The 57,127-nt window shown below is 55.4% G+C and carries 53 protein-coding genes and 1 tRNA gene (2 of these 54 only partly in view); 29 read left to right on the top strand and 25 right to left on the bottom strand.

Features of this window, described 5'->3' with window-relative positions; translation table 11 throughout:
- Positions 1 to 207, top strand: partial view of a hypothetical protein gene (locus AC3DKS_RS11580; protein ID WP_041327076.1) — the end only. Its footprint begins 501 nt before the window's first position; only the last 207 of its 708 coding nucleotides appear in the window; its start codon lies beyond the left edge, outside the window; its stop codon occupies positions 205 to 207.
- Positions 208 to 224: 17 nt separating this feature from the next.
- On the opposite strand, the gene AC3DKS_RS11575 is transcribed toward AC3DKS_RS11580, so the two are convergent.
- From AC3DKS_RS11575 to AC3DKS_RS11535, 9 genes are all read right to left on the bottom strand, one after another.
- Positions 225 to 1,388, bottom strand: a complete 1,164-nt coding sequence (locus tag AC3DKS_RS11575; protein ID WP_474731775.1) for a sigma-54-dependent transcriptional regulator — start codon at positions 1,386 to 1,388, stop codon at positions 225 to 227.
- Between the two features lie 148 nt (positions 1,389 to 1,536).
- Positions 1,537 to 2,493 (bottom strand): mechanosensitive ion channel family protein, encoded by a 957-nt coding sequence (locus AC3DKS_RS11570; protein WP_015754211.1) that lies wholly within the window; start codon positions 2,491 to 2,493, stop codon positions 1,537 to 1,539.
- A gap of 1 nt (position 2,494) precedes the next feature.
- Positions 2,495 to 3,835 carry an ABC transporter permease gene (locus AC3DKS_RS11565; protein ID WP_015754210.1) on the bottom strand — a complete coding sequence of 447 codons (1,341 nt, stop codon included), beginning with the start codon at positions 3,833 to 3,835 and terminating at the stop codon, positions 2,495 to 2,497.
- Entirely contained in the window at positions 3,828 to 4,763 is a 936-nt protein-coding gene (locus tag AC3DKS_RS11560) for an ABC transporter ATP-binding protein (RefSeq protein ID WP_272607954.1), read from the bottom strand. The genes AC3DKS_RS11565 and AC3DKS_RS11560 overlap by 8 nt, the downstream gene beginning before the upstream one ends.
- A gap of 276 nt (positions 4,764 to 5,039) precedes the next feature.
- Positions 5,040 to 6,155 (bottom strand): molecular chaperone DnaJ, encoded by a 1,116-nt coding sequence (gene dnaJ, locus AC3DKS_RS11555; RefSeq protein ID WP_015754208.1) that lies wholly within the window; start codon positions 6,153 to 6,155, stop codon positions 5,040 to 5,042.
- A 4-nt stretch (positions 6,156 to 6,159) separates the two neighbouring features.
- Positions 6,160 to 6,750, bottom strand: a complete 591-nt coding sequence (locus AC3DKS_RS11550) for a nucleotide exchange factor GrpE (RefSeq protein WP_015754207.1) — start codon at positions 6,748 to 6,750, stop codon at positions 6,160 to 6,162.
- 87 nt (positions 6,751 to 6,837) lie between these two features.
- Positions 6,838 to 7,743, bottom strand: a complete 906-nt coding sequence (locus AC3DKS_RS11545) for a TIGR01777 family oxidoreductase (RefSeq protein WP_272607953.1) — start codon at positions 7,741 to 7,743, stop codon at positions 6,838 to 6,840.
- Between the two features lie 101 nt (positions 7,744 to 7,844).
- Positions 7,845 to 8,507 (bottom strand): tRNA (5-methylaminomethyl-2-thiouridine)(34)-methyltransferase MnmC2, encoded by a 663-nt coding sequence (gene mnmC2 / locus AC3DKS_RS11540; RefSeq protein WP_015754205.1) that lies wholly within the window; start codon positions 8,505 to 8,507, stop codon positions 7,845 to 7,847.
- 1 nt (position 8,508) lies between these two features.
- The gene (locus AC3DKS_RS11535) at positions 8,509 to 8,997 is read right to left on the bottom strand and encodes a DUF4920 domain-containing protein (RefSeq protein ID WP_148214317.1); all 489 of its coding nucleotides are present in this window, start codon (positions 8,995 to 8,997) and stop codon (positions 8,509 to 8,511) included.
- A 105-nt stretch (positions 8,998 to 9,102) separates the two neighbouring features.
- Between AC3DKS_RS11535 and AC3DKS_RS11530 the strand changes: the two genes are divergently transcribed.
- A complete protein-coding gene (locus AC3DKS_RS11530) occupies positions 9,103 to 10,170 on the top strand; it encodes a branched-chain amino acid aminotransferase (RefSeq protein WP_015754203.1) in 1,068 nt (355 codons plus the stop codon).
- Between the two features lie 4 nt (positions 10,171 to 10,174).
- Here the strand turns inward: AC3DKS_RS11530 and AC3DKS_RS11525 are convergent, their stop codons facing one another.
- Complete coding sequence (locus AC3DKS_RS11525) at positions 10,175 to 10,570, bottom strand: pyrophosphohydrolase domain-containing protein (RefSeq protein ID WP_015754202.1); 396 nt, start codon at positions 10,568 to 10,570, stop codon at positions 10,175 to 10,177.
- Positions 10,571 to 10,942: 372 nt separating this feature from the next.
- Between AC3DKS_RS11525 and AC3DKS_RS11520 the strand changes: the two genes are divergently transcribed.
- From AC3DKS_RS11520 to AC3DKS_RS11500, 5 genes are all read left to right on the top strand, one after another.
- Complete coding sequence (locus AC3DKS_RS11520) at positions 10,943 to 11,122, top strand: hypothetical protein (RefSeq protein WP_272607952.1); 180 nt, start codon at positions 10,943 to 10,945, stop codon at positions 11,120 to 11,122.
- Between the two features lie 73 nt (positions 11,123 to 11,195).
- Positions 11,196 to 11,567, top strand: a complete 372-nt coding sequence (crcB, locus tag AC3DKS_RS11515) for a fluoride efflux transporter CrcB (protein ID WP_015754199.1) — start codon at positions 11,196 to 11,198, stop codon at positions 11,565 to 11,567.
- 290 nt (positions 11,568 to 11,857) lie between these two features.
- On the top strand, positions 11,858 to 12,196 hold the full coding sequence (locus AC3DKS_RS11510; RefSeq protein WP_015754197.1) for a P-II family nitrogen regulator: 339 nt from the start codon (positions 11,858 to 11,860) through the stop codon (positions 12,194 to 12,196).
- Positions 12,197 to 12,221: 25 nt separating this feature from the next.
- Complete coding sequence (locus tag AC3DKS_RS11505) at positions 12,222 to 13,466, top strand: ammonium transporter (protein WP_272607951.1); 1,245 nt, start codon at positions 12,222 to 12,224, stop codon at positions 13,464 to 13,466.
- Between the two features lie 115 nt (positions 13,467 to 13,581).
- On the top strand, positions 13,582 to 14,721 hold the full coding sequence (locus tag AC3DKS_RS11500) for a porin (protein ID WP_015754195.1): 1,140 nt from the start codon (positions 13,582 to 13,584) through the stop codon (positions 14,719 to 14,721).
- A gap of 183 nt (positions 14,722 to 14,904) precedes the next feature.
- Here AC3DKS_RS11500 and AC3DKS_RS11495 read toward each other — a convergent pair whose 3' ends face one another.
- From AC3DKS_RS11495 to AC3DKS_RS11485, 3 genes are all read right to left on the bottom strand, one after another.
- Positions 14,905 to 15,570, bottom strand: a complete 666-nt coding sequence (locus AC3DKS_RS11495) for a DUF1684 domain-containing protein (protein ID WP_238528116.1) — start codon at positions 15,568 to 15,570, stop codon at positions 14,905 to 14,907.
- Between the two features lie 343 nt (positions 15,571 to 15,913).
- Positions 15,914 to 17,329, bottom strand: coding sequence for a hypothetical protein (locus AC3DKS_RS11490; RefSeq protein WP_015754193.1), 1,416 nt, complete (start codon positions 17,327 to 17,329; stop codon positions 15,914 to 15,916).
- Positions 17,330 to 17,411: 82 nt separating this feature from the next.
- Positions 17,412 to 17,897, bottom strand: a complete 486-nt coding sequence (locus AC3DKS_RS11485; RefSeq protein WP_015754192.1) for an Lrp/AsnC family transcriptional regulator — start codon at positions 17,895 to 17,897, stop codon at positions 17,412 to 17,414.
- Positions 17,898 to 18,010: 113 nt separating this feature from the next.
- Between AC3DKS_RS11485 and AC3DKS_RS11480 the strand changes: the two genes are divergently transcribed.
- Positions 18,011 to 18,400 (top strand): hypothetical protein, encoded by a 390-nt coding sequence (locus tag AC3DKS_RS11480; RefSeq protein ID WP_272607950.1) that lies wholly within the window; start codon positions 18,011 to 18,013, stop codon positions 18,398 to 18,400.
- Positions 18,401 to 18,402: 2 nt separating this feature from the next.
- Here the strand turns inward: AC3DKS_RS11480 and AC3DKS_RS11475 are convergent, their stop codons facing one another.
- Positions 18,403 to 21,873: a methylmalonyl-CoA mutase family protein gene (locus tag AC3DKS_RS11475; RefSeq protein WP_272607949.1), complete on the bottom strand. Its 3,471-nt coding sequence runs from the start codon at positions 21,871 to 21,873 to the stop codon at positions 18,403 to 18,405.
- 137 nt (positions 21,874 to 22,010) lie between these two features.
- Here AC3DKS_RS11475 and purU point away from each other — a divergent pair, with 137 nt between their 5' ends.
- From purU to AC3DKS_RS11450, 5 genes are all read left to right on the top strand, one after another.
- On the top strand, positions 22,011 to 22,859 hold the full coding sequence (gene purU, locus AC3DKS_RS11470) for a formyltetrahydrofolate deformylase (protein WP_272607948.1): 849 nt from the start codon (positions 22,011 to 22,013) through the stop codon (positions 22,857 to 22,859).
- A gap of 99 nt (positions 22,860 to 22,958) precedes the next feature.
- Positions 22,959 to 23,681 (top strand): DUF4197 domain-containing protein, encoded by a 723-nt coding sequence (locus AC3DKS_RS11465; protein ID WP_272607947.1) that lies wholly within the window; start codon positions 22,959 to 22,961, stop codon positions 23,679 to 23,681.
- A 477-nt stretch (positions 23,682 to 24,158) separates the two neighbouring features.
- Positions 24,159 to 25,676, top strand: a complete 1,518-nt coding sequence (locus AC3DKS_RS11460) for a helix-turn-helix domain-containing protein (RefSeq protein ID WP_272607946.1) — start codon at positions 24,159 to 24,161, stop codon at positions 25,674 to 25,676.
- Positions 25,677 to 25,883: 207 nt separating this feature from the next.
- Positions 25,884 to 28,904 (top strand): SusC/RagA family TonB-linked outer membrane protein, encoded by a 3,021-nt coding sequence (locus tag AC3DKS_RS11455; RefSeq protein ID WP_272607945.1) that lies wholly within the window; start codon positions 25,884 to 25,886, stop codon positions 28,902 to 28,904.
- Positions 28,905 to 28,915: 11 nt separating this feature from the next.
- A complete protein-coding gene (locus AC3DKS_RS11450) occupies positions 28,916 to 30,325 on the top strand; it encodes a RagB/SusD family nutrient uptake outer membrane protein (RefSeq protein ID WP_272607944.1) in 1,410 nt (469 codons plus the stop codon).
- A 353-nt stretch (positions 30,326 to 30,678) separates the two neighbouring features.
- Here the strand turns inward: AC3DKS_RS11450 and AC3DKS_RS11445 are convergent, their stop codons facing one another.
- Positions 30,679 to 31,209, bottom strand: coding sequence for a hypothetical protein (locus AC3DKS_RS11445; protein WP_041327071.1), 531 nt, complete (start codon positions 31,207 to 31,209; stop codon positions 30,679 to 30,681).
- Between the two features lie 237 nt (positions 31,210 to 31,446).
- Here AC3DKS_RS11445 and AC3DKS_RS11440 point away from each other — a divergent pair, with 237 nt between their 5' ends.
- Positions 31,447 to 31,641, top strand: a complete 195-nt coding sequence (locus AC3DKS_RS11440) for a hypothetical protein (protein ID WP_015754183.1) — start codon at positions 31,447 to 31,449, stop codon at positions 31,639 to 31,641.
- 34 nt (positions 31,642 to 31,675) lie between these two features.
- On the opposite strand, the gene pyrF is transcribed toward AC3DKS_RS11440, so the two are convergent.
- From pyrF to AC3DKS_RS11410, 6 genes are all read right to left on the bottom strand, one after another.
- Positions 31,676 to 32,494, bottom strand: coding sequence for an orotidine-5'-phosphate decarboxylase (gene pyrF, locus AC3DKS_RS11435; protein ID WP_015754182.1), 819 nt, complete (start codon positions 32,492 to 32,494; stop codon positions 31,676 to 31,678).
- Between the two features lie 71 nt (positions 32,495 to 32,565).
- Positions 32,566 to 33,642 (bottom strand): peptide chain release factor 1, encoded by a 1,077-nt coding sequence (prfA, locus tag AC3DKS_RS11430; RefSeq protein ID WP_015754181.1) that lies wholly within the window; start codon positions 33,640 to 33,642, stop codon positions 32,566 to 32,568.
- Between the two features lie 84 nt (positions 33,643 to 33,726).
- Positions 33,727 to 34,719: an FAD:protein FMN transferase gene (locus AC3DKS_RS11425; protein ID WP_272607943.1), complete on the bottom strand. Its 993-nt coding sequence runs from the start codon at positions 34,717 to 34,719 to the stop codon at positions 33,727 to 33,729.
- Positions 34,720 to 34,850: 131 nt separating this feature from the next.
- A complete protein-coding gene (locus AC3DKS_RS11420) occupies positions 34,851 to 35,279 on the bottom strand; it encodes a QcrA and Rieske domain-containing protein (protein ID WP_272607942.1) in 429 nt (142 codons plus the stop codon).
- 60 nt (positions 35,280 to 35,339) lie between these two features.
- Positions 35,340 to 36,518 carry an AIR synthase related protein gene (locus AC3DKS_RS11415; protein ID WP_015754178.1) on the bottom strand — a complete coding sequence of 393 codons (1,179 nt, stop codon included), beginning with the start codon at positions 36,516 to 36,518 and terminating at the stop codon, positions 35,340 to 35,342.
- A 92-nt stretch (positions 36,519 to 36,610) separates the two neighbouring features.
- Positions 36,611 to 38,785, bottom strand: coding sequence for a glutamine synthetase III family protein (locus tag AC3DKS_RS11410; protein ID WP_272607941.1), 2,175 nt, complete (start codon positions 38,783 to 38,785; stop codon positions 36,611 to 36,613).
- Positions 38,786 to 38,996: 211 nt separating this feature from the next.
- Here AC3DKS_RS11410 and AC3DKS_RS11405 point away from each other — a divergent pair, with 211 nt between their 5' ends.
- A complete protein-coding gene (locus AC3DKS_RS11405) occupies positions 38,997 to 40,010 on the top strand; it encodes a glutamine synthetase beta-grasp domain-containing protein (RefSeq protein WP_015754176.1) in 1,014 nt (337 codons plus the stop codon).
- A 154-nt stretch (positions 40,011 to 40,164) separates the two neighbouring features.
- On the opposite strand, the gene AC3DKS_RS11400 is transcribed toward AC3DKS_RS11405, so the two are convergent.
- Positions 40,165 to 41,112 (bottom strand): calcium/sodium antiporter, encoded by a 948-nt coding sequence (locus tag AC3DKS_RS11400; protein WP_272607940.1) that lies wholly within the window; start codon positions 41,110 to 41,112, stop codon positions 40,165 to 40,167.
- Between the two features lie 138 nt (positions 41,113 to 41,250).
- Between AC3DKS_RS11400 and AC3DKS_RS11395 the strand changes: the two genes are divergently transcribed.
- The 4 genes from AC3DKS_RS11395 (at position 41,251) to AC3DKS_RS11380 (ending at position 45,595) form a co-directional block, all read left to right on the top strand.
- A complete protein-coding gene (locus tag AC3DKS_RS11395) occupies positions 41,251 to 42,732 on the top strand; it encodes a serine hydrolase domain-containing protein (RefSeq protein ID WP_272607939.1) in 1,482 nt (493 codons plus the stop codon).
- A 2-nt stretch (positions 42,733 to 42,734) separates the two neighbouring features.
- Positions 42,735 to 43,100, top strand: a complete 366-nt coding sequence (locus AC3DKS_RS11390; protein WP_015754173.1) for a BlaI/MecI/CopY family transcriptional regulator — start codon at positions 42,735 to 42,737, stop codon at positions 43,098 to 43,100.
- Between the two features lies 1 nt (position 43,101).
- Positions 43,102 to 44,907, top strand: a complete 1,806-nt coding sequence (locus AC3DKS_RS11385) for a M56 family metallopeptidase (protein WP_272607938.1) — start codon at positions 43,102 to 43,104, stop codon at positions 44,905 to 44,907.
- A gap of 535 nt (positions 44,908 to 45,442) precedes the next feature.
- On the top strand, positions 45,443 to 45,595 hold the full coding sequence (locus AC3DKS_RS11380) for a hypothetical protein (RefSeq protein ID WP_015754169.1): 153 nt from the start codon (positions 45,443 to 45,445) through the stop codon (positions 45,593 to 45,595).
- A gap of 73 nt (positions 45,596 to 45,668) precedes the next feature.
- Here the strand turns inward: AC3DKS_RS11380 and AC3DKS_RS11375 are convergent, their stop codons facing one another.
- Positions 45,669 to 46,181 carry an adenine phosphoribosyltransferase gene (locus tag AC3DKS_RS11375; RefSeq protein WP_015754168.1) on the bottom strand — a complete coding sequence of 171 codons (513 nt, stop codon included), beginning with the start codon at positions 46,179 to 46,181 and terminating at the stop codon, positions 45,669 to 45,671.
- 76 nt (positions 46,182 to 46,257) lie between these two features.
- Here AC3DKS_RS11375 and AC3DKS_RS11370 point away from each other — a divergent pair.
- A tRNA-Arg gene (locus AC3DKS_RS11370) sits at positions 46,258 to 46,331 on the top strand.
- Positions 46,332 to 46,706: 375 nt separating this feature from the next.
- Positions 46,707 to 46,907, top strand: a complete 201-nt coding sequence (locus tag AC3DKS_RS11365) for a hypothetical protein (RefSeq protein WP_041327069.1) — start codon at positions 46,707 to 46,709, stop codon at positions 46,905 to 46,907.
- 68 nt (positions 46,908 to 46,975) lie between these two features.
- Here the strand turns inward: AC3DKS_RS11365 and AC3DKS_RS11360 are convergent, their stop codons facing one another.
- Positions 46,976 to 48,304, bottom strand: a complete 1,329-nt coding sequence (locus tag AC3DKS_RS11360) for a serine hydrolase domain-containing protein (protein WP_488072823.1) — start codon at positions 48,302 to 48,304, stop codon at positions 46,976 to 46,978.
- Positions 48,305 to 49,064: 760 nt separating this feature from the next.
- Positions 49,065 to 50,318, bottom strand: coding sequence for a mechanosensitive ion channel family protein (locus tag AC3DKS_RS11355; protein ID WP_272607937.1), 1,254 nt, complete (start codon positions 50,316 to 50,318; stop codon positions 49,065 to 49,067).
- A 248-nt stretch (positions 50,319 to 50,566) separates the two neighbouring features.
- Between AC3DKS_RS11355 and AC3DKS_RS11350 the strand changes: the two genes are divergently transcribed.
- The 8 genes from AC3DKS_RS11350 to AC3DKS_RS11315 all read left to right on the top strand — a co-directional run.
- On the top strand, positions 50,567 to 51,661 hold the full coding sequence (locus tag AC3DKS_RS11350; protein ID WP_272607936.1) for a sensor histidine kinase: 1,095 nt from the start codon (positions 50,567 to 50,569) through the stop codon (positions 51,659 to 51,661).
- Positions 51,661 to 52,986, top strand: coding sequence for a sigma-54-dependent transcriptional regulator (locus tag AC3DKS_RS11345; RefSeq protein WP_272607935.1), 1,326 nt, complete (start codon positions 51,661 to 51,663; stop codon positions 52,984 to 52,986). Before AC3DKS_RS11350 ends, AC3DKS_RS11345 begins: the two co-directional genes overlap by 1 nt.
- 170 nt (positions 52,987 to 53,156) lie before the next feature.
- Complete coding sequence (locus tag AC3DKS_RS11340) at positions 53,157 to 53,606, top strand: GreA/GreB family elongation factor (RefSeq protein WP_015754135.1); 450 nt, start codon at positions 53,157 to 53,159, stop codon at positions 53,604 to 53,606.
- Positions 53,607 to 53,636: 30 nt separating this feature from the next.
- Positions 53,637 to 54,284: an MCP four helix bundle domain-containing protein gene (locus AC3DKS_RS11335; protein WP_272607934.1), complete on the top strand. Its 648-nt coding sequence runs from the start codon at positions 53,637 to 53,639 to the stop codon at positions 54,282 to 54,284.
- A gap of 223 nt (positions 54,285 to 54,507) precedes the next feature.
- Positions 54,508 to 55,800: a Glu/Leu/Phe/Val family dehydrogenase gene (locus tag AC3DKS_RS11330; RefSeq protein WP_015754133.1), complete on the top strand. Its 1,293-nt coding sequence runs from the start codon at positions 54,508 to 54,510 to the stop codon at positions 55,798 to 55,800.
- 10 nt (positions 55,801 to 55,810) lie between these two features.
- The gene (locus tag AC3DKS_RS11325) at positions 55,811 to 56,230 is read left to right on the top strand and encodes a GreA/GreB family elongation factor (protein ID WP_015754132.1); all 420 of its coding nucleotides are present in this window, start codon (positions 55,811 to 55,813) and stop codon (positions 56,228 to 56,230) included.
- Positions 56,227 to 56,631, top strand: coding sequence for a hypothetical protein (locus AC3DKS_RS11320; RefSeq protein WP_015754131.1), 405 nt, complete (start codon positions 56,227 to 56,229; stop codon positions 56,629 to 56,631). The genes AC3DKS_RS11325 and AC3DKS_RS11320 overlap by 4 nt, the downstream gene beginning before the upstream one ends.
- Positions 56,631 to 57,127, top strand: the 5' portion of a protein-coding gene (locus AC3DKS_RS11315) for a universal stress protein (protein ID WP_015754130.1). The gene runs 343 nt beyond the window's last position; the window shows 497 of its 840 coding nt (coding positions 1–497); its start codon is at positions 56,631 to 56,633; its stop codon lies off the right edge, out of view. Before AC3DKS_RS11320 ends, AC3DKS_RS11315 begins: the two co-directional genes overlap by 1 nt.

Genomic DNA, 57,127 nt, shown 5'->3' with positions numbered 1-57,127 from the left:
TACCGGGAATCACTTGCCGATGTCGTTTCCGGGGTGCCCTGCCGGGAAGCCCTTGAATTCGTGCGGCGAATCTACGACCACTGCGAAAGGCAATTGCTCCGCGAAGACCTGACGCGCGCCAAGCGCTACTACAATTACCGCACCAAGGAACTCACTGAAGATGCGCTGCGGAAGTTGGAAGGGTGTCCGGAGAATACGGCCCGATAAAGGCCTGCCCGGGACGCCTATTTGCTTGCAAAAAGCCGTACATCCTCCTCGCTGACTTCTTTGCCGCCGAGGATCACCAGGCGCTCCACGACATTCCGCAGCTCGCGGACATTTCCGGTCCAGTCGTAATCCTGTAATAATTTAATGGCCTTCTCCGTAAACCCTTTCGGGGCCGTACCCTGTTCTTCGGCAATCTTACCCGAAAAATGATCGATGAGCAATGGGATATCCTCCCGGCGGTCATTTAATGACGGGACGCGGATCAGGATTACCGCCAGGCGGTGATAGAGGTCCTCCCGGAACTTCCCTTCCGAAATTTCCTTTTGCAGGTCTTTGTTGGTCGCGGCCACCACCCGGACATCCACTTTGATATCCTTGTCCGACCCAACCCGGGATACCTTGCTTTCCTGCAGGGCCCGCAATACCTTGGCCTGGGCCGAAAGGCTCATGTCCCCGATCTCGTCGAGGAACAGCGTGCCTTTGTTGGCCGCCTCGAATTTCCCCGCCCGGTCCTTGACTGCCGAAGTAAAGGCGCCTTTGACATGGCCGAATAGCTCGCTTTCGATGAGTTCCGAGGGAATTGCGGCGCAATTCACCTCCACAAACGGGGCGCTGCTGCGGGGGCTTTTCTGGTGGATCCAGTGCGCGACGAGTTCCTTCCCGGTACCATTGGACCCGGTGATCAGGACCCGGGCATCGGTGGGGGCCACTTTGTCAATCATTTCCTTGATGCCGTGGATCTCATCGCTCTCCCCGATCATTTGGAAGTTTTTGCTGACTTTTTTCTTGAGGATCCGGTTTTCGGCCACGAGCTCCTTGCGGTCCAGCGCATTCCGCACAGTCGTGAGCAGGCGGTTCAGATCCGGGGGTTTGCTGATGTAGTCAAACGCGCCCATGCGCATGGTCTGCACCGCGGTGTCCAGGTCGCCGTGACCGGAAATCATGATAAACGGCGTTTCGGGCTTGCTCTTCCTGCCGGCTTCCAGCACCTCCACCCCATCCATCTTGGGCATCTTGATATCGCAGAGGACCAGGTCGTACTCCTGTTTCTTCAATTTTTCGAGGCCTTCCGCCCCGTTTTCTGCCTCCTCCACCTGGTAGGCGTCGTTTTCCTCGGTGAGGATCTTCACCAATACGCGCCGGATGGCGGCTTCGTCTTCTATTACGAGTATTCTGGCCATAAACAAATGTTTGCTTGCATTCTGTGGACGCGATGGCGCCCGGTTTCAATGTAAATATAACGCCTGGGATGCGGAAGATTGTTAAGGAAGCAATAAAAGGAAACCTGCCGCAGCGTCCTTAACCCTTGCTCCCGGCCTGCCGCGTGCATCAGGCACTGCCCTCAGGGGCATTCGCGGGTCCCTGCCCGTCTTCCCGGACCGAGAGGGGCGTATGGGCAAAAAAGTGCACATCCCGTTGGGGGAATGGGATAGTTATCCTGTTTTCGCGGAAGAGCGCATCGATCCGGTACCGCATATCGCTCTTCACCCGGGGGTCGGTAAAGGCGTCGTTGGTAAAGAAATGGATGGCAAACAACAGGGCGGAATCCCCGAAATCGTCGAAAGTCACAAAAGGTTTCGGGTTTTTGAGTACGCCCTTTTGCTCCCTGGCGGCCTCGAGCAGCAATTCAGTGACCCGCTGGACATCGCTGCCGTAGGCCACCCCCACCCGGACCGCTTCCCGCGTCATCCGGTGGTTTTGGGTATAGTTGTAGATGACCTCGCTCATAAACTTGTGGTTCGGGATCACCAGGACCTTGTCGTCCCGGGTCAGGGCCCGGGTGGAGCGCAACTTGATTTCGAAAACCTTGCCCACCTTGCCGTCTACTTCCACGATATCCCCCACATGGAGCGATTTATCCACCAGGATCATGATCCCCCCGATGATATCCTGGAAAAACTCCTGCAAAGCGAGGCCGATACCCACAAACAGGACCGCAGAGGCGGTGATCAGCAGCGTGATATCGATGCCGGCAGCGCTTACTGTCAGCAGGACCACTACCAGGTAGATGCCATACCGGAAATACTTGAAGACGCTGATGAATTTCATCCGGTCTTCCTGTTCCATTTTACGGGAGTACAGGTTGCGCATCCAGCGGAGTACCAGGGTGGTGCCCACCAGTGCCAGAGTCAGCGACAGCAGCAGGCCGATGGTAATGTCGACGGAATTATCACCTTCCCCAAAGTGGAGGCCGTAATTCAGGAACTCCCTGGCGGCGTCCCAGAGGTCCTCCTTGAAAAATTCCTTCACGGGCTCGGCTACGGGTTCTGTATTTTCCTGCATCATCTCAGTATTTTAACCATTGGAACAATTCGCGGTACGTCGGCTTTTTGCCGTACATCAAAATCCCGGTACGGTAAATCTTGGCCGCCAGCCACACGATGCCCAGAAAGGTGCCCGCCAGCAAAGCCAGGGAAGCGACCAGTTGCCAGGGCGGCACGCCCCCTTCCCCAATACCCCCGGGCAGCCGCATCAGCATCACAATGGGCGACGTCAGCGGGAAGATTGAAAAAGCAACAGCTATCGGGCCGTGCGGGTTGGAAAACACCGAAAAAAAGCCCACATAGATGGCGAGCATCAGCGGCAAAATGATGGGGAAGATAAATTGCTGGGTATCCGTTTCGTTGTCCACAGCGGCCCCGATAGCGGCGTAAATGGAGCTGTAGATCAGGTATCCCAGGATAAAATAGATCAGGAAAAACCCGATGAGCAGGCCCATGGGCAGTTGGAGGAATTCCTCGAGGATCATCCGGCTCGTCTCGTCCGCCGGGAAGGCGCCGGACGCCATGCCGGCATCCAGGCCGCCGGGCATGCCGCGGGATTCGAGCAATATTCCCGGGTCGATATCCAAAAACAATAAGACGAGGACCATCAGCAGGGAAGCCGAAAGAATCCAGATCAGAAACTGGGTAACCCCTGCCAGGGAGGTTCCGATGATTTTCCCGAGCATCAATTGGAAGGGTTTTACCGAGGAGATGATAACCTCGATGATCCGGCTGGTCTTTTCCTCGATGACCGACCGCATGACAAACCCGCCGTAGATGATGATAAACATCATGATCAGGTAGCCGAAGGCCCCGCCGACAAGGGCCTTGAACTCGTTGATTCCCTTGGCGTTTCGCTCCCCGGCAAAAGTAGCTGTGTGGATTTCATAGCTGCTGCGCACCCGGGCGTACTGTTCGGGGCTCACGCCCAGTTCCTGCAGCCGGTGGGCCCGCAACCCATCTTCAAAAACCGCCTCCACCTGTTCCAGTACGGAGGTAGAGGGCGCGTCCTGTGTATAGAGGAAGGCGTCTTCCGTAACGGCAACCAGGTCTTGCCGGTCCGGCAGGTGGAGCAGGCCGTAAAATCCCATGGAGAGCGTACTGTCCTTGGCCTCCTCCAGGGTGAGGTCGTTAAACCGGATAAAGGAAACCCCCGCCTGGGGCAGGAAGGCATCGGTAAAGAACCTGCTCTGGTTGAGCACGGCCACCTGGCGTTTTTCATTGTCGTTCACCTTGGTGAGGTAGGCGATCAGGACAATCATGCCCACCAGGAGGATTGGGCTCAGGAACGTCATGATCACGAACGACTTATTCCGAACCTTTGCGAGGTATTCCCTCCGGATAATCAGGCCGATCTTACCCATTAGCCTCCTTGTTTTGAACGGTTTCTATAAATATATCATTGGCGGTCGGCACGAGTTCCCGAAAGGAGGTGATGCTCCCTTTTTCGGACAGGGCGTTCAGCAGCCCTTTCCTGGCTGCATCCGGCAGGCGTACCGTGAAATCCCACACCTGTTCCTCCGGATCGAATCGCGCGGTTTCCACCGGGGTGCCGTTCAGGACGTTCTCCGGGGCAACAGACGCCCGCTCCGGAGCCCATTCTATGCGGAACCGATTCTGTTTATACGCTTTCTTGATGTCCGACAACCGGCCTTCCAGGATCAATTGGGAACGATGGATGAGGCCGATATACTCGCATAATTCCTCTACCGATTCCATCCGGTGGGTAGAAAAAATGATGGAGGCGCCCGCTTCCCGCAACTCCAGGATCTGATCCTTGATCAGGGCGGCATTGATGGGGTCGAAGCCGCTGAAAGGCTCGTCGAAAATAAGGAGTTTCGGCTGGTGGAGTACCGTGACGATGAATTGTATCTTCTGGGCCATCCCCTTGGAGAGTTCCTGCACCTTTTTTCCCCACCAGTCGCCAATTTCCAGTTTTTCAAACCAGTACTGCAGGCGTTTGCGCGCCTCGGAGCGGCTCAACCCCTTGAGTTGCGCGAGGTAGAGTGCCTGTTCCCCCACTTTCATACTCTTGTACAGCCCGCGTTCTTCCGGGAGGTACCCAATCTGGGCCACGTGCTCCGGCCGGAGCGGTTTTCCGTCCAGCAATACGCTCCCTGCATCCGGCACCAGGATTTGGTTGATGATACGGATCAGCGTCGTTTTCCCGGCCCCGTTGGGCCCGAGTAGCCCGAAAATCCGATTTTCGGGAATTTCCAGGGAAACCCGGTCCAGGGCTTTGTGCGGGCCATAGGATTTGCTGACCTCACGTATGGAAAGAATGCTGCTCATGCGGGGCGATGTTTACCGGGCGTTAAATATAGGCATTCGCGGGCTAGGAAATAAACCCTGAGGCACCGCAGACCCAATTGGCGGGACGCGCTTCCCCAGGCTGCGAGGGGCGCGGTAACCGAAGCGTTCAGGGGCCTGCTCCCATAAAACAAAAACCCATCCCCGAAAGGCGTTTCAGGGATGGGAAAAAAATTGCTATGAAAAAGAAAATTAATATTGGAGTCCCAATATCAAATCAAATATACATTTTTATTTTAAAATGCCCTCAAAATATCGCTAGGAGAACATATCTTTCACCTTCTCAAAGAAGGATTTATCGGATTTTTCCGGTTTCGGCGCAAATTTGTCGTCCTCCTGCATCCTTTCAAAAAACTCCCGTTGCTCCTTACTGAGTTCCTTGGGCGTCCAAACGTTTACATGGACCAGCAGGTCGCCGGCACCGTAGCCATTGATGCTTTGGATCCCCTTGTTGCGGAGCCGGAGGATTTTCCCGGATTGGATGCCCGGTTCGAGTTTGATCCGCACCTTGCCCCCGATGGTATCGATTTCCTTAGAGGTGCCCAAAACGGCATCCGGCATGGAGATATACAGGTCGTAATGCAGGTTGTCGCCTTCCCGTTTCAGGGTTGGGTGTTCCCGGGTTTCGATGGCCACCAGCAAATCGCCGGGCACCCCGTTGCCGGGGGCATCGTTCCCCTTGCCGGATACTTTTAGCTGCATCCCGGATTCAACCCCTCCCGGGATTTTGATCGAAACGGTTTCTTCCTGCATCACCAGGCCGTGTGCGTCCGCCCCGTCCGGCCGGGAATCGATAACCTGCCCGCTGCCCCCGCAGGCCGTACAGGTGGCCGCAGTCTGCATCCGGCCGAGGATCGTATTCGTGATCTTGGTCACCTGGCCGTTCCCGCCACAAGTCCCGCAGGTTTTGTAGGTTACCCCCGGGGCCTGGACTTTCCGCTTGACCTTGATTTTCTTTTCAACCCCCAGGGCAACTTCTTCCAGGTCCAGGGTTACCCGGATGCGCAGGTTGCTTCCCTTAACGCGCCGCTGTCCGCCGCCGAAACCGCCGAAGCCGCCAAAGCCGCTGCCGCCGAAGGCACTGCCGAAGATATCCCCGAACTGGCTGAAAATATCCTCCATATTCATGCCGCCACCGCCAAAGCCGCCGCCTTCGAAGGCCTGGTGGCCGAACTGATCGTACCGCGCCCGTTTATTCGGGTCGCTGAGCACCTCGTAGGCCTCTGCCGCCTTCTTGAAATTCTCCTCGGCCGTGGCGTCGCCGGGGTTGCGGTCCGGGTGAAATTCAATAGCCTTCTTCCGGTATGCCTTTTTGATTTCGGCTGCAGTAGCTCCTTTGGAAACGCCCAGTAATTCGTAATAGTCCTCCTTCATAATCTTAGTTTCCTACGACCACCTTGGGGTGCCGGATGACGCGGTCTCCCAGGGTAAAGCCTTTTTCGATTACATCCACCACCTTGCCTTTCAAGCTTTTATCCGGTGCGGGTATTTGGGTAACTGCCTCGTGCACATCGGCGTCAAAGGTATCCCCTTCGGCCACTGAAATCTCCTCCAGGCCTTTGCTCTTTAAGGTTTCCTTGAATTTGTTGTGAATGAGCGCAACCCCTTGCAGTGCGGCTTCGTCCCCGGACTTGTTCAGTTCTTTCATGGCCCTGTCAAAATCGTCGAGAACCGGCAACAAAGAGACAATAACATCCTGGCCGGCGGTCCGGAACATGTCGGTGCGCTCCCGCGCCGTGCGTTTTCGGAAATTTTCGAATTCGGCAAACAACCTGAGGAATTTCTCTTTCTCTGCAGTGAGCTCCTTTTGCAGGGATTCCAGCTCCCCGGCTTCCTCCTCCTGCTTATCTTGCGAGGCGTCTCCACCTTCCCCGGAGGCATCCCGGGCTTCCGCGGCGTCCTGCTGATCGATTTCCCGTTCCTGCTGTTCCGCCTGCAAGTCTTCCTGCTGGTCGATATCCTTACTCATAGTACGTGCTGCTTTTCCTTGATTTTCCATTTCTGAGCGGCAAAAGTACTGCCAATTCCACGAAAATGTCAAAATGTCACGAAAAAACTACAGGAGGTCCTCCAGGGCAGGTCGCAGGTTGGCAAATGTGTAGGTGAAGCCTTCCATCTTAATTTTGTCGGCGCAAACGCGCTGGCTGCCCAGTACCAGTTCGGCCCGTTCCCCCATGAGCAATTTCAGTATGGCTGCCGGAACGCGGGGCAACCAGATGGGCTTATTGAGTACTTCGGCTACCTGCCGGGTGAGTTTGGCATTGGTAACCGGGTTGGGGGCCACCGCGTTATACACCCCTTCCAGTTGCTGGTGGACAGCAAACAGGAACATGGCTGCCGCATCCTCCAGGTGGATCCAGGATTGCCACTGCCGGCCGGAACCCAGGGGGGCGCCTGCATAAAATCGCACCGGTCGTGCAATCTGGGGAAGCGCACCTCCTTCGTCGGCAAGGACCAGGCCCAGGCGAAGCATCCCGCATGGCATTTCAAGAGCCTCAAACGCCCGGGCGGCATCCTCCCACTGCCGCACAGTCTCCGCCAGGAAACCTTCCCCCGTATGGGTGGAGGATTCCATATGATAGTCCGTAAAGGAATGTCCATAAATCCCGATGGCCGAGGCGGAGACCAGATATTCCACCTGGCCCTTGCCGTTGGTTTTCATATGCCGGAACAGGGTGTCCAGGCTGTCTGCACGGCTCTGCTGGATTTTCCGTTTGTTGGAAGGGGTCCAGGGCTGGGAAATGGACGTGCCTGCGAGGTTGATTACGGCCTGTACGCCGTCGAAACTCCGCGGGTCGAGCGTCCGTTGGGCGGGGTCCCAGAGAAATCCCCGATACCCGGGTTCCTCCCGGATCTTCTCCTGTCGGGTCGTGAGGTAATGTACGTCCACACCGGCCTCCCGGCACTGCCTGGTAATGGCGGTGCCAACCAAACCGGTAGCTCCTGTAATCAGTACTTTCAAATTGAGAATTTGACCCAAAAGTACTGGTTTTGGGCCGGGAACGTGCCGCATTTAATGCCGATTTAACATTCCCCCGGACGGGCGGAACTCCCTGCCCCCGCTTACGGTTTAAGGGCCCGGAGCATCTCCCGTTTGCCCGGCGGGCCCGGCAGTCGCTCCACGCGGAACCCCGAGGCGAGCATGGCCCGCCGTACACTGCCCTTGGCCGCATATGTCACCAGGCAACCGCCTTCCGACAGCGCTTCATACATGGATTGAAAAACCTTTTCGGTCCAGAGTTCCGGTTGCACCCGCGCCCCGAAGGCATCGAAGTAAACCAGGTCAAAGGCATCGCATGCAGAAAACTCCAGCAGGTTAGCCTGCAATTTTTGAATGGTAAAGGAAGGAGTGACGGGCGTCGGGGCTTCCCAGGGAGCCTCGTGGAGGCTTTTAAAAAGATTTCCCGCCTCCGGATCGTCGAACAGGCTCCCGTAGTCCAGCTCCTGCCATTCCTGCCGGGTAACCGGATAGGCCTCCAGGGCGGTGTATTCCAGCTGCAAGCCGCGACGGGGGGCCTCAAGCAGGCTCAACAGGGCATTCAGGCCGGTCCCGAAACCCATTTCAAGGATGCGCAAGGGTCGGGATGCGTACCGGGCGAGCCCGTTGGCGATAAAAACATGGAGAGACTCCTGCAGGGCACCGTGGAGCGAATGGTACTGCTCCTGCCACCCGGGAATTTGGATGGTACGGGAGCCGTCGGAAGTCCGGATGATGCGGCGTTCCACCTCAATGATAGATACGTACGCCTTCTGCTTCGAATCCAGGCTCCCGGGACACCCCCCGGATCAACCGGATTTCCTCCTCCGGTTTCCCTGCATCCGCCGCGAGGTGCCGGCGCTCTTCCTCAGAAACCTCCGAAATAAAGGCCACCCCGCTAACCACAACTTCCTGCCCGGCGATATCTTTCGGCACAAAGAAACCGTAGTCTTTAAACCGAACCATGACCGGTTCCCCTTCCGGCAGGGCAAGGCGCATCCAGCAACCCTTGGCCTGGCAAACGTCCACCACCCGGGCGCGGAAGACGGAACGCACGGAATCGCGGGCCTGCAGCCCGTCAAAAAGCCGGGCAGCTTCGGGGGCATCGTCCGCCCCGATCGCCCGGGCCTCAGCTATCGGGGCCCCGACGGCCAGAAAATCGGCCCCGGATTGGGTGAAAGCGCTCCCGGGCACCAGCAGTACGAGGAGCAAGGCGCAATACATATATGGATTTCTCATTGCCAGCAGGTTTTTATTTTCGACTCCAAAAGTCCGCAATTTCGGGCGAAAAAAGAAAGCACCCCTAAAGATATTTCCGTAATTTTACCACCTGAATCCCACGTTATGAGCATCACAATCAATGAGATCCCTGTAAAACGAGTTGATAAATCCCGACTGCCTGAGGTCGATTTTGACAATCTGGCATTCGGCAGCGTCTTTACCGACCACATGTTCCGCTGCACCTACCGGGAGGGCAGGTGGCAACAAGCCGAAGTCGTTCCCTACGGCCCCCTGACCCTCGACCCCGCTTCAAAAATCTTCCATTACGGACAAAGCGTTTTTGAGGGGATGAAGGCGTACAGGGATTCAGATGGCAAAGCCTGGCTGTTCCGCCCCGAGGAAAATCAGCGCCGGTTGAATATTTCTGCATCCCGGATGGCCATCCCGGAACTCCCCGACGGGTTGTTTATGGAAGGCCTCAAGGCCCTGTTGGAGGTAGATCGCGACTGGATTCCCGGCCAATCCGGCAGTTCGTTGTACATCCGGCCGTTTATCTTCGCCTCGGGGACGGGTTTTCACGCCTCCCCGGCCGACGCGTTCACATTTATCATCGCATGCGCCCCGTCCGGGTCGTATTTCTCCGGCAAGGTCAGCGTTAAGATCGAGGAAGCTTATTCCCGCGCAGCTGACGGGGGAACCGGGTTTGCCAAAGCCGGCGGAAATTACGCGGGGCAGTTCTACCCCACCCAACTGGCGGCAAGGGATGGATTCCAGCAGGTTATCTGGACGGACGACCACCGGCATGAATACATCGAAGAAGCCGGGGCGATGAATATTTTTGTGCGGATCGGGGATACGTTGATGACGGCCCCCACCAGCGACCGCATCCTCGACGGGATTACCCGGAAAAGCATCCTCCAGTTGGCGGAATCAGAAGGTATCCCGGTGGAAGTTCGCAAGATCAGGGTTGCAGAAGTAGTCGAAGCGTCGAAAAACGGTTCCCTTCGGGAAATGTTCGGTGCCGGGACGGCAGCAGTGGTCTCGCCGATCAGCAGTTTCGGCTACCGGGATGAACTCTTTGAACTGCCGGAACCGGAAGACAGCTACGCGGCGCATTTCAAGAAGCGTATCACGGATATCCAGTACAACCGGGCGGAAGATCCGTTTGGCTGGCGCTACCCGCTGGGGTAACCGCTTATTGGCCGGACCCGTTGAGAACCGCGGGGATGTCCGGGCTGAAATATCCGGGCCCCTTCAGGACTTTGCCGTCCTCGCGGTAAATCGGCTTCCCGTCCGCCCCCAACTTGCTCATGTTGCTTTGTTGGATCGCATCGAACACCTCCTCGATTTTCTCTTGCATGCCGTGCTCCAGGATGGTACCGCAAAGGATGTAGAGCATATCCCCCAGGGCGTCGGCTACTTCCACCAGGTCGCCGTTGGCGGCTGCCTCCAGGTATTCTTCGTTCTCTTCCTGCATGAGCCGGAAGCGGAGCAGGTTGGTTTCCTCCCCGAGGTCCGCCCGGGGCTCCTCCGATATGCCAAGCCCGAACGCCCGATGGAATTCGGCAACGGCATTTAGTTGGTGTTTCATCAATGAATGGGGTATTTGGATGGTTAATGAATGGAATTCGCGTAAATTTGCGCTAAAATTAACAAGATGTTCAGCCCCGGGCAAATGATCTTCGCCTCGCTCTTCTTCGTCGCTTTCGTCGGGGTTTTGATTGTGATGTACCGGCGCGACAGGAAATGGCTCCGGAAGCAATATAAAGGCACCATTTGGGTGCTTTTACTCTTTATCAGTTTCATAATCCTTTTGCTCCTTCTTAAGTATATCCTCAAAAATTAGGCACCCGCCGTGAGGGAATGACAAAAATATTTGTAATCCCGTCCAAATGAGGGATATGTTACGTATCATATAAGAAATCACGTACTTTTGCGTTATGTTACTAAATAACCTCGGCCAATGACATTATTTATTGCGATTATTTCGGGTCTCGTGTTGGTCAATGCGCTGTTGCTGATCTTCAGTTCGTCCGTTTCGGTCCGCCTGCGCAACCGGATGTCTGCCAGTGGCTCCGTGCCGGCTACCTTTAAGATCTATCCGCTGGAATCCGCGGATGCAGATTACCGCAAAGCGGTTTAATCCAAAGTTTTAGTAGTTTTAGGCCCGGACAGGGCCTGTTCCCTCTCCCGAATCTCCCCGATCGGGTTTTTTTATGAAACATTTATTATTGGTTTTTCTGGGCGGCGGCCTGGGTAGCGGCCTGCGTTTCCTGATAGGCAAATACCTCAACCCGGTAATTTCCGGGTTTTACCTGGGAACTTTCCTGGCAAACGTCATCGGGTGCCTCCTCATCGGGATGGTGCTCGGGGCCTCCCTGCGCAACCAATATGTAAACCCGGTGCAGAGCGCGCTGCTTGCTTCGGGTTTCTGCGGGGGTTTCACCACTTTTTCCTCTTTCAGCCTCGAACAATTCGGCCTGTTGCGCGACGGCAACTACCTCCCCTTCCTGTTTTATACCCTGGGCAGCCTGGTGGTGGGCTTGCTGGCTGTGGCGCTGGGATTCTGGCTTTCCCGCTGGTTCTGACCTTTTTATCCCGATAATTTTTTACACCTGTAACTTTTTCCCCGGTTTTTGATCGGCAGGTAACAATCCTGCCCTCAGGAACCGGTTTTTCATGCCCGCATGTCGCCGGAAAGGGGCATCTGCATCCCTTTTTCGTCAATACCATAAAATTTATCCTTCATAAAACATATCCCCCAATTTTTTGGGGGTCATTTTATCATAAACATAAAAATACACGCCTATACCCCTATAAAAGAGGGGGTATCTATGTTTTAATATATATTTGGCCCGATCAACAAAAACTTATACCCATGAAAAAAGTGGAAGCAATCATTCGAAAATCCAAATTTGATGAGGTCAAAAAGGCCCTCCATCAGATTGAGGTGAATTTCTTCAGTTATTGGGATGTAACCGGTGTCGGCAATGAAAAGCAAGGCCACGTTTACCGGGGCATCTCCTACAGCACGTCGGATATTCAGCGCAGATACCTAGTCGTAGTTGTGTCGGACGATTTCCTTGAGCGCACTGTGAGTACGCTTCTGGAAGCAGCGTATACCGGAAACGTCGGGGACGGCAAAATCTTCGTCTCGGACGTGGTGGAAGCCTACCGAATCAGAACAAAGGAAAACGGCCACGCCGGCATCAACTAATCTAACCAACCCAAAGAAATTTATTATGGATACAGGATTATTCACTGCAAACAACGTCTGGATGATGGTATGCACCGCCCTGGTGTTCTTCATGCATACCGGATTTGCCTTTCTGGAGATCGGATTGACGCGCCAGAAAAATACCATCAACATTCTCTTTAAAAACATTTTTATCATCACCGTCGGACTCCTGATGTACTACATCGGTGGCTTTAACCTGATGTATCCGGGCGAATTCAACGGATTCCTCGGGTTTGCCGGCTTTGGCCTGGAAACGGATGCCGCCGGCCTCACGCCGGAATACGCCGACGGGGGATACACCTACTGGACGGACTTCCTCTTCCAGGGCATGTTTGCCGCAACGGCGGCCACTATTGTGTCAGGGGCAGTTGCCGAACGGATCAAAATCGGACCCTTCATGGTCTTTACCATTATCTATGTAGGTCTGGTTTACCCGATTGTCGGTTCCTGGCAATGGGGCGGCGGGTTCCTCTCCACCCTGGGCGGGGACGATGCCGGATTCTACGACTTTGCCGGTTCTACCCTGGTACACTCCGTTGGGGGTTGGGGTGCCCTGATTGCCATCTGGCTGCTGGGCTCCAGAATCGGGAAATTCGATGAGGACGGGAAACCCAAGGCGATACCGGGCCACAATATTCCGCTGGCAACCGCGGGCGTCCTGGTACTCTGGTTGGGTTGGTTCGGGTTCAACGGCGGGTCCGTACTCTCCGGCGATCCGGCTCTGACCTCCCTGGTGCTCACCACCACCTCCCTGGCAGCCGCTGCCGGTGGCGTCAGCGCTTTTCTGGTCTCAACCCTCGCCTATAAGAATTACGACCTGACCATGTTCCTGAACGGAATCCTGGGCGGGCTCGTGGGAATCACCGCGGGGGCCGACCTGATGTCGCCCAATGAAGCCGTGGTTATCGGGCTGATTGCCGGGGCCATTATCGTAGGGGGTGTAGCCCTGATCGACCGGATCCGTCTCGACGACCCGGTGGGTGCCGTAACCGTCCACCTGATCTGCGGTATCTGGGGAACCCTGGCCGTTGGCATATTCGGCGACAAAGCCGGCATGGACCAGTTTCTGTACCAGCTCACCGGCGTGGGCGCTGCAGGCGTCTTCTGCATCGTCACGGCTGCCATCATCATCCTTGCCCTCAAGAAGACCGTGGGAATCCGCGTCTCCAGGGAAGAAGAACTCGAAGGACTGGATATCCACGAGCACGGCATGGACGCCTACTCGGACTTCCGTTTAAACCAACACTAATAGCTAAAAAGGAAAACGGAGCGTTTGGCAGAACGCTCCGTTTATAACCCATTTCCATTGCAATTGTAACTAACAATTTAAAACACTCCGATACCGGAGTATAATCTCTAGCAATATGAAACAGATTAACAACACAATTTACATAAAATTCCTGCTACTGGCAGCCGTCCTGTTTTCCTCTGCTCAGCTGAGCGCACAAGACGAAGAAGCAACCAGCTGGACCGACGGTTTTAGCCTGAGCGGTTCCGTTGACGCCTATTACCGGGCAAATCTCAACGGTCTGAACAAAGTCATGCTCGACGAAAACGGCGATGCGATCGCCTTCCCGTCGGCCCCGGGGAGTTCCTTTGCGAACGATACGGGATTTGCCATCGGGATGGCCAATGCCATCCTCTCCTACGAGCACGGTAACGTCGGGGCGGTTGCAGACCTGGTATTCGGCCCCCGTGGGGAAGACGCCGTCTTCAACTCCTTCGGATCGCCGGCCATCGTCAACCAGTTGTACGTATACTGGAACGTATCCGAATCCGTCACGCTGACCTTTGGTAATTTCAACACCTTCCTGGGGTACGAGGTAATCTCGCCGGTTGCGAACTTCAACTACAGTACCTCCTATATGTTCTCGTACGGCCCGTTCAGCCATACCGGCCTGAAAGCGGACTTTGCCCTGAGCGACGACGTATCCCTGATGCTGGCGGTTATGAACCCGACAGACTGGACGGAATTCGACCCGTTCGGCTCCCCTTCGTTTGGGGCGCAGCTGGGCTACGCCGGCCAGTTCCTGAACCTGCTCTACGGCAAGCAGGGATTCACCGAGTTCTTTGACACTACCACCGGGGAATTTGTGGATACAGACGCAAAGGCGCTCTTCCAGATAGACTACACCGGAGGCTTTGACCTTTCGGAGGATTTCTTCCTCGGGATCAACGCCACCTACCAGGATACGGACGGAACCGGGTTCTACGGCGTTGCCCTCTACCCGCAATACCAGACCTCCGAGAATTTCGCTATCGGCCTGCGGGGGGAATATTTCTCCGAAATGGAGAATTACGGAGCTATCGGAGCAGTTGCCCCGGATGCCAGCGTCATCGCCATTACCCTCACCGGTAGTGCGACCGTAGGAGACCACCTCATTATCAAGCCCGAGATCCGCTTTGACAGCGCCTCGGAAGACAGCGTCTATTTTGTAGACGGCGATCTGGAAATCGGCGACAGCCTCGCCTCTTTTGTCCTGGCAGCCGTCTATTCCTTCTGATCAATCGATTTTAACGCCGCCCATTTGTTTAGTTTGGTTAATGGTGAGGACCCCTGGCATTTGTGCCGGGGGTTCTCTTTTTTGGGGCACCCGTAGGAGAGTTTAAGGGACTCCGGGAAGGAAGTTTAAGTGGTGTCCGGCCGGGGCTATAAAGGGCAGAGCGCCCGGCCGGCGGTTGTGAGATTACGGCGATTGCCTCAAGGGGGCCTGTGATTTGCGATAGGCCCGGACCCCGGCATAGACCGGGATGTCCAGGTCGTTTACGCTTGGAACAATCGGACAGGAGTATTTCGGGTTGTAGGCGCAATACGGGTTGTAAGCCGTGTTGAAATCCAGCAGGATGGAATCCCCCGCCGGGATACGAAGGTCGATGTACCGGCCGCCCTCATAGGTTTCCTTTCCGTTGGTGGCATCCGTAAACGGGAGGAAAAGGTAATCCTCAAAGCCCTCCTGCATCATCAGGTCCGGGCTCTGGTATACTTCGAGTTCAAAAGGCCGTCCCTGCAATTCAAACCGCAGGATTCCATAGGTGCGCTCCAGGGCCATCCGGTCGGTGGTGGTCGGCATCTCAAACGGCAGGGCCCCGGGGGTCCGAACCAGTTGGGCCATCACCTGATAGGTGGTGTCCGGTTCAAAAAAATCGAGGCCAGGAAACCCACCGATCTGTTCCGGGGATAGCGGGCTTATTTCCGGGTCCCTGAATTCCCCATTGAGCTCTTCCTGAAAGGCGCGGATGGAAGCAAGCCCGCGAGATGCGGGTTCCGGGATATCTGCCGTAACGGATTCGTGGTAGCGCTTGCCGTCCCGGCAGGATTGCATTCCGCCCGCCAGCAACAACCCCCCAAGCACTATCAAGAGTAAGGATTTGTACGAATAACACATAGGTCTGAAAGGTTTGAAAGGGGGGAATTTCAATCCCTAAAAATAACGATTTCCAAAAAGCTACAGAGGTTTTTACCAAATTTCCCGGAAGCAGTTGCAGGTTGCATCCCCTGTCATTCATACCGTTTTATGCAGAAACACCGCCGGCTGATCCCGGGTGGGCAATGACTCTATCCGAAGCGGGGCCGGAGCATTCGTGACACAGCGGGGGAATCTGCAGCGCAGCCGGGGAATCTGCAGCGCAGCCGGGGAATTCCTAGCGCGGTCCGGGAATCCGCAGCGCGGTCCGGGAAACCGAAGCCGCCAACAGCTATTCCGGGATTTCGTATCGGGCTTCCTGCAGGTATTTTTCAACCAGGGCATTGAATTCTGGGCTGATACGCAGCAATGCCGTGTGTTCGAGATCGTACAATCGCTGCCGGTCTGCATACCCGGTCTTCAGCAATTCCTCCAGGTAGAAAAGGGCCGTCCCGAAATCGTCGTATTTGGAGGCAAGGGAAATAACCGTCAGGTAATTGGCGGGCACCTCCGGGTCGATCAGGGTTTTCAGCATATGCAGCAATACCAGCGCATCGTCATCGGGCTGTTCCCCCGCCGTCCGGGCAATCCGGATGTAGTCGTCGGCCAGGGCCCGGAGATAGCCTTCCAGCCGCAGTCCAAGGCGCTGGTCTTCGGGTGAAGCACCCGCTTTGTATTTGGCAATCGTCTCCAATTGGTGCCGCCACCAGCCCAGGTTGTCCAGGTTAAAATTGAGCACATCCTCTTCCAGGTAATAGGCGTAGTCCTGCCGGAGGATTTCCTCTTTAAGGGCGAGGTTGGCGGCTTCCCGTTTGCGGGTCCGATACGCGCTGGTCCGACGCAGGCTTCTCTGGGCATCCTTCAGGTCGCCGGTATCGGCCAGGCCGTCGAAGAGGTCGATGGCTTGTTCCAGCATGTTATAGGCTACCAGCACATCCCCCTGCTGCCGCATGACATCGGACCGGGAACGGTATCCCTGAAGTGTCTCCCGGACCAATACGCTGTCCGTAGGAATCACCCCGGCCTTAATCGCCAGCAGCGTTAAAGTGGCCACCCCGAGGCCCAACAGATCCTCGTCGGGCAGGCCCCCGGAACCGTTGTAGTATAGCTGGTGGTGATCCAGGCGTTTGCGGCTGAGCGGCTCTTCGGCAAGCCGCATATTCGGGTAGCGGTAATCCGAACGGCTGAGCAGGGCCACATAATCGAAGGGTTCCCGGGCATTGAGCAGTTCCGTATTGGGCGGCCCGGCCCCGGCAGTCAATACCCCGGATACGGCCCGGACCAGGTTGGGCATCAGGCTCGCGAACTCCCCCCCTTTCCCAATGCCTGCAGCGTAAAGGCGGTCTTTGTCCAGCGGGAGGATGCCGTGGAGGAATTCGAGGCTCCTTGCAAAGCGCAGCACCCCGTCGGTGAGTTGGGTACTATCGACCAGTTTTCGTGAGGCCGCCAGGATATATCCGTTCAGTTCGGCAGCCCCCTGGAAATATCGCAGGGCCCGGTTGGTATCCCCGGAAAAATCACATACAAATAATACGGGCCATGAGCCGGCAGGATCGAAATCCGAGGGGAGGTAAATACTCAAATCCTGCCCGATGGAATCGATGACCGGCAGGTTTTCATTGATGGCTCCTTTCTTGAGCCGGAGTTCCTGCGCCTGGGCCGTGAATGCAGACAGCAGCACGAGGAAAAGGAAGTACGATTTTTTCATAGCAACACCCAATCAAAAACCCCGCCAAAACAAGTTTCCATGCGCTTTAGCGGCCGGGCAGTAATGGGACATTTAAAGATAATCAAATATCCTTTTCTCCGCCACCAATGGGCGGAAGGTCCGAAATCCTGCGGATGGGCGCATTGGAGATCACCTCGGAGAGGATGATATGCGTCCGGGTCTCCCCGTACTGGATCAGCTGGTCAATAAAGCGCTCCAGGTGGAACTGATCCCTGAATACCACCTCCATGATGATGTTCTCGTTTCCGGTGATCCGGTAACAATTGATCACCTCTTCCAGGTTGCGTACCTGCTCCAGGAAGGGTTTGAGTTTTCCCATAAAAGCCCGGAGCATGATGATGGCCTTTAACTGGTAACCCACCCGGTTATGGGATACCTGGGTCCAATACCCTTCAATTACGCCGAGGTCTTCGAGTCGTTTGACCCGCTCCGCCACTGCCGGGGGCGTGAGCCCGATGGAACGGCCAATCCCGGCCAGGGAAGCGCGGGCATTTTTCTGCAGGGCTGCCAGGATATTCCAATGCAGCTTATCGAGTTTAATATTCAAGGTGTTTTTGTTTAAATACTTTAATTAATTAGGAAAAATAATACATTCCATTTAAATAATTAATTATATCCACTCAATTTCAGCGGTATCTTTATGGAAAATTGAAAGAGAAAATGTCCTACGAGCGCATCGCAAAATTGCCCGTTTATCGCCAGGCCGTGGCATTGCGGACCATGAGCCGCGAAATCGCCTCCTTTGTCACCCATAACAAGGATCTGCTCACACTCGGGAATTCAAACAGCCTGAGGGACCATATTGCCGATTCCCTGCTGACGGATGCCATCCTGATCCCCCAGCACATTGCACGGGCCGAGAATTCTTCTTCCCTGGCCATCCGGCAGCGAAGCGTACATTTTATCAATGTGATGACCCGGAACCTCTACGCATATTGCAAGGGGCTCGAAAAAGACGGGGTGCGGGAAAGGGAATACCTGGACTTGCTGCGCAAGGAGGTCAAGCGTTTCCGGCAGTCTTTCAAGAAATGGCGCAAGAGCGTCTCCTGAACCTACATATTCCGGCGGTACTGCCCGCCCACTTCAAACAACGCCCGGGTCACCTCACCGAGCGAACAGTATTTGCAGACTTCCATTAAAACGGCAAACAGGTTTTCATTCCGCACGGCGGCCTCCTTGAGCCGATCAAGCCAAACTGTAGCCTGTTCCCGGTGCTGTTTGCGGATGCGCTCCAGGGTTTCGATCTGGGCCTTTTTCTCCGCTTCTGTTGCCCGGATGACCTCCTTGGGGAGGATGGTGGGCGACCCCTTGGAACTCAGGAAGGTATTTACCCCGATAATCGGGTATTCCCCGCTGTGCTTCAGGGTCTCGTAATGCAGGCTTTCCTCCTGGATTCGGGAACGCTGGTACATGGTTTCCATGGCCCCGAGCACCCCTCCCCTTTCGGTAATCCGGTCAAACTCAGCCAGCACGGCCTCCTCGACCAGGTCGGTGAGTTCCTCGATGATAAAGCTGCCCTGGAGCGGGTTCTCGTTTTTGGCCAGGCCGAGTTCCTTGTTGATGATGAGCTGGATGGCCATTGCGCGCCGCACGGATTCCTCGGTTGGGGTGGTGATGGCCTCGTCGTAGGCATTTGTATGCAGGGAGTTGCAATTGTCGTAAATGGCATAGAGGGCCTGCAGCGTGGTACGGATATCGTTAAAATCGATTTCCTGGGCGTGCAGGCTCCTGCCGGAGGTCTGGATATGGTATTTGAGCATCTGTGCCCGGGGTCCCGCACCGTATTTTTCCTTCATCGCCTTGGCCCAGATCCGCCGGGCCACCCGGCCGATCACCGCGTATTCCGGGTCGATGCCGTTGGAGAAGAAAAAGGAGAGGTTCGGCCCGAACCGGTCGATGTCCATCCCCCGGCTCAGGTAGTATTCCACATAGGTAAAACCGTTGGCCAGGGTAAAGGCGAGCTGGGTGATCGGGTTGGCCCCTGCCTCGGCGATATGGTAGCCCGAAATAGACACCGAATAGAAGTTCCGCACCTCGTTTTCGATGAAATATTCCTGTACGTCCCCCATGAGCCGCAGGGCAAATTCAGTTGAAAATATACAGGTGTTCTGCGCCTGGTCCTCCTTGAGGATATCCGCCTGGACGGTCCCCCGGACTGAACGCAGCGTCTCGCTGCGGATCCGGCTGTACACATCGTCCGGCAGCACGTCGGCCCCGGTAAGCCCCAGGAGCCGGAGCCCCAGCCCGTCGTTTCCTTCGGGCAATTCCCCCCGGTATTCCGGTCGATCGACGCCCTTTTCCTTAAAGTAAGCCGCAATCCGCGCTTCCACTTCTTTTTCGAGGCCGTTCTCCGCAATGTACTTTTCGCAGTTCTGGTCGATGGCCGCGTTCAGGAAGAAGGCCAGCAGCATCGGGGCGGGCCCGTTGATGGTCATACTCACCGAAGTCATCGGGTCGCTCAGGTCAAAGCCGCTGTAGAGTTTCTTTGCGTCGTCCAGACAGCAGACGGACACCCCTGCATTCCCGATCTTCCCGTAGATATCCGGACGGTGCCCGGGATCATTCCCGTACAGGGTCACCGAGTCAAAAGCAGTGGACAGACGCTTGGCGGGCATATCGAGGCTGACATAGTGAAAACGCCGGTTGGTGCGTTCCGGCCCGCCTTCGCCGGCAAACATCCGGGTGGGGTCCTCCCCTTTCCGCTTAAAGGGATACAGGCCGGCTGTATACGGATAGCGCCCCGGTACGTTTTCCCGGAGCTGCCACTGCAGCACATCCCCCCAAGCCCGATAGGCCGGCAGCGCAACCTTGGGAATCTTTAAATGGGAGAGCGATTCCGTATGGGTCTCCATGGTGAGCTCCCTGCCGCGGACCTTAAAACGGTATTCGGGCTCCCGATAGCGTTGTTTGAGCGCTTGCCATCCCAGCAGGAGGTCCCAGTTATGCGGGTCCAGGTCCTTCCGGAGATTTTCAAAGGCTTCCGCGAGCGCGTCGAGGGCTTGCCTGCGGGAAGCCGGGATGTCGGCGTTCTCCGCCACCTTCTCCAACTCCCCGGCCTGTAATCCATCCTTCCCCAGCAAGGGCATGTCGCCGTCGGCACCTGCAACGCCCGCCAGGGTACACATTGCCCGGTAGAGGCCGTAGAGCTCATCGGCAACCCGAGCCTGCTGCTGTGCCTGGTGTTCATAGGCCCGGTTGGCCTCGGCAATTTCCGAGAGGTAGCGGGTACGGGCAGGCGGGATGATATAGATCTTCTCCGGTTCTTCCTGTTCCGGGGCATGCGACCCTGTGGCCCATCCCGCACCGGCCTCCCCGAGTTGTTGCATGACCGCTGCGTAGAGGCGGTTCATCCCCGGGTCGTTGAACTGGGACGCGATGGTGCCGTAAACGGGCAGGTCCGAATCGCCGGGTTCCCAGATGCCGTGGTTCCGCTTGTACTGTTTCTTCACGTCCCGGAGCGCGTCCTGCGCCCCCCGTTTGTCGAATTTGTTGATGGCCACCAGGTCAGCAAAATCGAGCATGTCGATCTTTTCCAACTGGGTGGCCGCCCCGAATTCAGGGGTCATGACATAGAGGGATACGTCCGAGTGCTCCAGGATCTCCGTATCCGACTGGCCGATGCCCGAGGTTTCGAGAATCACCAGGTCAAAACCGGCTGCCCGGAGCACGGAAACCGCTTCACCCACGTGTTTGGACAGGGCGAGGTTCGACTGGCGGGTAGCCAAAGAGCGCATGTAGACATTCGGGTGGTGAATGGCATTCATCCGGATCCGGTCGCCCAGGAGGGCGCCCCCCGTTTTGCGTTTGGAAGGGTCTACCGAAATAATCCCGACGGTCCGCTCCGGGAATTCGGAGAGGAACCTCCGTACCAATTCGTCTACCAGGCTGCTCTTACCCGCGCCGCCCGTACCCGTGATCCCGAGAACGGGAACCGGGTTCAGGGTCTGCGGCAGTTCCCCCGCCAAGGAGGAATAGGCCTCCGGACGGTTCTCCGCCAGGCTGATCATCCGGGCAATGACGCGCGGATCCCTGGCAGCCAGTGCCTTTTTAAGGGGTTGCTCCTCCGGCATGGGGATTTCGGCCACTGCGAAATCGGAGGAAGCCACCAGGTCGTTGATCATGCCCTGCAGGCCCAGTTCCCGGCCGTCGTCCGGGGAGTAAATGCGCGTAATTCCGTAATCCATCAATTCCCGGATCTCCTCCGGCAGGATGACGCCCCCACCCCCGCCGAAGATGCGGATATGTCCCGCTCCCTTCTCCCGCAGCAGGTCGTGCATATAGCGGAAATATTCGTTGTGGCCGCCCTGGTAGGAGGTCATGGCAATCGCATTGGCGTCTTCCTGGATGGCGCAATCCACCACCTCGGCAACGCTGCGGTCGTGCCCCAGGTGGATCACCTCCACCCCGGTTGCCTGGATAATCCGGCGCATAATATTGATGGCCGCATCGTGCCCGTCGAACAGGGAGGCCGCCGTGACGATCCGGATTTTGTGGGTCGGTTTATAGGGTTTTGAAGCTTCCATAGATTTCCAGCTGGTATTCGATACACTATTGCCGAATTGCCAGTGAAAGGCAGGTTCGGTTTCGGATTTTACAAAAATAAGAAGGGAATTCCCAACCCTGTTAATAATCTTTTATTTTTACCCAAATTCCAAATGGCATGATCGCCACGATCCTTATCCACTGCCCGGACCAGCCGGGCATTATACATTCAGTCACCGGGTTTATCCACAAGCGCGGGGGCAATGTCGTCTACCTGGACCAGCATGTGGAAAAGGAAGACCGGGTATTCTTTATGAGGCTGCAGGCGGATTTCCGCCAGGACACCTGGGAGGAGCCGTCTTTCCGGGAAGCATTCGGCAAGGGCCCGGCCACTACCTACGCAATGGAGTGGAGGCTGTACCTGGAAGACCGGAGCCGGATGGCCCTGTTCGTTTCCAAATACAACCACTGCCTCTACGACCTGCTCAGCCGGTACGAGGCCGGCGAACTGAATGCCACCATCCCCTTTATCCTGAGCAACCACCCGGATTGCGAACCGATTGCGCGGCAATTCAATATTCCCTACTACTGCGTCCCCGTAACCCCGGAATCCCGGGAAAAGGCCGAAGCCAGGCAATTGGAACTGCTCCGGGAGCACCAGGTAGACTGCATTGTACTGGCGCGCTACATGCAGATTATCGGGCCGTCCCTGATCGCGGCCTACCCGAACCGGATCCTGAACATCCACCATTCCTTCCTCCCCGCCTTTGCAGGTGCCAAACCCTACCACGCCGCCTTTGCCAGGGGGGTAAAAATCATCGGTGCCACCAGTCATTACGTTACGGAGGAACTGGACGAAGGCCCCATCATTGCCCAGGACGTCACGCCGGTTTCCCACATGCACACGGTTTCTGATTTTATCGCCAAAGGGCGGGATCTGGAAAAAATCGTGCTGGCACGGGCCGTTCAGCTCCACCTGCATCGCAAAACGCTCGTCTACAACAATAAAACGGTGATCTTTGCCTGATGCCATTGGGAATTCCTGCCCGGACCAGCCCAATAATTCACCTCCGCAAGCGTTTAACAAGATACCCCCTAACCGGCGGTATCATCAATAGAGTTCACCATGATAAAAAAAACGCTGCTTTCCCTAATCCTGATTGCGTCGGTTTCCTGCGGGGAACTCCAGCAGGTCATCGACCAGTTGCCGGACGGGGAGGGGATTTCCGAGGCCGAAATAGGCCAGGGCCTGCGGCAGGCCCTGAACCAGGGAATTGAGAACCAGGTTACCCGCCTCGCCCGGGAAAACGGGTTTTACGGGAATGAGGCGGTCCGCATTCTCCTGCCGGAACAACTGCAGAAGGTAGACCGGACCCTGCGCAGCATCGGTCTGGGGAACCTGGCGGACGAGGGCCTGTTACTCCTTAACCGGGCCGCGGAGGATGCCGTAGGACGGGCCACCCCCATTTTTGTGGATGCCATTTCCGGGATATCCTTTGCGGATGCCCGGCAAATCCTCCTGGGCGATGATGACGCAGCCACCCGATACCTCGAGGGGCGGACGGCAACCTCCCTGTATAATTCCTTTAACCCGGTGATCCGCGAATCGTTTGAGCGGGTAGGCGCCGACAGGGTCTGGGAACAGCTGATAACCCGCTACAACAACATCCCCCTGGTAGACCGCGTCAATCCCGACCTGTCCGATTATGTAACACAGCAGGCCCTTGAAGGCGTGTTCCTGATGATCGAGCAAGAAGAATCCGAGATCCGGTCCAGCATCTCCTCCAGGACCACGGTCCTGATGAAAAGGGTATTTGCCCTGCAGGACGGTTTCGGTACCGGGCAATAGCTTTGGCCCGGGTTATACAAGAGCTTTGGTCCGGGTTATACAATAGCTTTGGCCCGGGTTATACATGATCCGAAGTATTGCCGGTGCAGTCCCGAAAAATTTTAACAACCTGTATACTAAATCCTTGCACGCACCCGTTAGTTTATATAGAGGGAGTGCAATTCTTTAACAGCTTTTTACGATTCCTCCGGGTATGGTAAGAAATGACAACGAGTCTTGCGCAACAACATTTTTTGAGTTAGTATTTTTGAGTTAGTTAGTTTAGAAAGCCCCGGGGTTACGCAGCCCCGGGGTTTTTTAATGCCCGCTTCCAGCGTGCGGCACACCTCACCTACCCCGTTATAAATTGCTCAAGTACAGGGGTAAAAGTTGATCGGGGCTTACCTCTTTTAATAAAATTTTAAGAATTCGCCTGTTAATAAATACTAACTTCAAAGTGCTAATTCATCAATCAATCAAATGAGGCGAATCGTTTTAATGATCATCCTTGCTGTTTGCGGGTTTCAGGGTTATCCTACCGACCCTATCGACTTAAACGCCTATTCGATACCCGAAACGCTATTCCTCCAACAGTCAGACACCGTCTTATCCGGGGCGGAACAGGAACGCACCCTACGGGAAACCGTGCGTTTCTACGAAACGGCCCTTGCCGGCAATGCTGCAGCAGACAGCACCCGGGCGTTGCGGCACCTCGCGTTCAGCTATGCCCAGTTGGAAGAGGCCGGTAAGGCTGCGGAATACCTGCGGAAATACCTCCACAGCGAGTTCCGGCCGGCCGTCCTGGGAAGCGTATTTTTTGACCCGGTTCGGGAAAGTCCCGAGTTTCGGCGGGTACAGGAAACGTATACCCCCCGGCTGAGTGCCTGGACATTTATCTACCTGTATGTGGGGCTGATTGGCTTTTATATCGCCGCCATCCTGTTCCTGCACAGGCGCATCGACCAAACGGCCCGGTTGCTGGTCGGCAGTTTTGTCTTCATTCATTCGGTATTTATCCTGCACATCTGCCTGGTCATATCCAACTACCAATTTGAATTCCCCCACAGCTACCTGATGTCCACAGGGTTTTCCTTCCTGTACGGCCCCCTGCTCTACATGTACTTCAAAAGGACCACCCAGAATTACCGTTTCCGGCCCGCCGACCTGTTGCACCTGCTTCCCACCGTGCTCCTCCTGCTCCTGCTGATCCCCATTTACAACCAGTCCGGCGGCGAGAAACTCGGTCTGATGCTGTATCGGGTCCGCAACGGGATCAACCCCTCAGACTCTGCCAACCTGGTCCTGATCGTATCGGCCAAACTCGGTTCCCTGATGTTATACGGCTGGCTGATCCGGCGGGAATTCATTCGAAAACTCCGGCGGGAGTCCGAACCCGGCCTGAAGACCCGCTGGATGCGCAATATCTACCGGATCCACGTCGCCTATATTGTATGTTATGCCATCTACGGTACACTGATCATTTACCAGGAAACCCCTGGCGGCCTGCTCTACCACGCCCAGGTCCTGGCCATGTCGCTGATGGTGCTCTATGTGGGGTATTTTGCCAGCCTCCGACCCCAGGTATTCAGCCTGGGCCTTTCCCTGGACAAGCCGATCTTCGGCAAATACAAGAAATCCGGGCTCACCGAAAGCCTTTCCTGCGAGCTCCGGGACAAACTCCTGATACTCTTTGACCGGGATGAAATCTATCGAGAAAACGACCTGAACCTGGAGACGCTGGCCGAGCGAATGGAAACCACCCGCCACAATGCTTCGCAGGTAATCAATGAGCACTTCCGGCTGAGTTTCCACGAACTGGTCAACAAATACCGGATTGAACAGGCCAAGCAACTCCTCCGCACCGACTACCAGGGCAACCTGAATATCATCGACATTGCCTACGAGGTGGGCTACAACAACAAGGTCACTTTCAACAAGGCGTTTAAAAAGGATACGCAACTCACGCCCAGCCAGTACCAGGCCCAACGCCGGGAACTCCATGTAAAGGAGGCGTAAACTTTCTTCGGCTTCCGTAAACGTTTATAAGGATTACCCCTGTTTATCGCGCTTCCGGCTACTTTGGCCGGAAATGTGTACGTAAGGCTGCCATCCCTGGGAACTTTTGAAGCCTTTACTCGGACCTTTTCGTATTGGGCACATTTTGGATTACGTCAGTCAATTTTCCTCAGGAGGCAGCCGCGCGTACTTCTTAAAAGCGCAACTATGAAATACAAGAACCATTTGTGTTGCCTGGCGGCCCTTCTGACCCTTTTCCAGCTGCAGGCACAAGACCAGAAAACAATCAGCGGTACCATTACGGACCAGGACAACATCCCCCTCCCGGGGGTCAACATTCTGGTGGACGGCACGGACCGGGGTACCCAATCGGACTTTGACGGGAATTACCAGATCGCCGCAGCGGAAGGCGACGTATTGGTATTTTCCTACCTGGGTCAGCAGACCGTCCGCCGCACGGTTGGCGCATCCGGCGTCATGAATGTGACCATGCAGGAGGACGCCCAGGCCCTGGAGGAGGTAGTCGTAATCGGTTACGGAAACCAGGAAGAGCGGAAAATTATCCAGAATGTCGGCATTGTCAAGGAAGAAGCCATCGAGAACCTGCAGGTCACCTCGGCCGACCAGCTGTTGCAGGGGCAATCGGCGGGTACGCAGATCGTCAACTCCTCCGGGGTGCTCGGGTCGGCCTCGGTCATCCGCGTGCGTGGGGTCAATTCCATTAACTCGGGGAGCCAGCCGCTCATTGTGATCGACGGGGTACCCATTACAGACACCGAGACCAACACGCTGCAGCGCGGCGGGAATACGGGCGTTAACCCGCTTTCTTACGTAAACCCGAATGACATCGCCTCCCTGACCGTCCTGAAGGATGCCGGGGCAACCTCTATCTACGGGTCGCGGGGTGCAAATGGCGTCATCCTGATTACCACCAAGAAGGGCCGCAAAAACCAGCAGGCAACCGTTACCCTGGATATCAGCACGCAATACACCCGGGCTACAGACGTGCCGGAAATCCTCTCGGCCGACGAATTCCGCCTGTTTAAATCGGAGGTGGCCAGTATCCAGCAGGGCACTGAGATAACACCGGAGGATTTGGGCCTCGGGGCCATCGGGTCCGGGGGCACGGACTGGCTCGCCGGGGTACAGCGGACCGGCATTTCCCAGCGGTACAACCTGGGCATCCGGGGAGGCACGGAAAACACCACTTATTTTATCGGCCTGGATTTCCAGGATGCCGAGGGGTTTATCATCGGGAACGACCAGCAGCGGGCTGGTGCCCGGATCAACCTGGAAACCGAGGTATCCGAGTGGCTGACTGCCGGGATGAACCTCGGGATTACGAATAACCGGCTGAACCGGGTTGGGGTTGAGAACAACACCTTCGCCCCCTTTACCACGGCTTTCCTGCAAAGCCCGGTGGTGGAGGCCTATGACAGCGAGGGGAATTTTGCCCAGTCCGGGTCCTTCATACCGAACATCTTCGCGATTGTGGCATTGGATACGGACGAGCTGAAAACCTTCCGGACCATTGGGAATTTTTATGCGGAAATCACCCCCTTCAGGAACCTGACCTACCGGGCGGAATTCGGAGTCGACAAACTGGAACTGGAAGAATTCCTCCGCAGCGCGGAATTCAATACACCCGGGGGCGTGGCCCAGCAGATTAATGTGGCCGAAGACCGCTGGCTCACCAACCAGACGCTGACCTATGCGAATACCTTCGGGGAATCGCACAACCTCACCGCACTGGTGGGCCTCAATTACGAGGAAACCCTGAACACGCGGACGAATGTTTCAGCCACCGGGTTCCTCTCGGACGACCTGCGCAACCTCGGGTCCGGATCTACCCCCACCGTCCTGAACGGGGACCGGAACCCGAACCGCCTTTACGGGCTCTTTTCGCGCGTCTCCTATGACTACGCCGGAAAATACCTGGTGGAAGGTTCCATCCGCCGGGACGGGTCCTCCCGATTCGGGGCGAACAACCGGTACGGGTATTTCTGGTCGGCCGCTGCCGGCTGGGTCCTTTCCTCAGAAAACTTCATGGAAGACGCCACCTGGCTCGACTACCTCTCCCTCCGGGCCAGTATCGGTACGGTGGGGAACGACCGGCTGGGCTCCTTCCCGTCGCTGGGCCTCTTCAACGCCGGGGCCATCGCCGACTACAACGGCGAGTCCGGAGTCATCCCGAACCAACCCGAAAACCCGGACCTGAAATGGGAGGAGAGCGAGACCATCGACGTCGGTTTTAAATCCGCCCTTTTCGGCGGCCGCCTGAACCTGAATGTGTCCTATTTCAAGAAAACCACCAGCGACCTGCTGTTGAACCAGGTGCTGCCTCCCCAGACCGGGTTTGCCACCATCAGCCGGAATATCGGCGAAATGGAAAACAGCGGGTGGGAATTTGAACTGAGTACGGTCAATGTGCGGACGGAGGATTTTGAATGGCGGACCAACCTGAACCTGGCTACCATCGACAACCAGGTACTCAGGTTGAACGAAGACGCCGCCACCGACCCCCAGGGCCGGCGGATCATCGACGGCCCGATCCAACGCGCCATCGAAGGGGAATCCCTCAACAATTTCTACCTGATTCGCTATGTGGGGGTCAACCCCCAGACGGGGGACGCCGAATGGCTGGACGCCGACGGCAACATCACCACCACCCCGGGCACGGACGACCGGGTGGTAACAGGCAGCCCGCTACCGGACTTCTCGGGCGGTATTACGAATACCTTCCGGTTCTTTGACTTCGACCTGTCTGTACTGATGAACTATTCCTACGGAAACGACATCGTCATCGACGGCCTGCGGTTTGCAGATGGGAACGACGCCATCGGGGGGATTGTAAACATCCGGCGGCAAAACCTGAATTTCTGGCGGGAACCCGGCGACAACGCCTACCTGCCGAGCCCGACAAGCCCGACATTCAACCTGTTCAACCAGCGGTCGTCCCAGCAGCAACTGGACGGCTCCTACCTGCGGCTCAAGAACATTACCCTGGGGTACAACCTGCCGCAACGGGCGCTGGACCAGATCGGAAATATCTTCAGCGGGGTCCGGTTCTACTTCACGGGCACCAACCTGTTCACCATCAAGGGAGACGAACTCGAAGGGATTGACCCGGAGGTGACGGACGATATCGACCCGCTTTTCCAGGGAGAATCCTTCTTTACAGCGCCCCAGTCCAAATCCTATTTGTTCGGCGCAAGACTTCAATTCTAAAAAAACATACTATGAAATCTATCAAGATACTCGCATTACTACTCGGAATCGGCCTGCTCTTCAGTTGTGAAGACCGGCTGGATGTGGTGCCTGAGGACCAGGTAGCCTCCAATACCGTATTCAACAGCCTGGCCACTATCAACGGAACGGTTGTAGGGATCTACAGCAAAAACCAGAGCGGGGACCTCAACGGGATGGCCCAGTTGATGGGGGATTTTATGGCGGACGACGTCAACTTCGTCGGAAGTTTCCCCTCTTTACAGGAAATCGACGAGTTCCAGACCCTGGCCACCAACACCTCTATCGACAATATCTGGCTGGACGGGTATGAACTGATCGGGGCCGCCAACAACGTGATTCAAAACCTGCCGCCCGTGACGGATATTACCGGGCTTGACGAGGCCACAAAAGCGCAGTTTGTGGCCGAAGCCAAATTCCTGCGGGCGGTAACCTATCTGAAACTGGTGAACCTGTTTGCCCAGCCCTACCAGTTTGCACAGGGAAGCAACCTGGGGGTCCCCCTGGTACTCCAGCCGTTCGAAGGCGGGGATATTTCAGCCTTCCAGCAGGAGCGGTCTTCGGTGAATGAAGTCCACGCCCAGATTGAACAGGACCTGCTAGAGGCCATCCCGGACCTCCCGGCCGAAAACGGGGTGCGGGCGGAATCCGGAGCCGCCATGGCGCTGCTGGCGCGGCTCTATCTCTACCGGGAACAATGGTCCCAGGCGGCCGAGATGGCCAACCAGGTGATCGGCTCGGGGAACTACGCCCTGGCAGGCACCTATGACTTCTACGACGACAACCCGGGATCTTCGGAGCATATTTTTGTGGTAGTAAACACCCCGACGGACGGGCCGCAGGAGGCCGCCGGGTCGGACGAAGTGTACGTGAACTTTTACAACCCGGCTCCCGGCGGGCGGGGTGACGCCCCCTTCAGCCAGGATTTGCTGGACGCCTTTGCAGCGGAGCCCGGGGATCTCCGGTTTACCACGCTGTCGCAGGCGGCTACCGATGCCGGGGGCAATGACACCTTTTTTACGCTGAAATATCCGGACGTGGTTAACAACGCCTCGGACGGCATGGTCCTGCGCATCACGGAGATGTACCTGATCCGGGCCGAAGCGAACCTGCGGGGCGGGACCTCCATCGGGGCAACCCCCCTGGAGGATATCAACCTGTTGCGCGACCGGGCGGGCCTCGGGCCGCTGGGGACCGTAGACCTGGACGCCATCCTGAACGAGCGGCGGAAGGAACTGTGCTTTGAAGGGCATCGTCGGATGGATCTGTTGCGCAATAACCGGAATCTGCGTCCCGGGGGAGGCCCCGAGTCCGAGCCCGGGGCAAATAAGGTGATTTTCCCGATTGTTGAGGATGAAACCACAAACAATCCGAATATCACCCAAAACCCAGGTAATTTCTGATTCTGGTTATTCCAACGCGGTTGTCCGTTGCGTCAACCGGGAAATCCGCGCTTTTTTGCGCGGATTTCTTTTATCCCGGCCATTGTATATCCGGGCCATTGTAAACCCGGCGTAAAAATAGGTCGGATGGGTAAAGGTTTATAAGTATTACCCGGAAACAGAAAGATCCGGGCTTTCTTTGAAGTAGTTTAAAACATATAAAGCCTGGCGGCTCCGAGGTCCATACTCCCTAAAAACATTTCTGTCTCATTTTTTAGTGTAGTATTTGAATTAGCTATCTGACACTCGGGGCCGCCATTTTATTATTGGAACTGCCACCCTTAAACTGCACCCCCCTTAAACGACAGCCCTGCTTATTCTGCTCGACGGTAAATCCCGTCAAAAAGCGTCTGCACGACCTCCCCGCCTTCCAACACTTGCCAGTGCTGCCGGACGGTTCCGTCCTCCCGGGGCGTCCAGGTAATCCGGTTGACCCGGTCTTTGCCGGAAGAGAGCCGGACGGGTTCGGAAGCCAGCACCATGGCACCATCCTCCGGCCCGCCGCGCAGTTTGAGCACATACCCGGAATTATCGACCCAAAGCTGTTCCCAGGCCTCATCCCCGGAGTTGTAGTAATTCAGGCTGGTTCCGGTTGTGCCATTCCCGGCGGTTTCCCAGTGCTCCTGCAATACGCACCCCCCCTGTATTCTCTCGATCCGGTTGGTCCCCAAAACGGATCCGTCCGGTCCGGTTACCTCCCACTCCCCGATCCAGAAATCGAAGGCACGGTGCATCTCGGTGCAGCAATTGCAGGAAGAGTCAGGTGGGTTCTCCTGTCCCCGGGCGGTTACCAGGGGCATCAGGGCCATTAAAAAACATCCAACAGTTATTCGGATTCCTTTCATAATATATCGCGCTTTCCCTAAAGATACAAAACCCGCAGAGCCCTCGGTGAAGTCCAACCGGCAGGGCCCATTCCGTACGGGCGATTCCCGAAATCGGCCGGAACGGCCCCGTTTTGTGAATAAATCGATAGGTGAACGTTAAAAAATAGACAAATGACCTGATTAATAGTTAAATACCTCCTAAGCCCGAAATCCATGCGCCGGATTTCACCGTATATTTGAAAGGAACTGATGGCTATGGAAAATCAATATTGCAAAGTAGGCGCAATCACCCCTGTGGCAGAAGACCACCAGGGCATCCACATGTTGGAATACCAGTACAATAATTTTGTCCGCAAGGCGGCCGAAGCGGCCCAGTCGGATGCGAACCTCCGGGAATTCTTTGAACTGAAAGCGAAGAAGATCCAGCGGATGCTGCAGAGCCTTATCTGAGCTTCCCGCTTCTCATACCGGCAATCCGCAGGGGTCAGTCCCCGGCGAGAATTTTTGCCATCTGCTCCCTTATGGACGCAGCCTGCTCCGCAGCGCGTTCCGCAAAATCCGGCCCGTTCCCCGCATAGATAATCCCCCTGGAGGAATTCACCAGCAGGCCCACCTGCCCGTTCATCCCATATTTGCAGACATCTTCAAGGCTCCCGCCCTGGGCGCCCACCCCCGGTATCAGCAGGAAATGATCCGGCACCCGCTTGCGGATGGCTGCCAGGTACTCGGCTTTGGTAGCACCTACCACAAACATCAGGCGTTCGGAACCCGCATATTCGAGGCTGGCAGATAACACCTTTTCATACAGGGCTTCGCCGCCGAATGTCCCCGTCTGGAAGTCAAAGGCACCCGGGTTGGACGTAAGGGCCAGCAAAATCACAAATTTATCCTCGAATGCCAGGAAGGGCTCCACCGAATCCCGGCCCATATACGGGGCCACGGTGAGGGCGTCAAAATCCATTTCTTCGTAAAACGCCTTCGCATACCGCGTGGAGGTATTGCCGATATCCCCTCGCTTGGCATCCGCAATCGTAAAATGCTCCGGACAGGTGGCATTCAGGTACCCGATGGTCCGCTCCAGCGACTGCCATCCGCGGGCCCCGTAGGCCTCGTAAAAGGCAGTATTCGGCTTATAGGCAACGCAGTAATCGCGGGTGGCGTCGATAATGGCTTTGTTGAAGGCAAAGATCGGGTCTTCTTCCTGGAGGAGGTGCCGCGGGATCTTGTCCAAATCGGTGTCCAGGCCCACACAGAGAAAGGACTGTTTCTCCCGGATGTGGCTGGTTAGCTGTTCTGTGGTCATCGTTGGAATTTGGTCGATTGGTCTTTACTCATCGGGGGGAGTTGGTCGGTTTGTCTGTGGGGGTTGCCGCCCTACAGGATTTCGGAGGCCTCCCGGAGCTTTTCGGTGTTCTCCACCAGCATGAGCTCGTCGATTATTTTCTGGATGTCCCCGTTAATGATATTCTGCAGGTCGTAGAGCGTGAGGCCGATTCGGTGATCCGTTACGCGCCCCTGGGGGTAGTTATAGGTACGGATCTTTGCCGACCGGTCCCCGCTGCTCACCTGGGAATTCCGCTTGGCGGCGTCCTCTTCCTGTTTCTTGGCCAGTTCCATGTCGTAGAGCCTGGAGCGCAATACCTTAAAAGCCTTGTCCTTGTTTTTATGCTGGGATTTTTCGTCCTGGCACTGGGCCACGATCCCCGTGGGGACGTGTGTCAGCCGTACGGCGGAATACGTGGTGTTCACGGATTGCCCCCCGGGGCCAGAGGAACAGAAGTAATCGATGCGGACGTCCTTCGGGTCGATCTGCACGTCAAAATCCTCGGCTTCGGGCAGGACCATTACCGTGGCCGCACTCGTGTGCACCCGGCCCTGGGTCTCGGTCTGGGGGACGCGCTGTACCCTGTGGACGCCGGCTTCGAATTTCAGCGTGCCGTAAACATCCTCCCCGCTCACTTCAAAATGGATTTCCTTGAATCCGCCGCTGGTCCCCTCACTCAGGTCGATAACGTTGGTTTTCCAACCCCTGGATTCGCAGTATTTCGTGTACATCCGGAAGAGGTCTCCGGCAAAAATGCTCGCCTCGTCCCCCCCGGTACCGGCGCGAATTTCCATAACAACGTCCTTGGCATCCTCAGGGTCTTTGGGGATCAGCTTCATCTTGATGGCGTCCTCCAGCGGGGGTATCGCCTCCCGGGCCTCCTCGAGCTGGAGTTTGGCCATCTCGGCCATTTCCGGGTCGCTCCCGTCGGAGAGGATCTCCTCGGCTTCCGAGATGCGATTTTGCAGTTGGATATACTTCTCTCGCATATCCACGATCTCCTTTAAATCCTTGTATTCCTTGTTCAACTGGATGTACCGCTTTTGGTCGGCGATAATGTCCGGTTGGATGATCAGGTCGGAGACCTCGTCAAAGCGTTGCTTTACAATATTCAGTTTATCGAGCATGGGCTGTTGGGATTCCCTGCGAAGTTACGATTTTTAGGGAGATTTTCGGGGGGATCTGCAGTGCCCTCACCGCCCCCGGCCAGGCTACTCGCGGCTCAGCGACAGGCCGCTGGTCCAGTACATGATCCCCGCATCGTCCACGATCACGGCCTCGGTATCCCCCAGGTATTCGATCAGGCGGATCCCGTTTTCCGGCCCCAGGACGCAAAGCGCGTGGGCAAGGGCACTGCTCAGTTCTGCGTTACGGGCCAGCACCGTAGCCTGCGCCACCCCTTCTGGCGGAAAGCCGGTGTGCGGATCCATGATGTACCCGTAGGTGCGATCACCGCTCCGTACAAACTGGGCATCCGTACGGACGATGGATACGGAGGATTCAATAAGCGGCACCCACCGGAGGATTTGGCCGATATTGATCGGGTCCGATATTCCGAGCAACCATTTATCGCCCGACCCCCGGGTACCCCACGCCGACAGGTCGCCTCCCGCCTGGATGGTGCCCCCGGGCACCTGTTTATCGAGCATCCGGTCCTTGGCCCGGTCTACGGCATACCCCCGGCCAATGGCGTCCAGGTTGATCTTCATCCCTTTTTCCGGCAGGTAGGCGGTCCGGTTCCCGGCATCCAATACGAGTTTCCGATACCCCACCAACGGCAAAACCCCGGCCACATCTTCCGCACCCGGGATTTGCGCCATGGACCCGTCAAAACGCCAAAGGGTATCCAGGGCAGCATCGGTGATATCGAAGGCGCCGGAAGTCAGCTCGGAGATCTGTATCGCCCGCTCCAGCAAACTATAAATCTCGCGGGGCACGCTTACAGGCTGCAGGCCCGCATTGGCATTGATCGCATGGGTTACGGATGCGGGATCCCGGCTGGATATCCAGCCCGCCACCTGCCGCATTTCGGAAAGCGCCTCTTCGATATGGATAAACCCGATTTCCTCGTTTTCCGCTGTAACCGTTACGGTTACCTCGGTCCCCAAAAGGCGCTCCGTCCTGCGGACGGTCACCAAAGGGTCCTGTTGCCCCCATACCCCCGGGAGGGCGAATAAATAGAGCAACAAGGCAGCTGATCTCACATATCTCGGTTTAAGCGATTCAAAGGCGGTGAAGTCCGTCCCGCAGCCCGGAGCCCGATAAACCCCCGGATACGGGGTGGCTCAGTGGGCCGGGGGGTATACGCTCCCCGGGGCCGGTCTGATTCGGCGGGTTATTCAAAGACCCGCAACTGGTCCCCGTTTAACGCAGTCTGGAAAATCTTCAGCGGGTTGCTGGTTACGCTGTTCAGAGGCGTCCCGTCCTGGGCAAATTGCGAACCGTGGGTTGCACACTGGAAAATACCGCCCTGGCTTTCGACAAAGCGGACTTCGGGGGTCTGCTGGTGGCTGCAAACCTGGCTGGCGGCGACAAAATCTCCGGCAAGGTTCCGGGCAATCACCACATAGTTACGTATGATGAAATCGCCGTTGCCCGCGAGCGCATCCCCGTCCGGGCCGCTCAGGTCGATGGTGAAATCCACCCCGGTGGGTACCGGTTCGGTTTCCAGGCCGGGCCCCTTGGTACATCCCTGTACGCAGGGAAACGCCACGGCAAAGGCGGCACCGGCTCCCAGCGTCCTTAAAAATTCTTTTCTCTCCATGTAATTAGCAATTAGGCAATCCCCTCCTACCAGAACGGTTTTATCAGAAAATTCGTATGCCTAATATTCGAAGTGTCCCTTATCGCTCCGGATGGTGAGTTTCGGACGGTCGTATTCTTCCACACGGCCGATGATACGGCCTTCGATCCCAAAGGTCGAGGCGATATCGATCAGGTCCTGCGCACAGGTTTCCGGCACATAGAATTCCAGCCGGTGGCCGCAGTTGAACACCTGGTACATTTCCCGCCACCCCGTACCGGATTCCCGTTGGATGAGATCAAACAAGGGGGGGACCGGAAAAAGGTTGTCTTTGACAACATGCAGCCCGTCGATGAAATGCAGGATTTTAGTCTGGGCACCGCCACTGCAGTGCACCATTCCGTGGAGTTCCTCCGGGCCGTATTTCTCCAGGATTTTCGCAACTACAGGGGCATAGGTGCGGGTGGGAGACAGCACGAGTTTTCCGGCGTCCAGGGGCACCCCTTCCACCGGGTCCTGCAGCCCGACACTGCCGCTGTACACCAGGTCTTCAGGTACTTCGGGGTCAAAGCTCTCGGGAAATTCCCCGGCGAGGTCGCGGTGGAAAACGTCGTGGCGGGCCGAAGTAAGGCCATTGCTGCCCATCCCGCCGTTATAGGTTTTTTCATAGGTGGCCTGCCCGAAGGAGGCCAGGGCGACAATAACATCCCCCGGGCAGATCCGGGCATTGTCGATAATCCGGTCGCGGCGCACGCGGGCGGTCACGGTGGAATCCACGATGATCGTCCGGACCAAATCGCCCACATCGGCGGTTTCCCCCCCCGTGCTGTGGATGTGCACCCCCCATTCCCGGAGGTCGGCAATCAGCTCCTCGGTGCCCTGGATAATCGCGGCAATAACCTCCCCGGGGATCTTGTTGGCGTTGCGGCCGATGGTGGAGCTCAACAGGATGGAATCGGTAATGCCCACGCATAGCAGGTCGTCCAGGTTCATCACCAGGGCATCCTGGGCAATCCCTTTCCAGACGGAAAGGTCGCCGGTGCGTTTCCAGTACATGTACGCCAGGGAGGACTTGGTCCCGGCCCCGTCTGCATGCATCACGATACAATACTCCGGGTCGCCCCCCAGATAGTCCGGCACGACCTTGCAGAATGCCTTGGGGAACAATCCCTTATCCACGTTGGCAATGGCTTTGTGGACGTCGTCCTTGGTGGCTGATACCCCGCGCTGGCTGTAGCGCTCCGATGCGTTCGACCCCATGTGATGGCGTTTGGTTCTCAATTCGGTTTGCGGCAAAAATACGAGAATACTGCAGAACCCCGCCATCCGGCAGGCGGGAATACCCGGCCTGTTTATTTGATGAACAACAGGTCCCGGTACTTGGCCAGGGGCCACTCGGTATCGGAAACCATCCGCTCCAGCCTGTCGGCATGGTAGCGAATCTCGTCAAAATACGGCAGGACGGACTCGCAGTAGGCCCTGGCCTTTTTTTCGATATCCTTCATCCCGTTGGCCCGTTTGCGCGCCTCGTTCATCGCATCGGTCTTTTTCCGGATGGCCTGCAGGTGTTCCGCCAGGTGTTCCAGGATCCCCAGCTGGGCCTCCGCCATCGTTTTGTGGGCCGCCCCGTAGACATCTTTGAGCCCGGCGATGTTCCGGAGCAGGCTGTTCTGGTAGGCCACCGTGGCCGGAATCACCTTGTTGTACACCAGTTCGCTGAGTACCCGTCCCTCAATCTGGGTCTGCAGGATATAGGTTTCCAGTTCCACTTCCTTCCGCGCCCGGACTTCCTTTTCGGTGAATACGCCCATGGTCCGGAAAAGCTCCAGGGATTCCGGGGCCGTCAGCACCTGCAGGGCCTCCGGGGTGTTGCGGTTATTGCTGAGTTTGCGTCGCTCCGCCTCCTTCTGCCACTGCTCGCTGTATCCGTCCCCGTCAAACCGGATCCGCTTGCTGCTCTTGATGTACTCCCGGAGCACGTTGAAAATGGCCTCGTCCTTTTTCAGTTTCTTTTTGGTGATCAGTTTGTCCACCTCGGATTTAAACTCCCGGAGCTGGTGGGCGACGATCGTGTTGAGCACGGTCATTGGCTTGGCGCAATTCGTCTTGGCCCCCACCCCGCGCATTTCGAATTTATTCCCGGTAAAGGCAAAGGGCGACGTGCGGTTCCGGTCCGTATTGTCGAGCAGAATTTCCGGGATCTTCCCGACCACATTCAGCTTGAGCTCGGTTTTCTCCTCCGGGGACAATTTTCCCTTGGATACCCCTTCGAGTTCGTCCAGTACGTCGGTGAGCTGCTTCCCTACAAATATCGACATGATGGCCGGAGGGGCTTCATTGGCCCCCAGCCGGTGGTCGTTGCTGGCCGAGGCGATGGAGGCGCGCAGCAGCTCTTCATAGCGGTCTACTGCCTTGATCGTATTGACGAAGAAGGTGAGGAATTGCAGGTTCTTCATCGGGGTGGAACCCGGGCTCAGCAAATTGGTCCCCGTATCGGTGCTCAAGGACCAGTTGTTGTGTTTTCCCGAGCCGTTGATGCCCGCAAAAGGTTTTTCGTGAAACAGCACGCGCAGGCCATGGCGAACGGCCACCTTGTCCATGACGTCCATCAGGAGCAGGTTGTGGTCTACCGCCAGGTTGGCCTCCTCAAAAACGGGGGCGAGCTCGTACTGGTTCGGGGCTACCTCATTGTGCCGTGTTTTGACCGGGATGCCCAGCACCATGCACTCGGCCTCCAGGTCCCGCATAAACCGGAAAGCCCGGTCCGGGATCACCCCGAAATAATGGTCGTCGAGCTGCTGGCCCTTGGCGGCCGCCTGGCCGATGAGCGTCCGGCCCGCCAGGATGATGTCGGGGCGGGAACGGGCCAGTTCCGCATCGATCAGGAAGTATTCCTGTTCCCAGCCCAGGGTGGCGTTCACCTTGGACACGTTTTTGTCAAAATAACGGGCCACCCCGGTGGCCGCCTCGTCAACGGCATGCAGGGCCCGAAGAAGGGGCGCTTTGTTGTCCAGGGCTTCGCCTGTATAGGAGACAAAAATCGTAGGGATACAGAGTGTGCTGCCGTAAATAAAGGCCGGGGAAGTCGGGTCCCAGGCCGTATATCCCCGGGCCTCGAACGTATTGCGGATTCCCCCGCTGGGGAAGCTCGAGGCATCCGGTTCCTGCTGGACGAGTTGCCCGCCGCCGAATTTTTCGATGGCGCGCCCGTCCGGCAGCAGGTCAAAAAAAGCGTCGTGCTTTTCTGCCGTGGCCCCGGTGAGGGGCTGAAACCAGTGGGTGTAATGGGTGGCCCCTGCGGCAATCGCCCAGGCCTTCATGGCCTCGGCCACCTGATCGGCAATTTTCCGGTCGATTTTTGAGCCGGAAAAAATGGCGCCTTTAACGCTGGCAAATGCCTCCCGGGTGAGGTACTGGAGCATCCGGTCCTCGTTAAAAACGTGTTTGGCAAACGTCTCGGAACGCCGTTCCGCCCGGTATTCCTGGTGGTATCCGGTCTCCCGGGGCCCTGTATTCCTATGGTTCATGGCGCGTGGTTTCTGTGTAGCCGGTAAAATTACGCAATTCGTATAATTTTCATTAAATATTCCATTTTTTTCAATATCCCCCATCAAAAAAGGGGGTGTTCATAATAATGCATCTTATCTTGATAAATTACCCCCCTTGGATTGTGGAGGGCAAGTGAATTATTATATTTTTGACGGTCGAAAAAAAGTATCAATAAAACTATTTGGAATCATGAGCAAAGCAAAATTAGAGTATATCTGGCTGGACGGATACACCCCCACGGCCAACCTCAGAAGCAAGACCAAGATTGAATCCGACTTCAGCGGAAAACTCGAGGACTGCCCGATCTGGGCGTTCGACGGGAGTTCTACCAAACAAGCCGAAGGCGGATCGTCCGATTGCCTGCTGAAACCGGTCGCTATCTACCCGGACCCGGCCCGCAAGAATGGCTATCTGGTTATGTGCGAAGTCCTCAACCCGGACGGCTCGCCTCATGAGACCAACTCACGCGCCACCATCGATTCCGACGCAAACGACGATTTCTGGTTCGGTTTTGAACAGGAATACTTTATCATGGATTCCCATACAGACCTGCCGCTTGGCTTCCCGCACGGGGGCTACCCGGGGCCGCAGGGCCTGTATTACTGCTCCGTTGGCGGAAAGAACACGCACGGACGCGAACTCGTGGAGCGCCATGCAGATTACTGCCTGGAGGCCGGCCTGAACTTTGAAGGCATCAACCAGGAAGTGGCTTGCGGCCAGTGGGAATTCCAGATATTCGCTAAAGGCGCCAAAACCGCCGGCGACCAGATCTGGGTTGCCCGGTACCTCCTGGACCGCCTGACCGAAGAATACGGCTGGTACATCGAATACCACCCGAAACCGGTCCGGGGAGACTGGAACGGAAGCGGGATGCACGCCAATTTCTCGAACACGCTCCTGCGTACCTGCGGATCCAAAGAAATCTACGAGAAGGTATGCGAGGCTTTCCGCCCGGTAACCAAAGAGCACATCGCCGTTTACGGAGATGAAAACGACCTGCGCCTCACCGGCCAGCACGAAACCCAATCCATCGACGAATTCAGCTACGGCGTCTCCGACCGGGGAGCATCCATCCGGATCCCGATCATGACGGTTGAAAAAGGCTGGAAAGGCTGGTTGGAAGACCGTCGCCCGGCATCCAACGGCGACCCTTACAAGATTGCGGCCCGCATCATCAAAACAGTGGAAAGCGCCGACGTCTAGCAAAGTTCCGTTACCAGGACTTTAAACTGTTCATATACGTACGATCGCAATCCCGGCCCCTGGCCGGGATTGTTTGTTTGGGACGGCTGTTCCCCGGGTGCTTCCCCAGCCGGAGTCAAGGGCCCGGGTAAGGCCGTTACCGCCCCGGGACAGGCTACTGCAGCGTAGACCAGAGGAAGGCCCCGTAGCATGCCAGCAGCACGATTCCGTCCCGCCAGCCGAGCCGCAACCCCTTCGGGAAGAAGACCAGGGGCAGTACCAGGAAGCTGATCCCCAGCATCCAGAACACATCCCGGGTCAGCAACCTGTCGTCCAGCACCGGGACAGGCGCCAGGATGGCCGTGAGCCCGAGAACCGCCAGGAGGTTGAAGATGTTCGACCCGATCAGGTTACCCACCGACATGGCTTTCTCCCGTTTGGCCATGGCGATGACCGAGGCCGCCAGTTCCGGGATGCTCGTGCCCACGGATACTACCGTAATCCCAATCACCCGATCGCTGACGCCCAGGTCCGCTGCCAGGCTCGTGGCGCCCCGTACCAGGAGTTCGGATCCGGCCCAGAGGGCGACACCCCCAACCAGTAACAGCAGGGCCATCTTATACAGTGGCAGGGGCCTGCGGGCAACGGGGAGTTCTTCAACCACGGCGGGTTTCTGGAACCGGAGCAGGTAAATCAGGAAAGCAAACAAACATCCTACCATTATCAGGCCTTCACTGCGGCTCAGCCCGGGACCCGAGGCGAGGAAAAAATAAAACAACAAAGAGGCGGCCATCATCACCGGCCAGTCCGTTACATAAAATGCCGGGCGGACATTTACATGCCCGATCAGCAGGGTCACCGCCAGTACCAGGCCCAAATTGGCCGTATTGGAGCCAACCACGTTGCCCAGGGCGAGGTCCGGGTAGCCCGCCAGGGCCGCCTGGGCGCTGACGATGAGTTCCGGGGCCGAGGTGGCCAGGGAAACCACGGTCATCCCAATCACGATCTTGGGAATGGACAGTCGCAGGGAGAGTTCCACCGCCCCGCGCAGGAGCCAGTGGCCCCCTGCAATCAACACTACCAGCCCGGCAAGGACCAGTACTCCGTCAACCAGTACGTCCATGGAATCAAAGATAGTACTCCTACCGGGATGCCCGACTGCCTGCAGCGCCAGGGTTTTAGCATATTTTAACTATATTTTTAGTTGGGCAACTATTTTTTTAGTTATGTTTGTTTCGCAATCATCAAAAAACGAACAGCCATGCCAACTGCCACATCTTCTCCCTCCCGGAACAGGCTGATTTCTTTCCCGGGGTCCCTGCCAGCTCTGGCCTGTGGAATCCTGATGGCCTGCGCCTGCGGCGGTCCGGCCGGCAACTCCAATGACCTGGCCTCATCAACCGGTCTGCCCGAAGGGTTTGAATCGAAAATCGACCAGGTTGTGGCCGACTACCGGGATCTGGAGATTTTTTCAGGCGTTGTCCTCGTAGCCCGCGAAGGAACCCCATTTTATGAAAAAGCATTCGGCCTGGCCGACAGGGATCGCAACATCCCGAATTCCCCGACCACCCTCTTCGACATCGGGTCGATGAACAAAACATTTACTTCGGTGGTGGTCAAGCAACTGGCCGAAGAAGGGAAACTCAACCTCAGCGATAAGCTGGTGGACTATATCCCGGGTTGGGAAGACCCCCGGGCTTCGGACATTACTTTGCTGCACCTGCTCGAGCACCGATCGGGCTTCGGGGATTACCACTCCAGGGGGTATTTTGACCTGCCGCTGGAGGAGCGAAAGCTCGGGCCGATCGTGGAACGCGCCAAATCAACGCAATTGTTGTTCGACCCGGGAACGGGGGACGAATATTCGAACCTCGGCTATGTGATTTTGGGCGGGGTCATCGAAAAAGCGACGGGACGGTCGTACTTTGAGGAAGTCCGCGAGCGGATTGTGGAGCCCCTGGGCCTGGAAAACACGTATCTCACCAATCTGGACCGGGTGGCCGACCGGGCGGCGAAAGGCTACCTGTATACCCCCCTGGGCGTCCTGGAGGAAAACGAAGCCGTACAGGACCTGCCCAACCCGGATGGGGGATTTTTATCCACGGCACGGGACATCCTGACTTTTTACCATTCCTATTATTACGACACACTGCTCCTCTCGGCCAAAACACGGGAAACCGATCCCTTTTTCCAGTATATCCGCGAATTACCCGAAGGCCGGGCAACCGGAGCCGCCGGGGGCTTTGAGGGGTTCAACTCGGTGTTCCTGCAGGTTATCAGCGACGATTTGAGCATCCTGGTACTGGCCAATATGGACGAGCCCGTAGCCGAACGCATCGGGTCGGATATTCTGGCCCTTTACAGGGGTGAAGAGCCGGCCAAACCCGTCCTTCCAGCAGTCCAACTAGTGCGCCAAAATTACCTGGAACACGGGGTTGATTATGTGAAAAACCACTTCGACAGCCTGACAGTCAATTTCCACCCGACCGACCCGAAAGACCTTATCCTGAACCAGCTGGGGTACGCCTTCCTCTACGGGGCGGACGATCCGGAACGGGCCGCGGAACTGTTCCGCCTCAACACGGAACTCTTCCCGGAAGTCGCCAATTGCTGGGATAGCTACGGGGAAGCCCTCCGGGCCGCTGGCAATACGGAGGATGCAATGGCCGCGTACCAAAAAGCCCTGGAACTCCGGCCCGGCCTGGAATCCGCCGAAACGGCACTTAACGAAATGAAGCGATAAACATGCAAAAACTAACCAACAAGGAAGAAGAAGTCATGCAGCTACTCTGGAAGCTGGAAAAAGCCTTTGTCCGGGAATTGCTCGACGCCTTCCCGGGGCCTCGCAAACCGCATTACAACACGCTCTCCACCATGGTGCGCAACCTGGAGGAGAAAGGCTATGTCTCCCACGAGGCCTTCGGCAATACGCACCGGTATTACCCGCTGGTGAGCAAGGAACAGTACCGCCGCAAGTTCATAGGCGAAACGGTAGCGGATTACTTTGACCACAATTACAAAAGCCTGGTATCCTACTTCGCACGGGAAGAAAAAATCTCGGCGGACGAACTCCGGGAAATCATCGACCTGATCGAAAAAAAGAAACAATAATATGGAAGCATTCAGCAATATGGGGGCATTCGGTATTCTGGAAGCATTCAGCAACGTCGAGGCACTCGGTATGTACCTCCTGAAGGCATCCGCGATACTCGCGTTGTTTCTGGGTATCTACCACCTGCTCCTGAGGCGGGAGACGCTCTTTACGGTGAACCGGCTGTTTCTGGCAGGCGGGATGCTGGCCGCCCTTACCCTGCCCCTGGTGACATTTACCCGGACCATCCGGGTAACCCTCGCCCAGCAACCGGCAGTAACCCTGGACCCGGTACCATCGCCGGCAAATGCGGGATTGGCCGGCTTTCCCTGGGAGAATTTCCTGCTGGCCGCCTACCTGGCCGGGGTTGCGGCCCACCTGCTCCTCATCCTTTTCCAGCTCTGGCGGATCTTCCGGCTGGTGCAGACGTCGAACACCGTGTGCGAGGAGGGTTTCCTGTACGTTCCCACCCACCGCACCCAGGCCCCGTTTTCTTTTTTCCGCTACATCTTTTACAACCCGGACCAGCACAGCCAGCGCGAACTGGCGCTGATCCTGGAACACGAAAAAGCGCACGGCTCCCAGTGCCATACGCTGGATATCCTGCTGGGGCGCGTGGTTTCGGCCATCTTGTGGATCAACCCGATGGGCCGGTGGTACCAACGGAGCATCGAGCAAAACCTGGAATACCTGGCCGATGCCAGCGCCATCCAAAAAATTCCCAGCCTGAAAGACTATCAATACACCCTGCTGAAGGTTTCCGGCAATACCCCGGTGACCTCCCTGGTCAATGCTTTTTACAGTTCACTCATCAAAAAACGAATCCTTATGCTACACCAGAATCAATCCAAAACCACCCACATCCTGAAGCACCTGCTGATCGTCCCGGTCCTGGGACTTTTCCTGATGGCCTTCAACACGGAGACCCGCTATGTACTGGACCAGGAAAGCCCGTCCGACTACCTCTTTGAAGGGGATGATAAAACGGTGGAGCTCACCATTTCCAAAGATACCTCGGACGAAGAGCTGCAGAAGATCAAGGACAACCTGGCATCGGACGGGATCGACTTCTCCTATACAACCGTGCGCAACGACACGGGTGAAATCATCGACCTGAAGGTTTCCATGAGCGGCAAAAGCAGCAGCGGCAAGAGCTTCAGCGGCTCGTTCCACACCGAAACGGACAGCCCTATTGAGCCCGTCCTGATCCGTTTTGACGACACACGCAACAGCGTCTCCTTTGGCAGTGCGGACGAGCTCCATTTCGGCCACGGCAAAAAGCACCGCGTCCGCGTACATTCCCTGGGCGACGGGGACGATTCCGATAAAGACGCCATCATCGAGATCCGTAAAATGGACGATGAAGACGGCAATGTGTTCTACTGGAAATCCGAAGGGGAAGATGATGCCGAGCACATCGAAATCAAGGTAATTGACGGGGAGAAGACCATCATTGTCGACGGGGAGGAAATGGACGAGGAAGCGTTCGGGAAACTCCACAAATCAGAAGGCGGGAAACACAAAGTCCGCGTCCACAAGATGAAGAATACGGAAACGGGCACCAACGTTATGATCCTCCGGGATTCCGACGACGAGGCGGATATGGAGATCATCAACGGGGAGTCCGGCAGTTTCTTCCTCCTCGATTCCGGGAAAGGGGAAAAACCCCTCTACCTGATAGACGGCGAAAAAGCCTCCGAGAAGCAGGTACGGGAACTCGATCCGTCGGACATTGAGAAAGTTGAAGTCCTCAAAGGGGATAACGCGACAGAAAAGTACGGCCGCAAGGCCAAAAACGGGGTGGTGTCCATCACCACCAAAGAGTAACAGCCGTAACCGGCCCGGCACATCCGCCGGCCAAACCACTATTTCAATAACGTGCCGGCCCGGGATTCGGGCCGGCTTATTTTTGCCCAAAAAAGACGGTTTGCCGAAAAAATGGCCAAAATGGGCCTGTTTTTCCCTAGGAAACTGAAAAAAGCGAAAAAAAGCGCCTACATATCTTACAGTAATTACGGTTTAGACACTTTATATATTACTAATTATAACATTAACCAAGACAGTGTAGTTTCATATGTAAATACAAAACATTATTTTACTTACAATATCGTATTTAATTTCATTAATTTTTGAAGAATCCCTTGGTGGGACGGTCACCTTTCCGCTATTTTCACGCCACATTCAAACAAAAAACCTCTTAAAACCAAAAACAGGACCATGATTGCACTTGTCAAGTATCTCGTATTCCTAATGATCGCGCTAATCTCGATCCTGTTCTGATTGGCTGCATCTGAGGCAAAAAAAGCCGGGCCGCTCTGATGGGAGCGGTCTTTTTATTCTGTAAGATTCCTATATTAGGAGTATGCGCAAATCTTTTTTCCGGTTCCTGGCCAAACTAAACAAGTGGTTGCTGCCCTCCTTCAGCAAGCGGCAACTGGACCTGGCCAACGCCTCGAAATGGCAACTGGCCCTCATCGGCTGGCGGTACTACGTCACCACCCGCGCCCTGGATTAACCGGTTTAGCAGGGCGATCCCCGTTGCAAACCTTCCTTCAATTTTTGAGATTACACAAGGGCCACGGCCACGTTCAATAGGTTATCAGGCTTTTCAACGGGAAGCCGTCCAGACGCGTGCGGCCCTTCAGGAAAGAAAGTTCAATGAGGAAATTGCACTGCACCACCTCCCCCCCGAGCTCCGTGACCAGGTCGCAGATGGCCCGGGCCGTACCCCCGGTAGCCAGCACGTCGTCGTGCACCAGGATGCGATCGCCCGGCGAAATGCTCTCGGCGTGCAACTCCAGGGCATCCGTGCCGTATTCCAGGTCGTATTCCTTCCTGTGAATGCGGTGCGGCAGCTTCCCCGGCTTGCGCGCGGGAATAAACCCGGCCCCGAGTCTATCGGCCAACAGGGGCGCAAAGAAGAACCCACGGCTTTCGATACCCACCACCTTATCCACCTTGAGCCCATCGGTAAACGCCAACAGGGCGGCCGCAGTTTCCCGGAACGCCTTCGGGTCTTCCAGCAAGGGTGTTATATCCTTGAAAACCACCCCCTTTTTGGGAAAATCGGGAATGTCCCGGATGTAGTCCTTAAAATTCATGTATTTAGCCGCTGGGTTATTTTGCGCTAAATGTAAAAAGAAATATATTTGCATCCCTTTTTGAGGGAAATCCCAAGGCCACGTGGCGCAACTGAATAGCGCATCTGATTACGGCTCAGAAGGTTCCAGGTTTGAATCCTGGCGTGGTCACTTAAGAATGAAAAGCTCGCCCGCAAGGCGGGCTTTTTTCGTTTGAGCGTGGCAACAAGCTTGCTTGATTGCCAGAGCGAGGGCGGAAAAAGAAGCCAAACGACAGTTTGGCGGGCTTTTCATTTAGACTACGGGATCGTCAGGAAAACCAAGCGCAGCGCAGGTAATCCTGGCGTGGTCACTTAAAGCGCAAACCCCGCAACACATGTTGCGGGGTTTTGTTTTTCAGGTACGCGTCAGATGCTCGCGTTATTAAGCGGTCATGGGAAACAAAAGCGCACGGCCGTTTCAGCAAATGTCCTAAAAGTTGTGAGTTTAGCGTCCGGATATACTGAAAAGAATTGAGAACTTATAGGAAAGACAAACGTACGAACCATGAAGAAGAAAGGAAAAAAGTCAAAATGGAGAGCTAAGGATAGCGCCCCCATGGGTACCAAAGGCCGAAAAGACGCTGATTTCAGGAACCAGACCACATTATCCAGGGAAAACAGGTTCCCTTGGACCACCATCATCGTCCTGATTTTGATTGTAATGACGGTCGGGTTTGTATTATTTTTTGTGGCGGGGATGAGCTAGGCAGTCAAGTTAAGCCGAATCTAAGAAAGAGGTATCAAACCAGTTCGGTTCCCTCAGACAATAAGCGCCTATTGCCTGATGTAATCACTGTTATACCCGTCAGCCCAGGTCATTCGCACATACTTCACCTCACCCGCTTGGTTCTCCAGGAATTCGAAAAGCGTGTTATTATCCGGCGAAACAAATTGGTTTTCTGCCACGGTAACCAGCCTTTTAGGAAGACCGGACGGACGCGAAAAACTCAGGGAACCCGCAACCAAATCAAACTCCAATAGTTCATCCCCACCTTTATATTTCCCAACAAACGCCTTAATTAGCGAGCTATCCATGACCATGGGATCCAATACCTTTGGCTGGAAAAAGTCCCAGCCGTATGCCGCGGCAACCGCCCGGGTGATATAACTCATCAGCGACATGCCGTTGTCGCTATTGGTCATGATGACCAGTCCCTGACGATGTACGGGGGATGCGACCATATAGCAGGTAAACCCTGAATTGCTCCCCCAATGCTCGATCAGCACATCCGGGCTTTCATCATTATATATCTTTGCAAAGCCCCATCTGGTGGACGATTTGGAAAAAACACTATCTGCCATTGTCTGAGACAGGATGGCATCCCTGCCGGTTTGGTGGTCTTCCAATAGAGTTCCTAAAAACTTAGCCAAATCCGTAGGGGTCGTCCAGATACCGCCGGCCGCTTTATAGGGGAAGAGTTTATAAGGATAAGGCTCCAGGTCGTTGGAATATCCTGTTGCCATCTGCTGGGACAGGCGGTCCGGAACTGGCTGCTCAAAGGAACTGTAGATCATGCCGCTGGGTTCGAATATCCGTTCGGTGAGGACCGCATTAAAATCCTTGCCGGTCACATCCTCGATGAGCTTTTCCATTACGGAATACCCGGGGTTCGAATAGATTTGTTTCTGTCCGGGGACATATACCAGCGAAACCGGTGGGTCTACCGAAGGTGCTTCCCCCGCAAGCATCTGGGTGATCGTCGGCAACGTTTCGTGCGGAAAGAATGAAGACTGTACATACCGGTCAAAACCTGCCGTATGCCCCATGAGTCGCTTGAGGGTTACTTTTTCTTCTTTGGTGAATGGGTTGTCCGGTACCTGCCATCCCCGGAGATAAGTATTGACATCCTCATCCACGGACAATACTCGCTCCTCTACTAGGTCTAGGGCTGCCATGGCGGTTACGGGTTTGCTCAGGGATGCCCCATTGAACACCGTAGATGAGTTTACCCGTACGGAGTCTTCCAGATTGGCATACCCGTAGGTGCGTTGCCAGGAAACTGCACCATGGTCTATAAAAGCCATGCTGACCCCTGGAATAACATCTTCCTGCATGTGCTGCAGTATGGACTTGTAGGGATCGCTGTCCCTGAGGTAGTGCACCGGGACGAGGTTTTTTTCGATAAGATCAATTTGAGCGATTTGATTATTTAGTGAATCTTGCGAAGTGGCTTTAGGGCGATCCTTTTCCCCGCAGGCTGCAAGGAGTAACAGTAAAATCAGTAATGTCCTTTTCATTTTTTGATTGCTTCAAGATTAAAGATAAAGAAGACTACTAAATGTTACTGTGAACAGCCTGGTACCACAAAAAAAAGTGCCAGTGTAAATTGGAAATTGGATGCGGTCTTTGATAAAAATCACAATATCTATCTCTAAAAAATCAATTCTAGCAGGTTCACAAATCGTCAACAATTCACTAAATTCATTTTTTATTTTATTGAAATACTGAAAGTTACAACTAAGGTTTGAACCCTGGCGTGGTCACTTAAGAATGAAAAGCTCGCCCCGCAAGGCGGGCTTTTTTCGTCTGAGCGCGGCAACAAGCTTGCTTGATTGCCGAAGTGAGGGCGGAAAAAGAAGCCAAACTAAAGTTTGGCGAGCTTTTCATTTAGACTACGGGATCGTCAGGAAAACCAAGCGCAGCGAGGTACTCCTGGCGTGGTCACGACACTCACAAAACCCTGCACGCAAGTGCGGGGTTCTTTTTTTTGGACGTCCCGTCAAGCGCTTGCGGTTGTAAGGGACGGACAAGAAAATAACCGCAGCCCGCTAGGGCTGTGGGTTTTCTATTTGCAGGAGCGAGCACAAAGGAAAACCGAGCGCAGCGAGGTACTCCTAAAAACCAGCCCGCTTACAAACCCGCCTACGCATCCGCTACCCCCGGAAAATGCACCGGGAATTCAAACAATTCCAGGTCAAAATACGGCAGGGCCACCAGGAGGTGGTCGAAGATGTCCGCCATGATATACTCGTAGTTCTCCCACTTCTTGTCCCGGCTGAAGGCGTAAATTTCCAGGGGTACCCCCTGGGCCGAGGGCGGCAGTTGCCGAACCATCAGGGTCATCTTCTTGTGGATGGCCGGGTTGTTCTCCAGGTATTCCTGTATATACTTGCGGAAGACCCCGATGTTGGTCAGGTTTCGGCCGTTGATGGCCAGGCTTTTGTCGATATTGTTCTGGGCGTTGTGGGCATCGATTTTCTCCGACCGGTCCGCGAGGTACGGCCCGATGAGCTGGATTTTCTTCAGGGACTCCACATCCTCCGGACTCAGGAACCGGATGCTCCGCTGGCTGATATGCAGGGCGCGCTTGATCCGGCGCCCCCCGGAGGCCTGCATCCCCCGCCAGTTTTTAAACGAATCGGAAATCAGCGCATAAGTGGGGATAGTGGTAATGGTCTTATCGAAGTTCTGCACCTTGACCGTCGCCAGGCTGATCTCGACCACGTCCCCGTCGGCCCCGTACTTCTCAAAGGTAATCCAGTCGCCGATACGCACCATATCGTTGATGCTCACCTGTATGCTCGCCACAAGGCCCAGGATGGAGTCCTTAAAGATCAGCAACACCACGGCCGACGCCGCCCCCAGGGCTGTAAAAAATTTCCAGATAGTCGTATCGGTGAGGATGGCCAGGATGGTCAGGATACCGCCGATCCAGGAAAAGATCATCACCACCTGTATATAGCTGTCCAGGGGTTTGTCGCGCAGGTGGGGCAGCGTCTTGAGGTAATCCCGCGCACTGGATAGTACGCTTTTGATCACAAACAGCCCCAGCAAAACGCCCATCACCATGAGGATACGGTCTACCAGTCGCTGCATGTACTCAAAATCCACAAAGGCCAGCGGCAAAACTTCCATCAAAAAGAGAAGCGGGAAGATATGGGCCACATACCTCGGTACCCGGTTGGCCACCAGGAAATCGTCGAACCGGGTCCGCGTTCGGCGGGAAAGCCGGACGGAAACCAGGCGCAACACCTTCCAGATCAGCAGGTCCATCAGCCAGGCGACCAGCAGGATCACCAGCAACAAAAGCCACAGGTTGATCTGCTGCGCCACCGACTCGCTGACCCCAGAATCGACCAGGAAATCGAGCAGGATGTGCGGTAGGTTCTCTTGCATACTTCAATTATAGATTTAAAACTCCAGCCAGGCGCCCGAAGCCCCCTAACAAAAATTGGAGCTCCCGTTGCCTGCAAATCGCCAATGCAAATCGCCAGTGCAAATGTAATAACTTTGAGCAGGGTTGCCCCTCCTCGCTCGGCGCCATCTTGCCGGCTTTTTGGGGGATGATCCAAAATTTAACTAATTTCCCGAACCCTGCGAAACGGCACCCAGCGAGCTCAGGCGAATGCCAAATCCAATGCGGAATGATGAATAATACTGAAGCCAAGTTAAGGGAACGCATCAAGGAGCTGACCTGCCTCTACGAGGTGACTTCCATTATCGTAAACACGAATTTCGACCGGATGGAAGATTCGTTTTCGGCCATCGCGCAATGCCTGCAGCGGGCCTGGCAATACGCCTCAGATGCTGAGGTATCCATCCGGTGCGGGGAATTTGAGGCAAACACTCCGGCATTCCGGGAGGACCTGCTCATGTTGTCCACTGACATCCGGGTATTTAACGAGCCCGAAGGGGAAATCCGCGTGGGATATCCGACACAGAAATACGGGCATTCAGACTTTCTGGAAGAGGAACGGGATCTTCTCCATAGTGTCAGTCTGGCCCTTGGAAGCCTGATGGAGCGTAAAAATATCCGGGAACAGGAAGCCCTGATCCGGCGGCAAGTGGAGCGAACGGACCGGCTGAACATCCTGGGTGAAATTACGGCCGGGATTGCGCACGAACTCAATACGCCACTGGCCAACATCCTGGGTTTTGCCGAATTGATCCAGGAACGGGCTACCGACCCAAAAACAATCGAAGACCTGGACCGGATTATCGAGAACGCCATTTTTTCACGCGAAGTGGTAAAGAAGCTTATGTTTTTTGCCTGCGAGATCCCCCAAAAAGTGGAATCTATCCATTTGAACACGGCCATTGAAGAGGTGGTTTCCCTGTTAACCCCAAACTTTCGTTCCAAGCAATTAACCTACTCGTCTACCCTGCCCGACCGGGACATCCAGTTGCACGTAGACCGGATTCAGATAACTCAGGTCCTCTTTAACCTGGTAATGAATGCTATTTACGCCTCACCCGAAAAAAGCCGGATTACCATAGCGGTACGCGAAAAGAACAACCGTGTTCTCATTTCGGTTTCTGATGAGGGAAATGGAATTGATCCGGCTATTTCGGAGAAAGTTTTCGAACCATTTTTTACGACAAAGCCCCTGGGGGAGGGATCGGGCCTGGGACTCAGTGTGGTCCATGGCATTGTAAGCAGCCACGGAGGTTCGATCACCCACAAGCCTAACCGGCCAAAGGGTACGGTGTTTACCGTGGATTTTCCTAAATTGGACTAATGGGCCTGCGGAAAGAAAACATCCTGATGGTCGACGACGACGTCGGCATCCTGGAGCTGTTACAGCGCCATCTCCAGTCGCTGGGCTACCACACTTTCAAAGCGCTGTCCGTCAAAGAGGCACTTTTTATCCTGAAGGACTCCCCGATTGATTTGTTGATAACCGATATACAGATGCCGGAAGTGGACGGGCTGCAGTTGGTCCGATATGCGGAGGAGCACTACCCGGGCATGCCCAAACTGGTCATTACGGGATACCCCTCCGTGGCGGGAGCACAGGAAACCTTTCGGTCCGGGGCCGCGGATTACCTCACCAAACCCTTTACCAGAGAGGAGTTGAAACAAGCTGTCCGGAAGGCCCTTGCATCCGACAGCAGGAAGCCAGATGCCCCCACTGCCCCTACCCTCTCCACCGGTGCGGGATACGCCGAGATAGTGGGTGATTCCCAACCATTCCGGAACCTGGTGGAAATCATTTCACGTGTCAGGGACAACCGGGCCACCTTACTCGTCCACGGGGAAAGCGGGACAGGAAAAGAACTCGTAGCCCGGGCGGTGCATTATTCGGGCAAATTCGCCAGGGGTCCTTTTGTTGCGGTCAACTGTGCTGCGATTCCTGAAAACCTGCAGGAAGCCGAACTGTTCGGTTACGTAAAGGGCGCCTTTACGGATGCCCGGGAAACACGGACAGGTTTCTTTCAGGCAGCAGAAAGGGGAACCCTTTTCCTCGATGAAATCGGGTCGGCCTCCCAGGCTGTCCAGGCAAAATTACTGCGTGCCTTGCAGGAAAAGGAAATCACCAAAGTGGGCTCCCGCAAAACCGAGAAGGTAGATTTGCGTGTTATCGCTGCGACCAACAGCAACCTCCGCGAAGCGATTGTCAAAAAGGAGTTTCGAGAAGATTTATTCTATCGGCTCACCGTAGTGGAGATCGAGGTCCCCCCGTTGCGCGACCGAAAATCGGACATTCCATTGTTGACCACCCGGTTCCTTCAAAAATACGGGGTGGAATACCGGGATCGGTTATTGAAGATCGACCCGGAGGCCCTGCAGATTCTGCAAGACTACCATTGGCCGGGCAATATCCGGGAACTTGAGAATGTCATCCAGCGCGCCGTAATTATGAGCGATGGTACCGTGGGGCCGGAACACCTCCCGGGCCACCTGAAATTCCAGATTGATTTTCCCCAGGATGGTTTCGCAAGCCTCCGGGAGATGGAGCGGGATTACGTCCGCCGCGTATTGGCGCATACGGGAGGAAACAAAACGCGGGCTGCCGAAATCCTGCAGATCGACCGGAAGACATTGCGGGAAAAACTCAAATAGCCAGTTGGGGCGTTTTTCCCCAACTGGGGAGAAAATACCCGGTCCCTGCTTTTTCAGTGCTTCATAAATTATTTCCAACCATCTCTATTTCAGGTTTTTGACAAAACATTCTAGTTGTCTCTATTGTTTGGGCACGGCAATTGAAATGTACTGGGTCAGAAACCCAAGCTATGATGAAATACGGAAAACTCGTTTTTGAAAGGCAGGAATACGATGCCCTGCTGATGTCCCTGGAGGCGAATCGGGTATACGATGACTACGCCCACCAACACGCCGCGAGGCTACTCAAGAGGAACATGGCATCTGCCTTAATCCTGGATCAGGGTGAATGCCCCGACGACGTGGTACGTCCAGATGTCTGGGTGACCCTGAAAGGCGTCCCGTCATATCGACGAACCGTCCGGTTAGCTTCCTCAGGGAAACCCATTACAACCCCCGGCGATATATCAGTTATCAGCGCTTTGGGAGCTTCGATTATCGGCCGATCTGAAGGAGATGTCATTTTGTTCGGCCAACCGGGGAATACGATGTCCCTCACAATTGCCAAAATCAGTAGTAACCACACCACTTCCATTAGTCTGGCACCCGGGACCAGTCCGGAACCTTCCACCGCCATTTAACAACCTAACACCTTAAAAAAAATTCAAATCATGTTCACCAGACTCACAATGGCCCAACGCATCCAGGCAGGTTTGATCCTGGCACTGGCCTTTTTATTAGTCCTCGGCTCCAATCGGTTGGATCAAAAGCACTTCACAACTGTTCAGCATACGGTTAATTCCGTTTACAAGGACCGCGTGGTTGTCCAGGGGTACTTATACGAACTCAACAACATGGTCCACCAAAGGGAACTGCGGCTTGCCGGCATGGAAAACGGGGCGGATTTAGAGGCCGACCGACAAAAGGCCGAAGAGCTCATCACGTCACTGGGTGCGACCTACCTTACCCCCGAAGAGACCGTACTCTTCAGGGAGCTCGTGCGCGAGTTCGAGAATTTACACAATTGGGAGGCGGATACCGTATTGCCTGGCAACGGCGAACGTATGGGAAAACGAGCCGAGGGGCTGGCCATCCTCCAGGGCATCCACCGCAAACTGGATGGACTGGTGCAGGTCCAGCTTAAAGAAAGTGAAGAACTGACCGCAATTTCGAAGAAATCCCTCGGCATGAACAAGCTCTTATCCAAACTCGAGGTTGCGTTTATGGTATTGATCGGCATCCTCATCCTGGTCCTGGTGTTCTATCCCAATAAACGACCAGACAATCAGCCTGCAGGCGAATGGATGAATTTCAATTAACACTGCGAAAATGGATCTATACAAAAGAAGTCTCTGCTCGACATGTACCTATCTGGTATCGTGTCGGCTCACAATGGATAAGGACCGCATCAGTTCCTGCAGCGAATACGAGCACCGGGCCGACCGATTGGCGCCACACAAGGCAAGTAGGCGAACCCAACCCATTAGAAAAGCCTACACCCGAGCTCCAATCGAAGAATCAATTTTATAAATAATCTGAATCATGGTTATAAAAGAACCGAAATCAAAAAAGCCTGTAAAACAGGGCATGCTGGATAATGTCATGCGGCAATTCGATCATGCCGCGGACCTTTTGGAACTGAATCCGAATATCCGCAAGATACTGGAAGTCACAAACAACGAGCTACTGGTTCATTTTCCCGTGCGTATGGATGATGGGACAGTGAAAATATTCACTGGCTACCGCGTTCAGCACAACAATGCACTCGGCCCCTACAAAGGGGGGTTGCGCTATCACCCCACCGTGGATATAGACGCCGCCAAGGCACTGGCCATGTGGATGACCTGGAAAACATCCCTGGCCGGACTGCCTTTTGGCGGGGCTAAAGGGGGAATCCAGCTCGATCCGTCACGCTACTCCCAGGAAGAACTCCAGAGGATCACGCGCCGTTTTACATTCGCCCTCGGGGACAACATCGGGCCGGAGCTGGACATCCCCGCGCCGGACGTCAATACCACCGCCCAAACCATGGCGTGGATACTGGATACCTACATGAGTACCAAGTCCCCTGCCGAACGCTCCACGAACCTCCACGTGGTTACCGGCAAACCGATAGGTGCTGGGGGATCGGCCGGAAGGGACCGGGCAACCGGATATGGCGTATACCTGACGATTAAATTCTGGGCAGAAACCCGGGGCCATACCCTTCACGGCAAAACTTTTGCCGTTCAGGGATTTGGAAACGTGGGCTACTGGGCTTCGCACTTCCTGGAGGAAGAAGGCGGGGTCCTGATTGGCGTACAGGATGCTTCCGGCACCCTATACCGGGCCGAAGGTATCGACGTAGGGGAACTTGCCGAATACGCCCGTGCCAACAGGGGCCGGATTCACGGGTTTTCAAAAGCCAGCCCGATAGACAGCGGGGATTTCTTTGGCCTGGACTGTGACATACTTATCCCCGCTGCACTTGGAAACCAGATCACGGCAAAAAACGCCCCGGACATCAAGGCTTCCCTGATTGCGGAAGGTGCCAACGGGCCCACAGACGTTTCGGCCGAAGCCATCCTTTTGGAAAAACAGGTGGATATCATCCCGGATATCCTCTGTAATTCCGGTGGGGTCATCGGCAGTTATTTTGAATGGCTCCAGAACAAAAACAGTGAAATCTGGCCCATGGAAGAAGTGATGGACCGCCTGGAAAAGAAAATGCGCGAATCTTTCAACCGGGTGACAGCGGAGGCTGAGGAGCGCCAGGTAGACTGGCGATCGGCTGCATTCATCATCGCGATTGAGCGGCTGGCGGATGCCTATACGCAGCGCGGAATTTTCCCATAATCACAACAAGATGAAATACAAACAATTACTTATTGAGAAAAAGGAATACGTCCTGCTGAAACGGTACGTAAACCTGAGTGCCCATTACCACGATGCCACGCTTTGGCAATCCATTCAGAAGTTGCTCACCGAACTCGATTCCGCCAAAATCGTGGACGAGGCGGAAATGCAAAACGACGTAGTGCGCTTCCACTCAATTATAACCGTCACATCGGAAAATGGCTGGAGCCGTCGTGTACAGCTGGTGCTCCCCCCCGAGAGGGACGTCAGCAAAGACAAGATTTCCATCCTCACACCCATGGGAATCGCGCTCTTCGGGTATGCCGAAGGCGATACGGTTTCCTGGGAGTTTCCCTCGGGTCCCAAGCGACTACGGATTGAAAAGGTAGAACAGGAACCTGTTTTTATTGACACAAATCTATTGATATGAATTTGCGAACATTCTACGAACACGAAACGGATCACCAAATCATGTTTAAAAAGGATCGGCGCGATGTGCGATCCTGGTCCTACGACCTGGAGGTTATCAGCGAGGAACTAAGGATCCTTGCAGCGATTGAACAACGCCTGTTGAAAAACCCGGCAATTGCCAGCCAGCTTCAGCAACTCAAACGAGACAACATGCTCAAAATGTCCGCCTTGAACAGATACGAGCACGACATGCGGAATGCCCTGGAATGCGACAGCATCGCCTGCGATTCCTTTTATTTAAACAATTTTGAAAAACATCGGCAGGCCTTTAGGGAGCACCTGCTGAATTACCGCGAAGTCCGTCGGGCATTACTGCTGAAATTGACTGGAAACAGGTATCAACACCAAAGAACATCGTGATGGGCATCCAGAATATTCTCGTCCTTACAGATTTTTCAAAAAATGCCTGGGAAGCTTTGGAATATGCCCGGAGGCTTTTCCAGGGTGAAGGCTGCGACATATATCTCCTCAACTGCTATCGGCGTGAGGGATTTGGACCGAACCGGATGCACGCACTCGACCCGGACGATGGACTGAATACCCAATACCGGCAGCATTCCGAACGGGGACTTGGCAGGATCCTGAGCCGGATCATGGAAGAAAGGCCGGCGGACGGCCATAAATATTATGCCATCAGTCATGCGGGAGGACTGGAACAGGCTATAGAACAAGTGATGAAAGCCAACAACATCGACCTGCTGGTCATGGGCATGTGCGGAATGACAATCTGTTCCGACAAACCTTATAGCAGGAAAGTTTTGCGAATCGCCAGGAAAATCCGCAATATTCCATTACTGGTCGTGCCGGTGGGGGCCCGGTTTGAAACACGTTGCGAGATCCTTCTTTTAGCCGATCT

The organism is Robiginitalea sp., assembly GCF_982776155.1.
Note: the sequence above shows the minus strand (reverse complement) of the source record. Positions and strands in the feature narration are given on the sequence as shown.

Coding starts and splice junctions, on each gene's coding strand:
- AC3DKS_RS11575 (WP_474731775.1), bottom strand. CDS start 1,388: ATGGCCAGAATACTCGTAATAGAAGACGAAGCCGCCATCCGGCGCGTA.
- AC3DKS_RS11570 (WP_015754211.1), bottom strand. CDS start 2,493: ATGATGCAGGAAAATACAGAACCCGTAGCCGAGCCCGTGAAGGAATTT.
- AC3DKS_RS11565 (WP_015754210.1), bottom strand. CDS start 3,835: ATGGGTAAGATCGGCCTGATTATCCGGAGGGAATACCTCGCAAAGGTT.
- AC3DKS_RS11560 (WP_272607954.1), bottom strand. CDS start 4,763: ATGAGCAGCATTCTTTCCATACGTGAGGTCAGCAAATCCTATGGCCCG.
- dnaJ (WP_015754208.1), bottom strand. CDS start 6,155: ATGAAGGAGGACTATTACGAATTACTGGGCGTTTCCAAAGGAGCTACT.
- AC3DKS_RS11550 (WP_015754207.1), bottom strand. CDS start 6,750: ATGAGTAAGGATATCGACCAGCAGGAAGACTTGCAGGCGGAACAGCAG.
- AC3DKS_RS11535 (WP_148214317.1), bottom strand. CDS start 8,997: ATGAGAAATCCATATATGTATTGCGCCTTGCTCCTCGTACTGCTGGTG.
- AC3DKS_RS11530 (WP_015754203.1), top strand. CDS start 9,103: ATGAGCATCACAATCAATGAGATCCCTGTAAAACGAGTTGATAAATCC.
- AC3DKS_RS11525 (WP_015754202.1), bottom strand. CDS start 10,570: ATGAAACACCAACTAAATGCCGTTGCCGAATTCCATCGGGCGTTCGGG.
- AC3DKS_RS11520 (WP_272607952.1), top strand. CDS start 10,943: ATGACATTATTTATTGCGATTATTTCGGGTCTCGTGTTGGTCAATGCG.
- crcB (WP_015754199.1), top strand. CDS start 11,196: ATGAAACATTTATTATTGGTTTTTCTGGGCGGCGGCCTGGGTAGCGGC.
- AC3DKS_RS11510 (WP_015754197.1), top strand. CDS start 11,858: ATGAAAAAAGTGGAAGCAATCATTCGAAAATCCAAATTTGATGAGGTC.
- AC3DKS_RS11505 (WP_272607951.1), top strand. CDS start 12,222: ATGGATACAGGATTATTCACTGCAAACAACGTCTGGATGATGGTATGC.
- AC3DKS_RS11500 (WP_015754195.1), top strand. CDS start 13,582: ATGAAACAGATTAACAACACAATTTACATAAAATTCCTGCTACTGGCA.
- AC3DKS_RS11490 (WP_015754193.1), bottom strand. CDS start 17,329: ATGAAAAAATCGTACTTCCTTTTCCTCGTGCTGCTGTCTGCATTCACG.
- AC3DKS_RS11480 (WP_272607950.1), top strand. CDS start 18,011: ATGTCCTACGAGCGCATCGCAAAATTGCCCGTTTATCGCCAGGCCGTG.
- AC3DKS_RS11475 (WP_272607949.1), bottom strand. CDS start 21,873: ATGGAAGCTTCAAAACCCTATAAACCGACCCACAAAATCCGGATCGTC.
- purU (WP_272607948.1), top strand. CDS start 22,011: ATGATCGCCACGATCCTTATCCACTGCCCGGACCAGCCGGGCATTATA.
- AC3DKS_RS11465 (WP_272607947.1), top strand. CDS start 22,959: ATGATAAAAAAAACGCTGCTTTCCCTAATCCTGATTGCGTCGGTTTCC.
- AC3DKS_RS11460 (WP_272607946.1), top strand. CDS start 24,159: ATGATCATCCTTGCTGTTTGCGGGTTTCAGGGTTATCCTACCGACCCT.
- AC3DKS_RS11455 (WP_272607945.1), top strand. CDS start 25,884: ATGAAATACAAGAACCATTTGTGTTGCCTGGCGGCCCTTCTGACCCTT.
- AC3DKS_RS11450 (WP_272607944.1), top strand. CDS start 28,916: ATGAAATCTATCAAGATACTCGCATTACTACTCGGAATCGGCCTGCTC.
- AC3DKS_RS11445 (WP_041327071.1), bottom strand. CDS start 31,209: ATGAAAGGAATCCGAATAACTGTTGGATGTTTTTTAATGGCCCTGATG.
- AC3DKS_RS11440 (WP_015754183.1), top strand. CDS start 31,447: ATGGAAAATCAATATTGCAAAGTAGGCGCAATCACCCCTGTGGCAGAA.
- pyrF (WP_015754182.1), bottom strand. CDS start 32,494: ATGACCACAGAACAGCTAACCAGCCACATCCGGGAGAAACAGTCCTTT.
- prfA (WP_015754181.1), bottom strand. CDS start 33,642: ATGCTCGATAAACTGAATATTGTAAAGCAACGCTTTGACGAGGTCTCC.
- AC3DKS_RS11420 (WP_272607942.1), bottom strand. CDS start 35,279: ATGGAGAGAAAAGAATTTTTAAGGACGCTGGGAGCCGGTGCCGCCTTT.
- AC3DKS_RS11415 (WP_015754178.1), bottom strand. CDS start 36,518: ATGGGGTCGAACGCATCGGAGCGCTACAGCCAGCGCGGGGTATCAGCC.
- AC3DKS_RS11410 (WP_272607941.1), bottom strand. CDS start 38,785: ATGAACCATAGGAATACAGGGCCCCGGGAGACCGGATACCACCAGGAA.
- AC3DKS_RS11405 (WP_015754176.1), top strand. CDS start 38,997: ATGAGCAAAGCAAAATTAGAGTATATCTGGCTGGACGGATACACCCCC.
- AC3DKS_RS11400 (WP_272607940.1), bottom strand. CDS start 41,112: ATGGACGTACTGGTTGACGGAGTACTGGTCCTTGCCGGGCTGGTAGTG.
- AC3DKS_RS11395 (WP_272607939.1), top strand. CDS start 41,251: ATGCCAACTGCCACATCTTCTCCCTCCCGGAACAGGCTGATTTCTTTC.
- AC3DKS_RS11390 (WP_015754173.1), top strand. CDS start 42,735: ATGCAAAAACTAACCAACAAGGAAGAAGAAGTCATGCAGCTACTCTGG.
- AC3DKS_RS11385 (WP_272607938.1), top strand. CDS start 43,102: ATGGAAGCATTCAGCAATATGGGGGCATTCGGTATTCTGGAAGCATTC.
- AC3DKS_RS11380 (WP_015754169.1), top strand. CDS start 45,443: ATGCGCAAATCTTTTTTCCGGTTCCTGGCCAAACTAAACAAGTGGTTG.
- AC3DKS_RS11375 (WP_015754168.1), bottom strand. CDS start 46,181: ATGAATTTTAAGGACTACATCCGGGACATTCCCGATTTTCCCAAAAAG.
- AC3DKS_RS11365 (WP_041327069.1), top strand. CDS start 46,707: ATGAAGAAGAAAGGAAAAAAGTCAAAATGGAGAGCTAAGGATAGCGCC.
- AC3DKS_RS11355 (WP_272607937.1), bottom strand. CDS start 50,318: ATGCAAGAGAACCTACCGCACATCCTGCTCGATTTCCTGGTCGATTCT.
- AC3DKS_RS11350 (WP_272607936.1), top strand. CDS start 50,567: ATGATGAATAATACTGAAGCCAAGTTAAGGGAACGCATCAAGGAGCTG.
- AC3DKS_RS11345 (WP_272607935.1), top strand. CDS start 51,661: ATGGGCCTGCGGAAAGAAAACATCCTGATGGTCGACGACGACGTCGGC.
- AC3DKS_RS11340 (WP_015754135.1), top strand. CDS start 53,157: ATGATGAAATACGGAAAACTCGTTTTTGAAAGGCAGGAATACGATGCC.
- AC3DKS_RS11335 (WP_272607934.1), top strand. CDS start 53,637: ATGTTCACCAGACTCACAATGGCCCAACGCATCCAGGCAGGTTTGATC.
- AC3DKS_RS11330 (WP_015754133.1), top strand. CDS start 54,508: ATGGTTATAAAAGAACCGAAATCAAAAAAGCCTGTAAAACAGGGCATG.
- AC3DKS_RS11325 (WP_015754132.1), top strand. CDS start 55,811: ATGAAATACAAACAATTACTTATTGAGAAAAAGGAATACGTCCTGCTG.
- AC3DKS_RS11320 (WP_015754131.1), top strand. CDS start 56,227: ATGAATTTGCGAACATTCTACGAACACGAAACGGATCACCAAATCATG.